The sequence below is a fragment of the Serpentinimonas barnesii genome, assembly GCF_000696225.1.
Lineage (GTDB): Bacteria > Pseudomonadota > Gammaproteobacteria > Burkholderiales > Burkholderiaceae_C > Serpentinimonas > Serpentinimonas barnesii.
In genome coordinates this window covers 1-51,578 of the sequence record NZ_BAWN01000022.1, presented here as the reverse complement: position 1 = coordinate 51,578, position 51,578 = coordinate 1, and the positions used below count along the sequence as shown (strand labels likewise).

The window sequence follows — 51,578 nt, the reverse complement described above, 5'->3', positions numbered from 1 at the left end:
GAGAGCGGCAATATGCTGGCCAAGCAGCTCGAATACCTGGCCGGGGCCACCGGATCGGGCATCGTGCTCGGCGCCCGCGTACCCATTGCGCTCACCAGCCGCGCCGACGGGCCGCAGGCGCGCGTGGCCTCGGCCTTGCTGGCGCTGCTGATCGTGCAGCACAACCGCGAGCTGCACGCAGCCGCCCCCAAGTCGGTTCCCACGGCATCCCCCGCAGGTGCAGCGCCAGCCCAAACCGACACCACTCGGCAACGGGCATGAGCATGCCCGCTTGGGGCGAGCTGATCGGCAGTCTAGCCGCCTTGCTCACCACCGTCAGCTTCATTCCGCAGGCGTGGCACACCTGGCGCACACGCGATGTGAGCGGCATTTCACTGGCCATGTACAGCGCCTTCACGCTCGGCGTGGCGCTGTGGCTGGTCTATGGCTGGCTGCTGGGTGCGTGGCCCATCATCATCGCCAACGCGGTCACGCTCAGCCTGGCGCTGGGCATTTTGGGCATGAAGCTGCGCTTTGGGCGCACGCCCGGCAACGCGCGCGGCTAAACGGTCAGCGCGCTCAGCTCGGCTGGTGCTGCCACGCCCACCAAGGCGCGAACTGCTCCCACGGCATCGGTTTGGCGATGTGGTAGCCCTGCGCCCAGTCGCAGCCCCAAGCGCGCAGGCGCTGCAGCGTGGCGGCGTCTTCCACCCCCTCGGCCACCACCCGCAAGCCCAGTTGGTGCGCCAGGTCGAGCGAGGATTGCACGATGGCGGCGTCGCGGCTGTCGCTGGCCATCTGGCCAATAAAAGTCTGGTCGATCTTGAGCGTTTGCACCGGCAGTTGCTTGAGGTAGGTCAGGGACGAATAGCCGGTGCCGTAGTCGTCGATCGCCAAGTCGAGCCCAAGGGCGGCGAGCTGGTGCAGGGTCGCCAAGGCGCGCTCGGGGTCCTCCATCAGGGCGCTTTCGGTGATCTCGAGGCTGATCTGGCTGGCATCGACCCGGTGCCGCGCCAAGCAGGCCGTCACCCGGTCGGCAAAAGTGGGGTCGAGCAGGTCGCGGGTCGAAACATTGACCGCAATCGGGCACACAAACCCCTGCTGTGCCCATTGTGCGCTGGCCTGGGCGGAGGCGTCGATGACCCAGGTCGTGAGTTCCGAGATAAAGCCGGTCTGCTCGGCAAAGGGGATGAAGCGCGCCGGCGCAATCAGCCCCTCGGTCGGATGCTGCCAGCGCAGCAGTGCCTCGGCGGCCACCGCCCGCGTGGGCAGCAGCGGCAGCTTGGGTTGCAGATAGAGCCGCAGTTCGCCGCGCGCAATGCCGTCGCGCATGGCGCCCAGCAGCGACAAATCGGCCACCTGGCTGCGGTCGTGCTCGGGCACAAAACACAGCACGCCGGCGGTGCGGCGCTTGGCCTGGCGCATGGCCATTTCGGCGCGGTTGACCAGTCCGCCCGCCTCGTTGGCGTCGCGCGGTCCTTCGGCCAAGCCGGCGCTGGCGCGCACGTCCACCCGCTGCCCGCTGATCACCACCCCGGCCGCCAGTTGCGCCAAAATTAGGCGCGCCTGCTCCAGCGCCTGCGGGGCCGACAAACCGCTGAGCAAAACACCAAATTCGTCGCCCCCAAGGCGGGCCAGCAGCTGCCCTGGGCCGACCGCCTCCAGCAGCCGCTGCGACACCGCGCGCAGCAACTCGTCGCCAAAGGCATAGCCCATGACCTCGTTGACGTGCTTGAAGCGGTCGAGGTTGAGCGTGAGCACCGACAGCGGGGGCTGGCCGGCGTTTTGTTGGCCCAGTGCCAGCTCCACCGCCTCCACGAAGCGCTGCCGGTTGGGCAAGCCGGTGAGGCGGTCGCGGTAGGCCAGGCGCCGAATCTCGGTTTGCTGCTCGGCCAGGCTCTGGCGCATGGCCTCAAAGCCGCGGCTGAGCTGCGACACCTCATCGTGGCCGCTGCTGGGCGGCAAGGTGGCGTCAAAGCGGCCTTGCTCCAGTGAGCGGGCGGCGCGCTGCAACAGCGCCAGCGGGCCGGTGATGCGGCGCATGCTGCGCCAACTGGCCCAGCCAAACAAGATCAGCCCGCCAAGGCTGAGCAGCGCCCACCCCACTTGCAACTGCACGAACGGCGCCATGGCCTGGGTGTGCGAGCGCAGCAACACCGTGTGCAACTCGCCCCCCCAGGCCGGTAAGGCCACCGGGTGGCGGGCGTAGCGGTGGTTGTCGATCCAGACGTGGCCATTCACGGCTTCCAGCCCGGGCGGGGGCTGGTCCAAGGTGCTAAAGACCAGGCTGGTGGCTTGCTGGCTGGGCGCGGCCAGCAGCGCCACGTGCACTTCCAGGTCGGTGTGCAATTGGGTCGCCAGCGCAGGCGCCAGGGCAAAACCCATCAGCACCCAGCCCTGCACCCGGTTCAGGTTTTGGTCCACGATAGGGGCCGCGACGAACTGGTACGGCGCGCCGCCCAGCAGGGCCAGCACCGAACGCTGGCGGTCGCGCGTGGTGTGCTCAGCCAGTGCCTGCAGCAAGCGGGCCAGCGAGTCGGCGTCTTGCAGCCAGGCGGGTGGCTGGTCGCTGCCAGCCGGGCTGGGTGAGCGGGCCATCTGTGGGTAGGCGTTGTGCTTGAGCCAGAGCAAGAACAGCGAGTCGAGCGGGTTGGTGACTTGCAGCCGCAGGTCGGGGTCGAGCACAGCCGTGATCTGGGCTCCGATGCGCTCGCCCTCCAGCGCCAGCGCCGACTCCATCTGCGCCATGTCTTTGCGCCCCAGGGCGCGGCGCAGTTCGTGGTTGGAAGCCAGCAAGCTGGCGCCATCGAGCAAGCGCTTCGATTCCTGCTGCAGCAGGCTGCGCCAGACCCGCTCGGCGGCCTGCAGCTCGTGCGTTAGTTGCCGCTCGGCCTGCTGCGTGATGAGCGCTTGCACAAAAGCAAACAGCAGCAGCAGCATCAGCAACACCAAGCCCACCGAAGCCAGCAGCAAGCGGCTGGCCAGGCGCTGGCGTTGCCACCAAGATAAAAGGGCGGGGCTCAAGGGGGGTCAATCGGATAAGAGGCCGTGCACGATCCCTGCTTTCACAAACCGCTCAGGCCAGCAGCCGCTGGAGCGCTGGTGCTCCGGCGTGGGACGCTTGAGCACCGCCGGAGCGTGCCAAGGTTTGCACGGACCCATGATAGCGCTGCACATAGCCGCGCGCCAGTGCGCGGGTTTTGTCGACGCTGAGCACCATGGGGGGTGCTGCGCCCACCAAGCCGTCGTCGCGCAAGTGCTGCAGCAGCAATTGCAGCGCCACTTCGGCCGGCACGCCAGCACGCTGCAGGCGCTCGTGCTGCCACAGCGGCAGCACCACCGGGTGCCCCGGGTGCTCGGCAGCCAGTTGGCGCGCCCACTCGCGCGGCGCATCGCAGTCTTCGGGGTCGATCAACACCAAAATGGCGCTGCCCAAGGGCGCGGCACCTAGGCGCGGGGAGGCGGCATCGGGCTCGGTCTGGGCCACCCAGGCCGCCAAGCCCAGCTCGGGGTTGATCAGGCGCCAGCGAACTTGCACCGTGGCGCCGGCGGCGGCTTGAGCGGGTTCTGCCACCGCGGCGTGCAGCAGGTGGCTGAAGTGGCGTGGCAGGGTGGTGAGGAAGGACAACATGGGGCGGCTCGCAAAAAACAATCGGGTGTTGCAGCGACAACGCGGCTGCGCCCGATTTATTCCGCCCCAGCGGTTGCAGGATCAAAATCCCTGCGTGTTGCCGCGCCCCGTCAGACGCAGCGCGGCGTCACGCGCGGCAGGCCCCAGCCAAAAACCGGGTCGCGCCCGGGGGCGCCAAGGTCTTGCAGCGCCATGCCTTGGCCGCTGAACCACTGCGCGGCACTGAGCTGGCGCTCGTGCAGCGACTGCGACACCAGCGCCACCAAAAACGGCACCGCAAACGAGGTGCCGCTGCGCCGTTGCAGGGCGCCGTCGCGCCCCAAGGTGGGCAGATCGGCGCCGGGCAGCGCAAAGCGGATGTGCTCGCCTTGGCTGGCGCGCCGATACACCGCCTGCGCCGGGGTCAGGGCCGTGACGGCCAAGGTGGACGGGTGGGCGGCGGGAAAGGCCGGCGCGGCGGCGCGCCCGCCGTTACCGGCTGCGGCCACCACCACCACGCCCCGGGCGCGGGCGCGCTCCAGCGCGGCGTCGAGCACGGCGTTGCGCGGGCCTGCCAGGCTCATGCCGATCACCTGCGCGCCCTGCCCCACCAGCCAGTCCAGGCTGAGGGCCAAGCCCAAGGCGTCGGCGCGCGTTTGGCCTGAAGGCAGGCGGTAAAACGGGGCCGCTGCCAGCAGGCGCGCACGCGGCATCAAGCCGGTGTAGCCCCCGGCGGGCTGGCCCACCAACAGCGCCGCAATGGCGGTGCCGTGGTCGTCGGCCACCGCGGTTTGCTCGGGGGTGAGTTGGCGCTGGCTGCGAATCTGCGCGCCGCGCAGCGCCGGATGGCTGAGCTGCACCTCGGTGTCGACGATGCCCAGCACCTGGCGCCGCCCACAGGCCGCGCTTGCGGCGGGCCAACCAATGGCTTGTTTGGAGGGGGAAATGGGTTCCGAACGCGGCCCGTCGGTAGCCGCTGCCGCAGCGGGCGTTTGCGCCAGCGCGTACAGGTGCTGCAAATGAAAGGTGCCTAGGTCAAAGGTGCGCAAGCGCTCCAGCGTGGCCCTAGCGGCCACACCGTGCAGGCGCAGGCGCACCACCTGCAGGCCCAAACCGCGCAGGTTGCGCGTCTCGAGCACCTCGACACCCGTTTGCAACCTGGCATAGGCCAGCGCCGCCGAACTGGGGTTGAGGGCCAGCAGCTCATGGGGCAGGTGTTCGTCGGCGCGCTGGGCTGCGGCGAACCAGCCCCATGCGGGCGCGGGGTCGGCGCCTGAACCGCCGCCATCGGCTGCGCTGCCGCTGCCGCCGGCATCCGAAGCGCTGCCGCCGTCATCGCCACCCCCGTCGTCACCGCCGCTGTCGCCGCCCCCGTCGTCGGCCCACACCGCAGCGGAGCCCGGGCTGGGGGCAGTGCCCAAGGGGGGAAGCCAGAGTAGCGGGCCCAAAAAACCCAGCACGGCCAGCAGCCCAGCCCTGGCAGGCCCAAGGCGTAGGGCGCGGTGGGCGGCGCACACGCGGGGGCGCAGGGTGGTGGAGGGCAGCATCACGGTTTAGACTCTATCGCAAAGCACGGCGCTGCGCCATCGCGGAATAAAGCGCGCCCCCGATCGTTGTCACTTGCAGAAACCCGACATGAACCCCAGCGACCCGCGCGCCGAACTCATCAGCCTGCTGCCCCGCTTGCGCCGCTTTGCCTACGGGCTCACCGGCGACGGGCATCAGGCCGACGATCTGGTGCAGAGTGGTTGCCTGAAGGCGATCGAGCGCTGGCACCAGTATCAGCCCGGCACCAGTCTGGCCAGTTGGATGTTTCGCATATTGCAGACCACTTGGCTGGATGAGTACCGCACCCGCCAGCGCCAGCAGACCGAATCGTGGGACGAGGGTTTCGATGAGTTGATGGGCGACGACGGGCGCACGCAACTGGAGTCGCGCAGCGAGGCGCGCCAGGTGCGGCGGCTGGTGGCCGAACTGCCCGAGGAGCAGCGCGCGGTGCTGCTGCTGGTGGCGGTCGAGGGTTTGTCGTACAAGGAAGCGGCGGCGGCGCTGGAGCTGCCGATCGGCACCGTGATGAGCCGGCTGGCGCGGGCACGGGCCAAGTTGGCCGAAGGGCTGGGCCACCAAGGCAAAGGAATATGAGCATGAAGATGGCGATTGACGAGAGCACCCTGCTGGCTTATTTGGATGGGCAACTCGAAGCCGAGGCAGACTACCTGCGCGTGGAGCAGGCGCTGGAGCAAGATGCCGCGCTGCGCAGCCGCTTGCAGGCGCTGGTGGAGCAAGGCGAGTCGATCCGCTCGGCTTTCCAGGCCAAATTGCAGGAGCCGGTGCCACCGCATTTGGTGGCAGCGATTATGAGCGCGCCTTGGCCGCCGCTGGCGCAGAGCGCCGCGGAGCAGGGAGCGCAGGCCGGGCCCAGCCCGTGGCGGCGGCTGCTGCGCCATTGGGCCGGGGCCGTGCTGGGTCAGCGGGGTGGGCCCTTGGGGGGAGCGGGCAGCGCGGGAGGCGGGTCGGCCGCGGGCGGCTTTGGCGGTGCAGGCGGGTCGGGTGGCGCAGGGGCCGCGCCGTGGCTCTGGCAGGGGCTGGCGCTGGCCTCCTTGGCCGCGCTGGCGCTGCTGCTGCTGTGGCGCGCCGGGCCCGGGGTGCAGGCCCCGGCGCTGCAGCCGCACTGGGCGCAGGAGCAAGCCCCGGTGCGCGATGAGCGGGTGCTGACGGCGCTGCAGGCGTTGCCCAGTGGCCAGGTTCTGCGCAGGGGGGCCGACACGCTGGAGCTGATGGGCAGTTTTGAGCGCGCTCCGGGGCAGCATTGCCGCGAGTTGCAAGAGAGCCGGGTTGGGGCGGCGCAGGTGACGCAGACGCTGGCGGTGCTGTGCCAAACCCCGGACAGCGGCTGGGCAGTGGCCTTTGCCGCCACCGAAACCCTGCCCGAGGGCGGCTTCGTGACCGCCAGCGGGGCCCAGCAGGCGGCGTTGCAGGATTTTTACGAGCGCTTGGGCGCAGTCGAATTTTTGCCGGCCGCCGAGGAGCAGGCGCGCCTGGCGGCAGGCTGGCAGGGGCCAGCGCCACGGCCCTGAGGTCTCGTATTCAGCCCGCCGCTGCCGCGCGCTGCAGCCGGTCGCGCACGCCGTCCCACGCCGGGTCGTCGGGCGGGGTTTCAACCCAGATCAAGCGGGTGCCGGGGCGGTCGAGCGCGCGCAGCACCGCAAACAATTCGTGCGCGCAGGCGCTGGCCTGCTGCGGCATGCGCTCGTGTGCCACGTGGGCGCTGGCGCAGCGCAGCGGGCTGCGGCTGTAGAGCGCCAAATGGCGCGCCTCGGGGCCGAGCAGGTCGAGCGCGGCTTGCATCTCGGCCGCGGGCATCAGGCGCAAGCGGGCCCGCGGTGCGTAGTGCGCGCTCAGGGTGCCGGAGGCGCGCGGGGCGGCGGCGTCGCGTGCGGCCAGCGGCTGGCCGGCGGCGGCTTCCAGGGTGCTTAGGGGCAGCACACCGGGGCGCAGCAGCACCGGCTGGCCGCGGCTGCAGTCGATGATGGTCGATTCGATGCCCACCGGGCAGGGGCCGCCATCCAGGATCAGCAGTTCTTCGTCGCTGAGCAGGCCGGCAAATTCGTCGGCCACGTGCTCGGCGCGGGTGGGGCTTAGGCGGCCAAAGCGGTTGGCGCTCGGGGCCGCTAGGCCGTGTAGGCCCACGCGCTGGGCCGCCAGCAGCACGGCTTGTGCCACCGGGTGCGCCGGGCAGCGCAGCCCGATGCTGCCTTGCCCACCGGCGGCGGCGCTGGCCACGCCGGGGCGGCGCGGCAAGATCAGCGTCAGCGGGCCGGGCCAGCACGCGGCCATTAGGCGCAGGGCAAAGTCGGGGCAGGCGCTGGCGTAGTGCGCCACCGCCGCTTGCCACTGCGCGGGCTGGCGGCCGCCTACGTGCACGATCAGCGGGTGGTCGGCCGGGCGGCCCTTGGCGGCAAAGATGCGCGCCACCGCCTCGGGCGCATCGGCGTCGGCGGCCAGGCCATAGACGGTTTCGGTGGGCAGGGCGAGCAGGCGGCCGGCTTGCAGCTGGGCGCAGGCGCGCTGCAGCAGCGGCTCTAGGCTGGCAGCGGCTGCGCCGCACGCTCTATCCGCGGCCTCATCCGCAGCCGTGCCCAAGGCGCTGCCCAAGGCGCGCAAGTCGAGCGTCAGGGCCACGGCGCGATGCCCAGTATGGCCGCCGCCGTGCGTGCCGTGGCCTGCGCCTGCTCTGGGGTGGCGCCGGTCAGGGTCAGGTGCCCCATCTTGCGCCCGGGGCGGGCTTCGAGCTTGCCGTACAGGTGCAGGTGCGCGCCGGGCAGCGCCAGCACGGCGGCCCAGTCGGGATGGCGCGGCTGGCCTTGGGCGTCGAACCAGAGCTCGCCCAGCAGGTTGAGCATCAGCGCCGGGCTGTGCTGGCGCGGGGCGGGCAGTGGCAGGCCGGCTAGGGTGCGCACCTGCAGCTCGAACTGCGATACATCGCAGGCGTCGAGCGTGTAGTGGCCGCTGTTGTGCGGGCGCGGGGCCATTTCGTTGAGCACCAGCGCGCCTTCGGCGCTGCCGTCGTCGATCACAAAAAACTCGATGCACAGCACGCCCACATAGCCCAGTTGGGCGGCGATCAAGCGGCTGGCGGCCACGGCGCGCTGCGCCAACCCCGGCGCCAACTGGCCCGGGCAGGCTTGGGTGAGCGCCAAAATGCCGTCGCGGTGCAGGTTGCGCTGGGGTGGGTAGTGCACCACCTGGCCGTCGCGGCCGCGCGCCACGATCACCGACAGCTCGTCTTGGAGCGCCAGCAGGCGTTCCAGCACGCAGGGCACTTGGCCCAGGTGCTGCCACGCGGCTTGCAGTTCGGCCGGCGTGCGCACCCGCTGCTGGCCTTTGCCGTCGTAGCCCAGGCGCGCGGTTTTGAGGATGCCGGGCAGCAGCGCAGCCGGCACCGCGTGCAGATCGGCCGCGGTTTCGATCACCGCATAGGGGGCTGGGCCGACGCCGCTGGCGGGCGCGCAGGCGCTGAAGTGGGCTTTTTCGGCGATCCGGTCTTGCGCCAGCGCCACCGCAGCGGCACCGGGCGCAACTGGAAGGCGCTGCGCCAGCCATTGCAGCGCCTGGGCCGGCACGTTTTCAAACTCGGTGGTGATGGCGTCGCAGCGCTGCGCCAATTGCTCCAGGCCCTGCGGGTCGGCGTAGTCGGTTTGGATGTGCTGTGGGCAGGCCAGTGCCGCCGGGCTGTGGCTTTCGGGCTCCAGCACCGCGCAGGCATAGCCCAGCCGCTGCGCCGCCTGCACAAACATGCGCCCGAGCTGGCCGCCGCCGAGCACGCCCAGGGTGGTGGGCTGCCCTGCGTGGCTCAAGGTGCCGGGCAGCAGCAGCGGCAGTGGCTGGGTCGGGTGCGGCTGGCGGCTCATGGCGTGGGCTGCGGGGGCAGCGTCATGGCGCGGGCGGCCTCGGTCTGGGCGCTGCGAAAGGCTTGCAGGCGCTGCAGCAGGGCCGGGTCGTGCAGCGCCAGCAGCGCCACGGCAAACAGCGCCGCGTTGGCCGCTCCGGCGGCGCCAATGGCAAAGGTGGCCACCGGTATGCCCTTGGGCATTTGCACGATGCTGTGCAACGAATCCACCCCGCCCAGCGCCTTGCTGGCCACCGGCACCCCGAGCACCGGCAGCGTGGTCTTGGCCGCCAGCATGCCCGGCAGGTGTGCGGCCCCCCCCGCGCCGGCGATGATGGCTTGCAGGCCGCGCCCGGCCGCGCTTTCGGCGTAGGCAAACATGTCGTCGGGCATGCGGTGCGCCGAGAGCACGCGCGCCTCGTGTGGCACGCCCATTTGCTGCAAAATCTCGACCGCGTGGCGCATCGTGTCCCAGTCGGAGCTGGAACCCATCACCACGCCGATTTGCACTGTTGCACTCATATAGTCGTCCATCGCAGCCCTTGCCCAAGGTGGCCGGTGCCGCCCACTTGGAGGGCCCCAGGTCAAAGGGGCGATTTTAAGGCTTGGCTTTGGGCGACAATGGCAGTTGCAACGGCCCGCCGCAGCGCCGCAGGGGGCCGCACCTCCCATACCCTGTAACCCCACGCCATGATCGACGTCACCTTAGCCAATTTTGAAACCGAAGTCATTGCCGCCTCGGCGCACGTGCCGGTGCTGGTGGATTTTTGGGCCCCCTGGTGCGGGCCTTGCCGCACCCTCGGCCCGCTGCTGGAAAAGCTCGAAATCGCCTACCAGGGCCGCTTCAAGCTGGTCAAGATCGACTCCGACCAGCAGCAGCAACTGGCGGCGGCCTTTGGCATCCGCAGCATCCCCACCTGCGTGCTGCTGATCGACGGCCAGCCCGTGGATGGCTTTGCCGGTGCGCTGCCCGAAGGCCAGTTGCGCGCCTTCCTCGACAAGCACCTGCCCGAGCTGGCGCCGGTGCCGCAGGATGAGGAGCCCGAACCCGCCGATTTGAGCGAGGAAGAACACTTGGAGCGGCTGCTGCAGCGCCTGCACGCCGAGCCCGCCAACGACGATTTGCGCTTCGATTGCGTGCGGCATCTGATTGCGGCAGGGCAGTTTGAGCAGGCCGAGCTGGCGCTGGCCCCGGCGCTGGCGCAAATTCCGCTGCAACTGCGCTTCGAGGCGCTCTCGCACTGGCTCAACGCGCTGCTGTTTGCTGCCACCGACGCGCGCGGCCAGTGGCCGCTGGAGCGTTTCGATGAGCTCATTGCCAAAGACAAACGCGATTTCGAGACCCGCATGGCCAAGAGCCGCCTGCTGATCGCCCTGGGCGAGTGGCCGGCCGCGCTCGATGAGCTGCTGGAAATCATCGGTCGCGACCGCCGCTGGGCCGACGAGCTGGCGCGCAAGACCTACATCGGGCTGCTGGAGCTGATGACGCCACCCGCCCCCAAAGCCGACCCGGCGCTGGCGGGCAAGAGCGCCGGCGGCATCGAGCTGTCGGGCAAGGCCAGCGCCCCCACCGACCCGCAGCGCGAGCTGGTGGCGCGCTACCGGCGCCGGCTCAGCATGGCTTTGAACTAAAGCCCGGGCGCAGCCACTTCAGGGGCGCTGCGGCCCGCCGTGTCCGTGTCCGCCGTGGCCTCCATGCCCAGCGGGTGGCGTGTGCGCGCCCATGCCGCCACCGCCGTGCCCATGCCCAGCAGCGGCCCCCATGCCCAGGGCCCGCACGGGGGCCTCGACCTGCTGCGTGAAGCGCCGCTGCGCCCGGTCTTCAAACACCAGCGTGATGGCCACGCGCTCGCCCGCGTTCAGCGGCTGGCGCAAGTCCATCAACATCACGTGGTAGCCACCGGGTCGCAGCTCCACCGTGCGCCCAGCAGGCAAGTCCAGGCCGGCCACGGCGCGCATGCGCATCACGTCATTGACCATGCTCATTTCGTGGATTTCGGTCACGCCGGCCACGGGGGAACTGGCTGCCACCAGCCGCGCGTCGTGGCTGGCACTCAGGCGCATGAAAGCCCCGGTGGCCATTTGCTGCGCCACGGTGGCGCGCACCCAAGGCTCGCTCACCGTGACCACCGGGCTTTGCGCGGCGGCGGTGCCCACCAAGGTGCAGCAAACCAAGGCGAGGGAAAAAATAAAAGCACGCATGACAATCTCCTTGCAAGGGGATAAAACAAAATTCCAAAGCACGCACGCCCCCGGCACGTCAGAGCTCGTGCCCGGCGGTGGTGCAAACAAATTAAGGCGGCGCTGCAAACCAGCGCACGCCCGTTCATGCCAGCGTGTGCAAGGGGGGTGCGCGGGGCAGCGCAGGCCACCACTGGGTGGTGTGCCCGATGCGCTGGGCGCCGGCAGCCGCAGGGGCGCTGTGGCCAGCCGCGTTGAGCCAGACCAGCGCTGGGGTAGGCCCCAGCGCTGGCGGGGTTGGGTGCTTGAGGCACCAGTCGCAGGCCGGGGCAGCGGCGGCGTTTTCGTGTGTGGGGTTGGGCCGTGGTGCTTCCCAGTCGGCGCGCACCCAGACCATGCCGCTGCCGCTGCACACCTCGACCCAGCCTTCGCGCAGCGGCTGCGCCAGCACGCTTTGGCTCAGCGTGGGCAGCAGCGCCGCCAGCCACAGCAGGGCACAAGCCAGCCAGATCAGCGAGTTGCGGCGCAGGGCTTGCAAGGGCATGCTTGTGGGCCTTTTGGGGCTTGGCCTTAGCCCAGCAGCCGCTGCAAGGCTTCGCGGTACTTGGCGGCGGTTTGCGCGATCACTTCGGGCGGCAGCGCCGGTGGCGGGGCGGCCTTGTTCCAGGGCTGGCCCGCCACGGTTGCCGTCTCCAACCAGTCGCGCAGATACTGCTTGTCAAAGCTCGGTGGGTTGGCCCCGGCGCGGTACTGCTCCAGCGGCCAGTAGCGCGAGCTGTCGGGGGTGAGCACCTCGTCCATCAGCACCAGTTGGCCGGCTGGGTCGAGCCCGAACTCGAACTTGGTGTCGGCAATGATGATGCCCTTGCCCAGCGCATAGGCCGCTGCCGCTTGGTACAGGGCAATCGAGACGCGGCGAATCTGCTCGGCCAGCTCCGGGCCGATCATCTGCACCGTTTGTTCAAAGGTGATGTTTTCGTCGTGCTCGCCCTGCTGCGCCTTGGCCGCCGGGGTGTAGATGGGCACGGGCAACTGCGCCGCATTCACCAAGCCCGGTGGCAAGGGCACGCCGCAGACGCAGCCGCTGGCTTGGTACTCCTTCCAGCCGCTGCCGGCTAGGTAGCCGCGCACCACCGCCTCCACCGGAATCGGGCGCAGGCGCTGCACCAGCATCGAGCGGCCGCGCACCAGCGGCTGTTCGGCCGCGCTCACCACGCTCTCGGGCGCGGCGCCGGTGAGGTGATTGGGGCACAGCCCCAGGCGGCCTAGGTAATCGAACCAGAACAGGCTCAGGCGCGTGAGCAGCTCGCCCTTGCCGGGTATGGCTTGGCTCATCACCACATCGAAGGCACTGATGCGGTCCGAGGCCAGCATCAGGATGCGGTCGTCGCCCACGGCGTAGTTGTCGCGCACCTTGCCGCGCGCCAGCAGCGGCAAAGATTGGAGGGTGGAGGTGTGCAGTGCGTTGCTCATGCCCGAAGTGTAGCGGCTGCTTAGACGGCCACACCAGACGGCCACACCCAAGCGCGCCCGCTTCAGGCGCGCTGCAAGCCGCTGCCGCCTTCGGCGTGGAAAGCCCCCATGGTCTCGTCCAGGTCGTGCGCCTGATCGCGCAAGCGGGCGGCGGTTTCTTGCGAGCGCTGCACCACGGCGGCGCTGCTGCGCGCCGATTCGTTGAGCGAGCCCACGGCGCGGTCCAGCTCTTGGGCGCTGGCGCGCTGCTGCGCCGTGGCCTGGGCAATCGAGCCCATCAGGCGCGAGAGCTCATCGACCGATTCCACCACCCGCTGCATGGTTTGGCCCGCGTTTTGTGCGGCTACAGAACCCGTCTGCACGCGCTGGGTCGAGGTTTCGATGAGCTGCTTGACCTCGCGCGCCGCCTGCGTGCTGCGCTGCGCCAGCGAGCGCACCTCACCGGCCACCACCGCAAAGCCGCGCCCGGCCTCACCGGCACGCGCCGCTTCCACGGCGGCGTTGAGCGCCAGGATGTTGGTCTGGAAGGCGATGCCGTCGATCACGCTCACGATCTCGGAAATGCGGCGCGAGGCCTCGTCGATGCGCTGCATTTCTTGCACCACCTCGGTCACGGCCTGGCCGCCCTGCGAGGCGATTTCGGACGCCTTGCCGGCCAAGCGGCTGACGTTGTCGGCGTTGCTGGCGCTGGACTCGATGGCGCCGGTCATGCTGCGCGCGTGCTCGGCGCTGGACTCGATGGCCCCGGTTTGCTGGTCGGTGACGGTGCGCAGGTCGGCGCTGGATTGGTCCAGCTCGGCCGCTGCGCTGAGCACCTGGCCGGAGGCCTGGCGCACCTTGGAGACGACAGCGTTGAGGCGCTGCTCCATGTCGGCAATGGTGGCAAACAGCGAGGAGAATTCGTCGCCCCGGTTGGGCGGGTCGGTTTCGGTGGAGCGGGCGTTGGCAATGCGGTGCGCCACCCGCTGCACCCGGGCAAAGGACGAGCGCATGGTGAGCATGAAGGTGTGCGCGTTGTAGGCGGCAATCAGGAACACCAGCGAGGTGACGACGGCCAAGGCCAGCTTGGTGTTGAAGGTGATGCGCTCGGTGCTTTGCAGGGCGCTGTCAACCTTTTCCTGCTGCCACTGGCGCTGCTCGGCCATGCCTTGCAGCACGCGGTCGCGCGCCGGCACCAGATCGGATTGCAGCAGGGCAAAGGCACCGGCGCTGTCGCCGGCCTGGATTTTGCCCGCCACCTGCTGCGCCAGGCGCCAGAAATCGGCGTCGGCGGCGCGAATTTGGGCAAAAATCTCGCGCCCGCGCTCGGTGTCGATGGCGGCTTCAAACTGCTGCAGGAGTTCGAGCTTTTGCTGCCGGAAAGCGCCTATGCGCTCCAAAGACTGTTGCTTGGCTGCGGTATCGCTGACCAGCATGGCTTGGCGCGCTTCGAGCGAGATGCGAAACATCAGCACCTGAGCGTCGGCAATGCGCTGCACTTGGGGCATGTGTTGCTGCGCCAAGCGCTCGGAGTGGTTGCCGAGGTAGTTCAAAATTACCCAGCTGGCAAAAGAGGTGATCGCCAAAGTGGAAAACAACACCACGATGGTGAAAACCAATTTGCGGCCGAGGGAGCCTGAATGGGTACCCGAATGGGAGTTTTGCATGGCAGAGCATTTTGGGTTGAGCAGGGCGGCTGCAAACCGCTTGCGCCCATGATACAGCCAGCAAGCCAACCCTCCCCGGCCCCCTTCAGGCCGCCCGGAAAGCCCCCATGGTCTCATCCAAGTCGTTGGCCTGCTGGCGCAAGCGCGCGGCGGTTTCTTGCGAGCGCTGCACCACGTCGGCACTCTGCTGCGACGAGTCGTGCAGCGAACCCACGGCACGGTCCAGCTCTTGGGCGCTGGCGCGCTGCTGCGCCGTGGCTTGGGCAATCGAGCCCATCAGGCGCGAGAGCTCATCGACCGACTCCACCACCCGCTGCATGGTCTGGCCCGCATTCTCGGCAGCGGCCGATCCGGTCTGCACGCGCTGGGTCGAGGTTTCGATGAGCTGCTTGACCTCGCGCGCCGCCTGCGTGCTGCGCTGCGCCAGCGAGCGCACCTCGCCGGCCACCACCGCAAAACCGCGCCCTTGCTCGCCGGCGCGGGCCGCTTCTACGGCGGCGTTGAGCGCCAGAATGTTGGTCTGGAAGGCGATGCCGTCGATCACGCTCACGATCTCGGAAATGCGGCGCGAGGCCTCGTCGATGCGCTGCATTTCTTGCACCACCTCGGTCACGGCCTGCCCACCTTGCGAGGCGATTTCGGACGCCTTGCCGGCCAAGCGGCTGACGTTGTCGGCGTTGCTGGCGCTCGATTCGATGGCCCCGGTCATGCTGCGCGCGTGCTCGGCGGTGGCTTCGATGGCCTCGCTTTGCTGCCCGGTGACGTGGCTCAGGTCGTGGTTGGTGTGGTCCAGCTCCGAGGCCGCCCTGACCACGTCCGTGGAGGTCTGGCGCACGCGCGAAACCACCTCGTTGAGGCGCTGCTGCATGCTGGAGATGGAATCGAACAGCTTGCCAAATTCGTCCCCGGGCCGGACCCAGACCTGGGTGTCCAGCTCGCCACCCGCGATCTGGCGCGTGACCGACTGGGCCCGGGCAAAGGCCCCCTCCATCATGCGCAGCACCGACCACACCATCCAGGCAGCGATCAGCAGCACCAAGGTGGACAGGGCCGCCAGCGTGATTTTGGCAAGGAAGGCCACGCGGTCGGCCTCGGCGATGGCCTCGGCCATGAGTTGCTGCTGCCACTGGCGCAGCTCGACGATATGGCCCACCATGCGGTCGCGTGCCGGCACCAGGTCGGTGCTGAGCAGCCTGAAAGCCCCGGGCACATCGCCGGCCTGCACCATGCCCACGGCCTGCTGCCCCAGGCGCCAGAACTCCACATCGGCGGCGCGAATCTGGGCCGCGATCTCGCGCCCGCGATCGGTGGTGATGTGGGCCTCGAACTCCTCGAACAGCTTCATTTTCTGCTCGCGAAAGGCCACGATGCGCGCCACCGTGGCGGCCCCATCGGCCGGGTCGGTCACCAGCATGGCGTGGCGCGCCTCGAGCGAGATGCGAAACATCAGCACCTGGATGTCGGAAATGCGCTCGATTTGCGGTGCATAGCGCTGCGCCATGCGGTCGGCTTGCTGGTCGATGCGGTCAAAGGTCCACCACGTGCCAGCCATCGTGCCCAAGAGCGCGACAAATAACAACAAAAAAGCGGCGATCAGTTTTTGACGCAGCGAAAGGTGGGCGCGTGTGGAGCGGTTTTGCATACCCACATCTTACCAAGCGGAAATCGGAGACACGGAAATCGGGGTCCGGAGCCACCTCATCAACCAGGCTGCGCCACCACTTCGGGAACTGCTCTGGGGGGGGGTGGCGCCGCTGCTCGGCAAAGGTGGACTGAGGTACGGGGGTTTCCTGAGGCTTATGTAGGGGGCTTGGATGGCCGCTCGTCGTGGATCGGGCGGCGCAAAAATTCGAGGATGAAGCGGTATTTTTCTTGGCGCACGAGGTCTTGGATCAGGGTCAGGTCCACGTTCATGTAGTCGTGGACGATGCGCTTGCGCAGCCCGACGGCGGCATTCCACTGCGCCAGTGCCGCGGCATCAATGACCCCTGCCAAGCTCAAGGCGGCAAAGGAATCGTAAGCCGATACGGGCACCTCTTGCCCAAGCGCCTTGAGCCAGTGCTTGGCTTTGCCGATCGCGTTTTCTATGCTCACTTGCAGCGCATGCAGCATCCCGGCCTGCTCCAGCGGCGACAGGCGCGGCTCGTCCGGGCGCAGCAGGCCGGTGCGCGCCTGCTCCAGCAAGGCGGCCTGCAGGCGCGCCACGTGCTCGCACTCGGCTTGGTACAGCTCAAGCCGCATGGTGCTTTCTCCAGTAAAAATCTTCTAGCTCGGCCCATGTCCGGTGCAGGAAGCGCGCCCAGGCCAAGGTGTCGGCACCGTGCAGCACCAAGCCGGTTTCGGCGACTTGGGCGCGCAAGGCCAGCCGGGCTTGCGCCAGGTCGATCAAATCGATTTGCTCGGCGCTGCACGACAGCGCAGCGGCCAGGCGCTGGCGTACCTGCTCGTGCCATTCGAAGCGCTGCAACGGGGGCAGCGCGCTGGACCAGCACAGCGCCACATCCCAATCGCTGGCCGGATGGGCCGTGCCTTGGGCGCGGCTGCCCACCAGCACGGCAAACTCCAAGCCATCGAAACCGCGCAGCGCCGTCTGCAGGCGGGCGCAGTCATCGGTGGGCGGGTCAATCATGGGTGGTCGCTCTGGGGGGCAGTGCATTGCATCTGAAGGGAGTTGAAAAAACCGTGGTCTGACCCGATTGCCCAAGCCTCACTGGGAAACACGCACCTCGATATGCCGACCCAGCGCACGGGCTGCAGCTTCGAGTTGATCGAAGCGTGAAGCGTGAGAAAGATCAAACAGGCGATCCACCTGAGGCAGATGCCAGCCCAGACGACGTGCCAGATCCGTCTTGCGCAAGCCTTGCTCGGTCATCGCTTGATACACCCCGAGTTTTGCACACTCCAAGGCTGAAGGCCGCACCGTTGCACGGCCCTGCGCAGAGGAAGGCGTCGGCAGTGGCTTGCGCGCATCGACATAGAACGAGAGTCCGGTCTCCAGTGCATCCACCGCCAGCAACAGTGCCTCATCCTCATCTGCGCCAAAAGTGATGGCTTCGGGTACATCGGGAAAAGTCACCAGCACCGTACCATTCTCATCAGTCGTCAGATCTACGGGGTAATCGAACATGGCCACACCTCTCATTTCAAGCCCAACTGGCGTTTGATCGCCGCTTCCAGCCCCTTGCCCAATTCAGATGTACCGTGCATAGGCCTTGCTGCTCAAGCCATTTCTTCATCTGCTTCGAGTTCATGTGGTGATACTGAACACTTTTGTTGTTTTTGTCAAGGGACTCCGGCCAGTAGTGGAAAACCCGCATTTGCCCTGCAAGCCCGCAAAACTGTACCAAAGTCCAATTGCCAAAGGCCGCCACCAGCCCTTAAGCTGCGCCCATCGTCATATACCACTGGAGCGCCACCATGAGCCAAGCCACCGTCACCGCCGTTACCGGCAACGCCGTCATCGTCAAGGCCGACGGCACCACCCGTGCCCTGCAAGTGGGCGAGGTCGTGCAGCGCGGCGACGTCATCCGCACCCAAGCCGGCGCCCGCGTCGAGCTGCTGCTGGCCGACGGCCAAACCCTAGCCATGGGCCCCAACCAGGCGCTGCGCGTCGATGAAACCGTCGCCCTTACCGACGCCACCCCGCAAGCCGCCGACGCCGCTGTGCAACCCACCACCGTGGCCGAAATCGTCCAGATTCTGGAGCAAGGCCTAGACCTGCTGGAGCAAGTGGACCCCGCCGCCGCCGGTGCTGTGGCCGCCGGTGCCGGCGAGGGCAGCGACTTTGTGCGCCTGCTGCGCGTGACCGAACCGGTTGATCCGCTGGCGTTCCAGTTCAATGCCGCCGCCGCTGACGTGGACGACGTGATCGAAGGCGCTCCGGCCCCCGTCACCGTCGATCTGGCCTTCACGCTCGAAGAAGAATCCAACCCCCTGCTCGAAGGCAACGACGAAACCGAAGACGGCCTGCCCTTCACCCTGAGCGGCAACTTCCTCACCGGCATCGGCGGCTTTCTTAGCAGCTTCAGCGTGCCGGGCTTGGGCTTCATCGCCATTGCGCCCGGCGGCAGCACCCTGGCTTTCGACGCCAACGGCCAAGTCATCCCACCCGGTGCCACCACGGCGCCCGCGGTGCTGCTCTTCGTGCAGCCCGACGGCACCTACACCCTCACCGTGGTCGGCGCGCTCAACCACCCCACCTCCGGCACCCTCGAAGAGCTGCTGGCCCTGAGCCCGATCGCCCTCGTCGGCACGGCAGGCACCGGCGGTTACCTCACCATCAACCTGCAACTCAATGTGCAAGACGATGTGCCGGTGGCCGTGCAGGATGAAGGTGAAGGCGGGCTGGTGCCGCGTGCCGACGTGATCGAGCTCGACGAAGACGGCCTCCCCAACGGCAATGCAGACGATAGCCGCATCGGCGAAAGCGCCGGCAGCGGCTCCACCATCGCCAGCGGCAACATCGTGGACAACGTCAACTGGGGCGCCGACGGCTTTGGCCGCGTCACCGGCGTGAGTTGGAGCGGCGGCAGCGCGGCGGTGCAGCCCAACTCCAGCGCCACCTTGTACATCAACGCCAACGGCTCGCTGGGCACGACCGACAGCGCCGCCATCCGGCTCACGCTGGGCGCTGACGGCACATACGAATTTGAGCTGCTGCGCGCCCAAACGCACGGCATCCAAGGCGAAGACCTGCAAGCGTTGCTGCAAGGCGGCTTCACCATCAGCGCCGTCGATGGCGACGGCGACCCGATCGTGGGTGGCGTGCGCGTCAACGTTGATGTGCTCGATGACATCCCGGTGATCGAGTTGGTCGGGCGGATCCCCGATGAGGAATACTATTTCGACGACACCTCTCCGTCCAATGGCTATGGGCCGCTTCCATCGCCCCAGTTGACGGTTGACGAGACCAACTTCGCACTCGATGACACCTCCGACCCCGGCACGGTGCACTTCACCGTCAGCTTTGGTGCCGATGGGCCGGCCTTGGGCGGCGGCAAGCTGTACACACTGGAGGCCGAGGCTGGGGACGAAACCGGCCTGATCGACACCACCAGCGGCCAAGCCGTGCTGATCACCGTGGATGCCAACGGCAACGTGCGTGGCGTCGTGACTGAAAACGGTACCGAGCAGACCGTCTTCGTCATGAGCGTCAACCCCACCACCGGCGTGGTCAGCTTCGACCAGCAGCGCGCCGTGGTGCATGGCAACGCCAACGACCCCAACGACAGCGTCAGCCTTGCAGCAGGCGTCATCAGCCTGCGCCTGACCGCCACCGACGCCGACGGCGACACCGCCACCGCCACGGTCGATGTGGGGCGCTTGGTGAGCATTGCCGACGACGGCCCGAGCCTCAAAGAGGGCGTCACCGACACCCACACCTTGGACGAAGACGACCTGCGTGCCTTGCGCGGCACGGGCGAGAGCGAAGGCAACGACGGCATGCCCGAGTTGCTCAGCGCCAGCGGCACGATTGTGGACAACGTCAACTGGGGTGCCGACGGCTTTGGCCGCGTCACCGGGGTGAGCTGGAACGGCGGCGCGGCTACGGTGCCGACCGGTGGTTCAGCCACGGTCTTCCTTGGTGCCAACGGCCAAGTGCAAACAGGCGACAGCGGTGCCGCCGTCAGCCTGCAGGTCAACGCCGACGGCAGCTACACCGTCACCCTGCTCGACAACCTGCTCATCAGCGGCCCGCACGACAACGTGGTGAGCCTGCTGGAAAGCGGCTTCATCTTCAACGCCGTCGACGGCGACGGCGACGCCGTGCCCGGCGGCGTGACGGTGCGCATCGACATCATCGACGATGTGCCAGTGGCCGTGGCCGAGCGCTCGGTGAGCGCCACTGTGGCCGAAAACGACATCAACACGCGCTTGTCCAGCGGCACCTCGCCCAACGATGGCAACGCCGACGGCTCCTTGACGGGCGGCCCGGGCCAAGATCGAGGCCCCGCCCAAGTCAGCGGCTCGCTGGCCACCTTGGTCAGCTTTGGTGCCGATGGTGCGGGTGCCAACGGCTTTGGCTTGGCCACCGATTTCACGGCCCTTGCAAGCCAGAACCTCAGCTCCAAGGGCGCGGGCCTGAGCTACACCGTCAGCGGCAACACGCTGACCGCGACGGCAGGCACCGGGGATGCGGCGCGCACCGTCTTCACGCTCGAACTCCAGCCCAACGGCAACTACACCTTCCGCCTGTTCGACCAGCTCGACCACGCAACCGGTCAGGGCGCGAACAGCTTGGCGCTCGACCTCTCCTCCGTCATCCGCGCCACCGACGCCGATGGCGACGCCCTCACGCTCAGCCAAGGCTTCACCCTCAACGTGACCGACGACGTGCCCAAGCTCGACGGTTGGAAACCCGCTGGCGGCACGGTTGAAGAAGAAGCGCTGCCCGGCGGCAATCGGGAGTGGCCAAACCTTGGCTTGGTGGAAAGCGGCAGCGTTTCTGGCCAAGTCGAGGCAGGTGCCGACGAAGGCCTCACCTTCAGCCTGAACCCGGTCACCACCGGCCTGCCAACCCTGACTTCCGGTGGTGTGGCCGTCACCTACGCCGTCAGCGGCAACACGCTCACCGCCAGCGCAGGCAACACAACCGTCTTCACGCTGGTGCTGCAAACCAACGGCGGCTACACCTTCACCTTGCGCGCCCCGATCGACCATGCCTCGGGCAACGGCGAGAACTCGCGCACCTTGGACCTGTCCTCGGCCATCGTGGCCACCGACTTCGACGGCGACGCGCTCACGCTGAGCAACGCCTTGAGCATTGTCGTTATCGACGACATTCCGCGTGACCCGGATATCGAAGGACCGACATGGGTGCGTGAGGACGCTGCCAGCCCGATCACAGGTACGTGGCGTGATGCCGTGGGTGCCGACCAAGCGGGTTCGTCGATCGTGGTGCGCGTAGGCGGCCAAGACCATGTCCTCGGCAGCCCCATCGCCGTGACGGTGGGCAACCAAAACATCGGCACCCTGACCGTCATCAGCGGCGGCACTTGGAGCTTCGACCCGAACCCGAACCTGAACAACCCCAGCGGCGTTAGCTTCGACTTCTCCGTCCGCGTCACCGATGCCGATGGCGATACGCAGTCCGACAGCCACCGCATTACGGTAAAAGACGGCACTGACCCGAGAGCAGGCGGCCCGGTCACGCTGGCGCTGGACGAAGAAGCGCTGGGCAATGCCAACGCCAGCGGCAGCAACCCGGCCAGCACCCTCGAATCAGTCCAAGCAAGCGTGAGCTTCGCCGCCGGCTCGGACGACCTGTCGGGCTTTGCTTTCTCCACCAGCTTGGCGCAACTGGTGCGCAACACCAATGCTGTCACCGGCGACGAACTTGTTTGGACGCGCAGCACAGATGGCCAAACCGTCACCGCCACCTTTGCCAACACCACCCAAGTCGCCCTCACCCTCACCCTGAGCGCCCCGACGAGCATCGCGCACGGCCAAACCGGCAACGTCACCGTCACCGCCACCCTGTCGGACAACCTGCGCCACGCCGTCGGCAATGGCGAGCAGGTGCTCAACCTCGGCTCCATCGGGGTCGTGGCCACCGACCGCGACGGTGACGCGGCCACTGCCACCTTCAACCTGTCGGTCAAAGACGATGTGCCGAGCATCACCACCTCCCCGACCCAAGCCCTGCGCGAATCCTTCGAGGGCTTTGTCACCAACGAGCCCAACCAAGGCGGCTGGTTCGTCGTTGGCGAAGGCGGTCGCACCCTCACCGGCAACGACGGCATCGTCTGGACGCTCAACGCAGCCGGCATTGAAATCCAGCGCGGCGACGTCGGTGGCGCGCTGCCCTCTGACGGCAACAACAAGGCCGAGCTCGAAGCGCACAACCTAGCTGGCGGCAGCGCCAGCCCCAACACCCTGAGCGTGCTCACGACCCGGATCGACGTGCCCGGCAGCACCTTTGGCATGTCTTTCGATTACCAGCCGCGCCCGGCCGACCCCGCCGACAGCGGCATGACCGTGAGCCTCAACGGCGTGCAAGTCACCATCAGCGCCGATGCCAACGGCGTTGTCAGCATCACTACGCCCTCTGGCGTAACCGCCACCCAGACCCCGGGCAACAACGGCTGGACCGGCATTGCCTTGGTCTTTAGCAACGTCACCCCCGGCCTGCAGACCCTGAGCTTTGCGGGCTTGTCCGACGACGTCAACGGCGACACCTTGGGCGCCTACCTCGACAACATCCGCCTGTCGGCCAACAACCCCTTGCTGGTCGATGAAACCCTCATGGGCACCGATGCCAGCGGCGGCGGCGCGGCGCAGCGCTTTACCGTCAGCTTTGGTGCCGACGGTGCGGCAGCCAGCAACGGCGGCAAAACCTACGACTTGCTTGCCACGAATGGCACCCCAACCGGCCTGACCGATACCCTCAGCGAAGCGTTCGTGGTGATCCGGCTCGGCACCGGCGCCGACGCAGGAAAAGTGTTCGGCGTGGCTGGAATCGGTGGCCCGACCGTCTTCGTCATGAGCGTCAACCCCGCCACCGGCGTAGTCACTTTCGACCAGCAGCGCGCCGTGGTGCATGGCAACCCCAACAACCCCAACGACAGCGTCAGCCTCAATCCGAACGTCATTAGCCTGCGCCTGACCGCCACCGACGGCGACGGCGACACCGCCACCGCCACAGTCGATGTGGGCCGCTTGGTGAGCATCCTTGACGACGGCCCGAGTATCGACGTTGCCTTGGCGACCAACGGCTCAGCGTTGCCCGTGCTCACCACGCAAGACGCACAGACGATCGACACCGTCAGCAGCAACATCACCACAGCGGTTTCCGATACCGCTAGCGGCAATTTCGCCAACCGGTTCACGGTTACACCTACCCCCAGCGCCGATGGCACCAGCGGCGCCGGCACCCATATCACCACCTACGCCCTCGGCGTCGGCCAAGCAGTTACCGGCCTCACTGCCGGCGGGCTACCCGTTGCGCTGTACCTCAGCAATGGCAAGCTGCTCGGCTCCACCGCCACCGCGTCCGGCGGCGTTACGGCTGCCAACACCGTGTTCGAAATCAGCGTCACAGCCACAGGCCAAGTCACCCTGACCCAGCACAGCGAGATCGATCACGCCATCAGTGGCAGCTTGGTGGGCTTGAGTGCCGGCAGCGTGTTGCTGACCGCCAACGCCAGCATCACCGACGGCGACGGCGACACGGCCCGCGACAGCGAAACACTCGACATCAGCGCCCAGTTCAAGTTCGAAGACGGCACCCCACCCGTGGTCTCGATCAGAGCCAACCCCGCCACAGTGGACGAGGACGGCAACCTTGACGTCACCTTCACCGTGAGCCTAGACCGGGCCTCTGCGACCGCCACCGTGGTGACCATCGGCCTGAGCGGCAGCGCCGCCGAGGGCACCGACTATGTGGTGACTGGCCTGCCGGGCACCAGCACCCGCACCGTCACCATCCCGGCTGGCCAGACCAGCGTCACCTTCATCGCCAACCCGACGCCCGACCTCATCGACGAAGCCAACGAAACCGTGATCGCCACCATCAGTGCGGCCAGCGGTGCAACGGTCAACCCGGCTGCGAACAGCGCCACCGCCACCATCGTCGACAACGACGACACGCCCACCATCGGTGATGCGACTACCAGCGTATCCGAAGAAGGCTTGACCATCGTCGGCATACCAGACGACGCCGGCACGCCAGACAGCACCAACAACGCCAGCGCCAGCGGCAACATCACGCTCACCGGCAACGGTTTGGCTTCCTTGACCGTGGCCTTGACGGTTCCCAGCTCGCCCACCACAATCGGCGGCACAACGCTCACCTGGAGCCATGGCGCCAACCCAGCGGTGCTCATCGGCAGCTCGGGCACCACGCCGGTCATCCAGATCACCCTCAACGGCGGCAACACCGCCGTGGGTGCGGGTGCCACTTCGGTAAGCTACACAGTCACACTGCTGCAACCCATCCAGCATCCCACCATCAACGTGGAAGACGTGCTCTCGTTGAGCGTGGGCCTGAGCATCTCCGATGGGGTCAATCCGCCTGATACAGGCAGCATCAGCGTCACCATCGAAGACGATATGCCCGTCATCACCAGCGCGGACAATCTGACGCTGGCCAACCAGGTGACGAGCCTGACCGGCAACATCAACGGCTTGCTCTTCGGAGCCGATGGCCCGGCAACCTTGCAGGCCCTGCGCTTGTCGGACTGGCCCGATCAGCCCGGCATCACCGAATCCCTCTCGACCGACGGCAGGACCCTCACCGCCACCATCGAAGGCAGCAGCACGGTGTTCTACACCCTGGTGTTGAACGACAGCGGCAGCTACACCTTCAACCTCGTTACGCCGCAGCCGACGCAGACCATCGCCATCGGTAGCCAATTCGGCGCCGGCGGGCCCGTGGAAACCATCGCAGTCAACGCAGGGACCAATGTCGTGACCTTCGACGGCCTGCTGTTTAACAACGCAGGCGGTGTGGGCACGCCGCAGAACCCCGGCACGACCAGCGGGGACGACAACCTGAATCCGAACAACATCGGCTTCGGCATGAAGAACGGCAACCTCAACCACAACGAGGGCTTCCGGGCCAGCATGACCAGCCCTGCAGACGGCTTGTCCTTCACCGTTGAGGGTGCTGGGGGCAACATCAACCAAGTGACCGTCGAATGGCGCGCTTACGAGGCCGACGGCACGACCCTGGTCGATGCCGGCAGCTTGACCCTGTCGGGCTTGAAGTCGGCAGGTCAGTTGGCATCGATCCAATCCGACGCCGAGTTCTCGCTTGTGGACGTGCGTTTTGTCATGGACAGCAACGAATCGGTGCGCATTCAGAATTTCAGCGTCATCGACCGCATCAACCCGCCGAATTTGGAGCTCGGCTTCCAAGTCACCGCCACCGACCGCGACGGAGACGCTGCAACCGCCAACTTCACGGTCAACGTCAACCCCGGCAGCGTGCCTACGGTGCAAGTGGGCGCACCCGGCACCGCAACGGGCGACATCACCGTGCCCGAAGGCCAGCCAGCCGTGTTCGAGGTGCTGGTCAACCACGCCGCCGCCGGCTCAAAGCTGGCGCTCACGCTGGCCGACGGCACGGCCCTCAACCCAGCCATCAGCCCGGCCGACTACAGCCGCCAGGTGTTCGAGTTCAGCCTGAACGGCGGCACGACTTGGAGCAACTACAGCAGCGCCATCAGCCTGCCAGCGGGCAGCAGCAGCGTGCTGGTGCGCACCAGCACCGTCAACGACCTGCTCGACGAAAACGACGAGACCTTCACCCTGGGTGCCACGCTCACCAGCTCGAGCACGGTCGTGAGCGACACCGCCACGGCCACCATCGTCGACAACGACACCGTGCCCACCATCGGTGGAGCGTCGGCCAGCGTATCCGAAGAAGGCTTGTCCAACGGCATTGCAGACACCACCGGCACGCCAGACACCACCAACGACGCCAGCGCCAGCGGCAGCCTGAACATTGTTCGCAACGGCAGCGCGCCGCTGACCGTGGGTTTGCTAATCGACGGCTTGCCCACCTCCTTGGGTGAAACCGCTATCACGTGGACCTACGGCACCAGTGGCGCTGTGCTCATCGCCAGCGCCGGTGCGGACGCCGTGCTGCGCATCAGCCTCAACGGCGGCAGCCCATCCGTGACCTCCGGCACCGGCACCAGCGTAGGCTACCAAGTCGAGCTGCTGCGCCCAATCCAGCACCCCAACAAGGGCGTGGAAGACGTGGTCAATTTCAACGTGCGGGTGCAGCTCACCGACGGGACCAACCCGGCTGCGTCCGCAAACTTGAACGTGGCAATCGAAGACGACATGCCCGCCGTGCCGCAGGCCATCAACGTCAGCGTCAACGAAATTGGGCAAGCCAATCACAACGTGATGTTCATCCTCGACCTGTCGGGCAGCATGGACGACGACGCCCTGCCGGCCGCCGGCACCCAGACCCGCCTGTCGGTGGCCAAGGATGCGATGGAGCGGCTCATCAACACCTACGACGGCATGGGCGACGTGATGGTGCGCATCGTCACTTTCAGCGACGTGGCTGCTGCTGTGGGCGATGCGTGGATGACTGCCACAGCAGCCAGAAACTGGATCAGCGCACTGGCCAATGACGCCGGCAGTGGCTTCACCAACTTCGATGCTGCCCTCAACGCCGCCATGACTGCCTTCGAGTCACCGGGCAAAATCCCCACAGGCGTTAACGTGTCGTACTTCCTCTCGGATGGCGAACCGAACCGGGGCAGCGATCAACTCAACGAACACGGCCCCACTGCCGCCACCACCGACGACAGCGGCATCGGCACCCAAGAGCAGGCCCGGTGGGAAGCCTTCCTGCGCACCAACGACATCAAATCCTTTGCCTTGGGCATGGGCGCTGGGCTGGTGGTCAACTCGGGTGAGATCGACGACGAACTCGACCCGATTGCCTTCGACGGCATTGCCGAACAAAACCTCAGCCCGATCGCGGTCACCGACCTGTCGCAACTGAGTCAGGTGCTCAGCGGCACCGTGAGCAGCGGCAGCACCGTGAGCGGCAACCTGCTCACCGACGGCACCCCCGATGCACGCTTTGGCGCCGATGGGGCTGGCACGCGCCCGATTCATTCGGTCACCTTCAACAACGTGGAGCACACCAGCGCATCCACCCTGTTCAATGCAGGCACGCAGACCCTCACGCTGGTCGCATCGGGCGGCACGCTCAGTGTCAACTTCGCCACCGGGGCCTACAGCTTCACCACCAGCGCCAACCCCAACGACTCGACGAACGCGTTCACCTACAAACTCGTGGACCGCGACGGCGACACCGCCAGTGGTGCGCTCAACATCAACGTGATTGATCACCAGCCGGTGGCCAACCACGACAGCGCCACTGCCAGCGAGGGGAACTGGATCATCGGTTCGGCCAGCAACCGCAACGTGCAGGTGCTGCAACCAGAGAGCTGGAGCACCACCAGCACCACGACATCGGTGGCTGGAAAATGGGAAATCAATCCGGACCATCTCGGTTCCGCATTGACTCTGGAAACCAGTGACTTCACCTTCGCGGCCAACGCCGCCAATCCGGCCACGGTGCGCTTCGATATCGATGTCGATGGGCATCGCAGTGGCGACGTGGTGCGGGTGGAGCTGGTGAACAACGCCACCGGCCTTGTGGTCGGCAACCCCCTCACGTTCAGCAACGACGCCGACAACCAAACCTTCACCGTTACCACCGGTGGCACCTACCGCCTGCGCCTTGTGGGGGATGACAACACGAGCGGCGACAACCTGAAGGCCTATCTGGATGACTTGCAGGTCATCAGCCGCACCTTTACCCCGGCCCGGTGGGTGACGCAATCCGTTGCCACGCCCAATATGCTGTGGGTGGCGGGCATGATGGCGGTGGGCAATGTGCTGGCCAACGACGACGTCGGCCTCGAAGGGGGCGTGGTGTCGCAGGTCACAGTGGGCGGCAGGGTGACCAACGTGGCGGTCAGCGGAGAAACGGTGATTGTGGGCCAGTTTGGTAGCCTGAGCATCAACGCCCAGGGCGCCTACACCTACACCCCGAACCAACGCGACAACCCGAACGGCGCGCAAGATGTGTTCAGCTACACCCTGCTCCAGCCCGACGGCGACACCGCCACCGCCAACCTGACGGTCAACTTGACCAACTTCCCCTACTCCACGACGAACAGCAGCTCGGCCGAACTGGTGGGCGGTGGCGACGGCAACGACACCTTGGGTGGCTTGGGCGGCAACGACGTGGTCTACGGCGGTGCCGGCAACGACACCCTCAGCGGGGGCGATGGCAACGACCTGGTGATGGGCGGCACCGGCAACGACACCCTGACCGGCGGTTTGGGCGCCGACGTGTTCGCATGGCGCTTGGGCGACCAAGGCAGCACCGGCAACCCGGCGCGCGATGTGATCACCGACTTCAACCCCGGCCAAGGCGACGCTCTCGACCTGCGCGACTTGTTGCAGGGCGAGACTGGCAACCCCCTCAGCAACTACCTGCGCTTTGACACCGAAGGCGGCAAGTTGGTGCTGCAGGTCGATCACGACGGCGGCGGCACCTTCGAGCCCACGCAGAACATCGTCTTCGACAACTTTGCCAGCCAAGCCGCACTGGCGCAGGCGCTGGGCATGTCGGGCAGCCCGTCGGAGGCCGACATCCTCGCCAGACTGCGCGATGGTGGCCACTTGCGCACCGACTGATCGGCCCGAGGGGCCATAGCAAGGGGGGGCGCAATGCGCCCCCTTTTTTTGCTGGGTGCGTTCGTGTGGGCTTCAGGCCGGCGGTGCCGCCGCCCCCGCAGCCTGCTGGTCCAGCACCACCGTCGCGGCATGTGGGTGCCAACCGTGTAAATGCTCCACAAGTATGGTAAATTGCACGGATGAACCCGCGTTTCGTACAGCAACAACTCACTGAACGGCTGGCCCAGTTCCCGGCAGTGGTGCTCTTGGGGCCGCGTCAGGTTGGCAAAACCACCTTGGCGCTGGCCGAAATGGCCCGGCGCGGTGATGCGCTCTACTTGGACTTGGAGCTTCCCTCGGCCCAGCGCAAGTTGGATGACCCGGAGGCATTTCTGCTGGCGCAGCGGCATCGGCTGGTGATTTTGGATGAAGTTCAGCGCCTGCCCGAACTGTTTGCCGTGTTGCGCGGTGTCATCGACATCCGCCGGCGCGGTGGCGAGGACGCGGGGCAGTTCCTGCTGCTCGGCTCGGCGTCCGGTGTGCTGTTGCGCCAAACCAGCGAAAGCCTGGCGGGGCGGGTTGCTCAACTGGAACTCACGCCCTTCCAGGCCCGCGAGGTGCTGCCCAGCGCTGCAAGCGGCACCGACCTCAACCCACTCTGGGTGCGCGGCGGTTTTCCCTTGTCATGGCTGGCGCCGGACGATGCGGCCAGCCTGCGCTGGCGCGAAGCCTTTGTCAGCACCTATCTGGAGCGCGACATCCCGGCGCTGGGTCCGCGCATTCCCGCCACCACCCTGCGCCGCCTGTGGACTATGTTGGCCCACGTGCAAGGGGGCTTGCTCAATCAGTCGCAGTTGGCGGCGTCGCTTGCGGTGAGCGGGCAGACGGTGGCGCGCTACATCGACATTCTGAGCGATTTGATGCTGGTGCGCCGCCTGCCGGCCTGGCATGGCAATACCGGCAAGCGGCTGGTGCGTGCGCCCAAGGTGTATGTGCGCGATAGCGGCGTCGTCCACGCCCTGCTCGGCCTAGAGACTTTGGAATCGGTGCTGAGCCACCCGGTGGCCGGCGCGAGCTGGGAGGGGTTTGTGATCGAGCAACTGCTGGCGGCGGCCCCACAGGCCGAGGCCAGCTTCTACCGCACCGCCCATGGGGCCGAGGCCGACCTGGTGCTGAGCTGGCGCAATGGCCAAACCTGGGTGCTTGAAATCAAGCGTTCGTCGGCACCCACGGTCTCCAAGGGGATGCACCTGGCCGCCACCGACGTGGGCGCCAGCCGCAAATTGCTGGTGGCACCGGTGGGCGAGCCCTACCCGATGCGCGATGGCATTGAAGTGATGAACCCGCTAGCCGCCGCCGCGCAGGTGTGCGCCGCATAGCAACGCCCAAGTGGATCGGGGGAGCAGGCGGGGTCAGGGCTTCAGGCTCTGGGGTGTTTCTGCAGCCTGCTGGTCCAGCACCTCGCGCGCGTGCTGCTCGCCTTGTTGCACGATGGTGTCAAACTGGTTCCACTGCAGCAGCCCGATCTTGAGCAGGGGCGGGTTGAGGTAGAGGTCGCACTGGCGGCGCGATTCGGCTTGGCGCGACACGCTGTAGAGGATCGAGACGTTGAGCAAATACGACACCAGCGAGGGCAGGCGGTAGCGCTGGCTGGCGCGCGGGCGCAGGCGGTCGAGCAGCAGCGTCCACGGGCCGGGGATTTCGTCGAAAGTGAGGCGGCGCGTGCTGCGCGCGCTCAGATCGACGCCGATGACGCGCCGCACGCCGCGCTGCACGCGCATCACGTTGACGGGAAAGTTGTTGAAGGTGCCGCCGTCGCACAGCAGCTCGCCGTCGTGCACCACCGGCGGCAGCGCGCCGGGGATGGCCAGGCTGGCGCGCAGGGCCTGGCTCAAGTCGCCTTGCTGCAGGCGCAGCTCTTGCCCACGCGAGTAGTTGCTGGCGATGCAAAAAAAGCCTTTCCACAGATCGACCACGTCGGCCTGACCGCCGGTGAGCTCGTGGAAGGTGCTGTCGATCAATTTCCGCACCCGGCCCCCCCGGATGAGCGAGACCAGCGGCAGCCAGTTGTAGTCGCCGGTGGGGTTGATGCGAAAGGCGCGCCGGGCGCGCTCGATGGTGGGCTCGACCCCGGCGTCGGCGGCGATGAGGGCGGCCATGACCGCGCCGATGCTGGTGCCGCCCACGCAGTCGATTTCGATGCCGCGGCGTTGCAGCTCTTTCCAGATGCCCAGATGCGCCAGCCCGCGCGCGCCGCCGCCGGCCAGCACCAGCCCGGTGGCGTTGTGGCTGAGGATGCGCGCCAGCCGCTGCACGTCGCGCTCTAGCGCGGGGCGCAGGTTCAGGTGCGCGCCCACCGGGCGCCGGTCGATCCAGCGCCGCATGCCGAGCGGCGATTTGAGCTCGACCGGGTGCAGCAGCAGCAGGGTTTGGTTGGGTTCGCTGGACTGCTGCAGGGCGCCCAGGCAGGCGTGCTCGATGGGGTGGATTTGGGCCGGCTCGCTGGCCTGGGCCAGCAGCAAGATTTCGTCGGCGTGGCGCGCACACAGGCGGCTCCAGCCCTCGTCGGCGTTGTCGCCGAGCATGAGCACGAAGTCGTGCTGGGTTTCGAGTGCGTCGAGCACCTGGGCGCAGGCCGAATCGGTGGCCTGGCCGTGCTGTTGCTGCGCCTGGGCGCGCACCTGGGCAGCCCCAACGCAGCAGGCGCGGCCATAGGGTTCTAGGGCCAGGCGCAGCTTTTCGGCCAGTTCGGTGGCCTGCACGTGGGCGGTGATGGGCAACAGGCAGAGCATGACCGGGGCCGTTTCGGGCCGGCTGTTGTGCTGCGTTTGCAAGCGCTCGATGATCTGGCGCGTGAGCGCAAACGAGGCTTGCGGATAGCGTTGCACCAGCTCGTGGAAGTGCGCTTTTTCGAGCCGGGCCAGCACGCTGTGGCGCAGCGCCACCACGGTGGCCGAGCGCGGGGCTTCACTGTAGAGGCCGATTTCGCCCAAAATCTCGCCGCGCCCAAGCTCGCGCACCGCGCGCCGCGCACCCTCGGGGCCTTCGACGTACACGCGCAGGCGCCCGCTCAGACTCAGGTAGGCGGCATCGGCCACCTGCCCTTGCTGCATCAGCACCTCGCCGGCTTCGAGCTCGACCCATGTGAAGTGCGCGCACACAGCGTCCAGCACCTCGGGGTCCATCTGGCCAAACTGGGTTTGCAGGTAATGGCCCAGGCGCTCGCGCCGCTGTGGGTGTTCGTCAGGTGGCATGGGGGGTCTCCGCTGGGCCGAAAGCTGCAAGTTTAATCAAATTTGCGGATCCCGGTGAACTCCCGGTGAACTTTCTAGGCGGCAGCGCCGGAGCCGTAAATCACCCCGCCGCCCAGGCACACTTCGCCGTCGTAGAGCACCGCGCTCTGGCCGGGGGTGACGGCCCATTGCGGCTGCTCGAAGTGCAGGGCGAAGCGCTCGTCGGGGGCGCCCTTGGTTGCGGGGGCGGGCTCGAAGCGGCACGCGGCATCGGCCTGGCGGTAGCGGGTTTTGGCGCCGTAGGCTCCGGCGGGCGGGGGCTGGCCGGCCACCCAACTGGGGTCGCTGGCTTGCAGGTCTGGTGCGAGCAGCCATGGATGATCGTGCCCCTGCACCGCCCACAGGGTGTTGTGGGCCATGTCTTTGCGCGCCACGAACCAAGGCGCGTGTTCATGGCCGCCTTGGGTGGCAGCTTTGGCCGCCCCACTGGGCTTGATGCCGCCTATGCCCAGCCCCTGGCGCTGGCCCAGGGTGTAAAAGCTCAGGCCCACGTGCTGTCCGATGGTGCGCCCGTCGGGGGCGCGGATGGGGCCGGGGGCGTGTTGCAGGTAGCGGCCCAAAAACTCGCGAAAGGGGCGCTCGCCGATGAAGCAAATGCCGGTCGAATCTTTCTTTTTGGCGTTGGGCAGGCCGATTTCGGCGGCAATGCGGCGCACCTCGGTCTTATGCAGCTCGCCCACCGGAAAGCGCGTGCGCGCCAGTTGCGCTTGCGTGAGGCGGTGCAGGAAGTAGCTCTGGTCTTTGAGCGGGTCTTGGCCCTTGAGCAACTGGTAGCGGGCGCTGGCGGCATCGAAGCGCACGCGCGCGTAGTGCCCGGTGGCAATCTGCTCGGCCCCCAGGCGCAGGGCGTGGTCGAGGAAGGCCTTGAACTTGATCTCGGCGTTGCACAAGATGTCGGGGTTGGGGGTGCGGCCGGCCTGGTATTCGCGCAAAAAGTGGGCAAAGACGCGGTCTTTGTACTCGGCGGCAAAGTTGACGTATTCGATCTCGATGCCCAGTACGTCGGCCACGCTGGCGGCGTCGAGCCAGTCTTGGCGGCTGGTGCAGTGCGCGCCGCTGCCGCCGGGGCCGGCCTCGAGGTCGTCATCTTCCCAGTTTTTCATGAACAGGCCCAGCACCTCGAAGCCCTGCTGCTTGAGCAGCCAGGCGCTGACGGCGGAATCGACTCCGCCCGAAAGTCCGACGACGACGCGGGGTGGGGCTGGCATGGCTGGGTGTGGCGGTGTGGCGGTTTTAGTCCCAGGCCATAAAGTCGGCCAGGCGCTGTTGCTCGCGCTCGGCGGCGCGCATCAGGCGGCGCTGCTCGTTGAGCCAGGGTTTGAGGCTGGGCAGGGCCTCGACCTGTTGCAGGTCGTGCTGCATGGTGTCGATGGTTGCTTGCACATCTTCCAGTTGGTCCTGGAGCATGTCGTGCAAGCTGGTGGGGCTGAAAGCGATGTAGGGCGGCAGGCCAAATTCGGCGCACCAGCGCTGCTGGCTGGCCTGGCGATCGCGCTCAAGCGCGGCGGCCTGCTGCTTGAGCAGCAGCGTGAGGCTCTTTAGGCGCTGCTCGCCCACGCGCTCGAGGTGTTCCGGGTCCACCAGCTCGGCGCGCCATTGCAGCTCCAGCAGGGCCACCAGGTCGCGCTGGGCGTAGGCGGCATTGACGGCGCTCATGAGCGCGTGCTTTTGTGCCACCTCGGCGGCGTCGCTGGCGCGGTCGGGGTGCAGCGCGCTGGCCAACTGGCGGTAGAGCAGGCGCAGCGTGGCGTCGGCGTCGGCCAGGTGGGCGGCGGCGGTTTCTTGGGCGGCGCTGGGTTTGCGGCGCGCCTGGCGCTGGGCGCGCTTGGCCTTTTTGAGCTCGTCTTGCTCGCTCAGGCGCTGGCGCAGGTGGTCGATGGTGGCGTGCAGCGAGGCGTCGGGGTTGTCGGGGTCGAAGGCGGGCAGCTCGGTGTCGAGCGCGTCGGCAAAGTCTTGCTGCAGCTCCTGGTGCATGGCTTGGGCCCGCTCGCGCCGCTGCTCAGCCAGGGTTTGCGGGCTGCGCCGGTCGTGCAGGGCGGCCATGTCGGCATCGCCTGCGAGCGCAAGGCTGTGGCTTTGGGCAATCACGATCTGGCGCAGCAGCGCCAACTGAGTCGGGCTTAGGCCCTTGCGCGCGCCATCAAACCAGGCATCGAGCGCGTGCACCATGCGGCGGCGCAGCTCGGTTTCTTGCTGCTGCAGCGGGGCCAGGCGCTGGGCGCACTGGGCGCGGTGCGCCAGGCCCACGGCGTCCAGCGTTTGCAACTGCTGGCGCAGGCGCTCGATGCGCTCGCGCTCGCGCTCAAAGGCCTTGCCCGCCGGGGAGCGCAGGCGCTGCCCCGGCGCTTGCACGCGCAGGCCGGTGGCGGCACTGGGGGCGCCAGCGGGGTGGGCGGCCGCAGCGGCTTGGGCCGGTGGGGCGGCGGCGGCTTCGTCGAACAGGCTGGGCTGCTCGGCAAAGCGCGGGTCGGGTGCGCTGGTGGCTGCGCTGGCTTGGGCGCGGGAGGGCTTGCGGGGTGGCATGGTCAGACGCGCACCTGGCCTTCGCCCAGCACCACGTACTTGAGCGAGGTCAGGCCCTCGACCCCGACCGGGCCGCGAGCGTGGAATTTGTCGGTAGAAATGCCGATTTCGGCCCCCAGCCCGTACTCGAAGCCGTCGGCAAAGCGGGTGCTGGTGTTGACCATCACGCTGCTGGAATCGACCTCGCGCAAAAAGCGCTGCGCATGGCCGTGGTCGGTGGTGAGGATGGCGTCGGTGTGGTGGCTGGAGTAGCGGTTGATGTGCGCAATGGCTTCGTCCAGCCCCGCCACCAGCTTGATGCTGATGATGGGGGCGAGGTATTCGGTGCTCCAGTCGGCCTCGGTGGCGGGGCTGAGCAGGGGGGCGGGGCTGAGTTGGGTGGAGGACTGGAGAATCTGCAAAGACTCGGGGCAGCAGCGCATTTCCACGCCCTTGGCGGCAAACACGGCGCCGATCTGCGGCAAAAACTCGGCTGCAACGGCGCGCGCCACCAGCAGGCTTTCGGTGGCGTTGCAGGGGCTGTATTTTTGCGTTTTGGCGTTGTCGGTCACTTTTAAGGCCAGCGCCAGGTCGCAGGGGTGATCGACGTAGGTGTGGCAGTTGCCGTCGAGGTGCTTGATCACCGGCACCTTGGCTTCGGCGCTGATGCGCTCGATCAGGCCCTTGCCGCCGCGCGGGATGATCACATCCACATACTGCGGCATGGCGATGAGCTGGCCCACGGCGGCGCGGTCGGTGCAGGGAACGAGCTGCACCGCGTCGGGCGGCAGACCGGCTGCGCCCAGCGCCTGCTGCACCAGCGCGGCCAGGGCGCGGTTGCTGGCTATGGCCTCGGAGCCGCCGCGCAATATGGCCGCGTTGCCGCTCTTGATGGCCAGCGACGCGGCTTCGATGGTGACGTTGGGGCGGCTCTCGTAGATCATGCCAAAGACGCCGATGGGCACGCGCATCTGCCCCACGCGGATGCCGCTGGGCTGCTGCTGCAAACCGCTCACGGTGCCGATGAGCTCGGGCATGGCGGCCAGTTGCTCGCAGCCCAGGGCGCAGGTTTCGAGCGCGGCCGGGCTTAGGCGCAAGCGGTCGAGCAGCGGCTCGGCCAGTCCGGCGCTGCGCGCGCGCTCCAGGTCGAGCGCGTTGGCGGCTTGCAGCGGCTCGGTGTGGCTGCGCAGCAAAGCGGCTAGGCCGCGCAGCGCGGCGGCCTTGCGTGCGGCGCTGGCGCAGGCCATTTGGGCGGCGGCGGCGCGCGCCTGCTGGCCCATGCGGTGCAGGAGTTCGGGGGTGTAGGCGGGTGCATCCATGGGGGGATTTTCGCATCAAGGCGGGGGCGGGGGTGCGTGACCTTGGGAATGGGGGAAATGTCGTTTTTTTCATGCAAAATGCCAGCGGTGGCATCCAGCCGATGCTTGGCCTTGGCGCCGACCGTTTTTCACCTCATTGCCCCACAACCACGAGACTGCGCATGAACCTGCTGCAAGACCTAAAAATTGGCCCGCGCTTGGGCTTGCTTAGCGCCGTTTTGCTGGCGCTCATGTTGGCGCTGGCGGTGGTGGGCTTTGTAGCCACCGATCGGATGTACGTGCAGGCCGAGTCGCTTTACCAAGAGAGCGTGCTTTCGCAGGCCAAGCTCAAAGACATGACCTACATGGTGCAGCGCAACCGGGTGCTGGTGATGGATGCGCTGCTCGACCCTGCGCCCGAGAACGTGCAGGCGCGCAACACCGAGCTGCGCGCCAACCTTCAAAAAATCAACCAGATCTGGGAGGAGCATCTGGTGGGCGAAAAATCTGCCGCTGAACAGCAGGCCGATGCCGCCTTTGCCACGGCGCGCCAAGCCTATGTGGCGCAGGGGCTGCTGCCGATCATGGATGCCATATTGGCCGGGCAGCCCGAGCAAGCCAAGGCGCTGTACCAGGCCCGCATGAGCGATCTGCAGCGCGCGTTCACCCCCACCCTAGACGGGCTCAAAGATGTGGAAAACAGCTTGGTGCAAGAAAAGTACCAAGCCATCAACGCCACCAACCAAGCCGTCAACGTGATCATGATCGCGGGCACCCTGCTCGGGCTGCTGCTGGGTGGTCTGTTGGCTTGGGCCATTGCGCGCTCGATCACACGGCCGCTGGAGCAGGCGCTGCTCGTGGCGCAAACCGTGGCGGCGGGCGATTTGAGCGCGCACTTCGAGCCCAGCGGGCACGATCAGGTGGCTGAATTGCTGCGCGCCCTGGCCGCCATGAACGCCAGCTTGGCGCGGGTGGTGGGCGAGGTGCGCACCAGCGCCGACTCGATCAGCACCGGGGCGAGCGAAATTGCCAGCGGCAACGCCGATTTGTCGCAGCGCACCGAGCAGCAAGCGTCTAGCCTAGAGCAAACCGCGGCCAGCATGGAGCAGCTCACCGCCACCGTCAAGCAAAACGCCGAAACCGCGCGCGCCGCCAGCCAGATCGCCGCCGGGGCCAGCGCCGCTGCCGAGCAAGGTGGGGCGGTGGTGGGCCGGGTGGTGGGAACCATGCAAGAGATCAGCGCCAGCAGCCAAAAAATCGCCGACATCATCGGCGTGATCGACGGCATCGCTTTCCAGACCAACATCCTGGCCCTGAACGCCGCCGTGGAAGCGGCGCGCGCGGGCGAGCAAGGGCGCGGCTTTGCCGTGGTGGCCTCCGAGGTGCGCAGCCTGGCCGGGCGCAGCGCCGCCGCAGCCAAAGAGATCAAGGAGCTGATCGGGGCCAGCGTGCAGCGCGTCGAGCAAGGCTCGCAACTGGTGGCGCAGGCCGGCCAGAGCGTGGGCGAGATCGTCTCCCAGGTCAAGCGCGTGACCGATTTGATCGCCGAAATCAGCGCCGCCAGCAACGAGCAGTCCGAAGGCATCGGGCAGATCGGGCAAGCGGTGCAGCAGCTCGATCACGCCACGCAGCAAAACGCCGCGCTGGTCGAGCAAAGCGCGGCCGCATCCGAGAGCCTCAAGGGCCAGGCGGCGCATTTGATCGCGCTGGTGGGCCAGTTCAAGCTGGACCAGGGCGATGTGGGGCGTGGGGCAGGTGGTGCAGCGGCCCCGGCGCGCACGGCGCCAGCACCCAGGGCCGCTGTGCCCGCTGCATACAGAGCCGCACCGCCCGCTGCATCGGCTGCCCGTGGCGCGGGTGCCGCATCAGCGTCTCGCGCTGCACCCGCGGGCCAATCAGGTTCCGCATCGGCGCGCATGTCCGCCCCGCGCCCCGCTGCGGCCCAAAGCCGCCTCGCGCCCCCTGCGCGTGCGCTGCCTCCCACCGCCAAACCCAAGGCCGAAGCCGAAGGGGACTGGACTTCGTTTTGAGGGGTGGTTTTGTTGGGCGGGGAAGCGCCCCGGCTCCCACTCGAGCGCATTGGTTGGGCTGTGGTTGTTGGGCACGCAGACCAGCAAGGCGCGGCGCTTGGTGGTGGTGTCGCGCTAGGCCTAACTTGCGCGACAAGCCGGGGCAGCTTCAACGCAAAGGGCTGGACTCGGCGAAAGGAAAGAGTTACATTAGTACTTGGTGTTACTACGTGATAAGAGGCCCGCTATGGCAACGTCTCTCAAGATTGACGACACACTGAAAAGTCGTGTCCACCATCTGGCCGGCCAGCGCCGCCGTTCGCCGCACTGGATCATGCTCGAAGCCATCCAACAATACGTCGAGCGCGAGGAAGCAAGCGAGCGTTTCAAGCAGGAAGCCTTGACCTCTTGGGCGGCCTACAAAGAAACCGGCCGGCATCTCACCGGCCAAGAAATGCGCACCTGGTTGAACACCTGGGGCACCGAAGCCGAAAGGGCGGTGCCTGAGTGCCACAAGTAATTGTTACCGAGGGCGCAGCCGAAGGCTTGGAGCGATGCCGGAAGTTCCTCGCCGCCAAGGCCCCGGATGCCGCCAGGCGGGCCGGACAAGCCATAGAGCGGCAATTCCTGCTGTTGGAAACCTTCCCCGACATCGGTCGGCCGTTCCCTGACATGCCCGAGCTGCGCGAGTTGGTGATTGCCTTCGGGGACTCCGGCTATGTGGCGCTGTATCGCCATGAGTCCGCCGACGATACGGTGTATGTCTTGGCATTCCGGCACCAGAAAGAGGCGGGCTACTTAAACCAACCCAAACCATGAGTAACTACCTTTTCGCCCCCCCGCCCGTCACCGCGCTGCCGATTTTGGGCAGCCCGCAGCACTTTCCCGTGAACCGGCTGTTTTTTGTCGGTCGCAACTACGCCGCGCACGCCGCTGAAATGGGTTTTACGGTGGACAAGGCGCGCGAGACGCCGTTTTATTTCACCAAGTCGGCCAGCGCGCTGACCCCGAGCGGCAGCACCCTGCCCTACCCGCCCGGCACGGCCAACTTCCACTACGAAGTCGAGCTGGTGGTGGCGCTGCACCGGCCCGGTTTTCGGGTGGCACCCGAGCAGGTGCACGAGCTGATTTACGGCTACGCGGTTGGGCTCGACATGACGCGGCGCGACCTGCAACAGGCAGCGCGCGAGCTGGGCCGCCCGTGGGACTTGGGCAAGGACGTGGAGCACGGCGCGGTTTGCTCCGAGCTGCTGCCGCTGCCGGGGCAGGTGCTGGCACCTGCGGCGATCGGGCTGCAAGTGAATGGCCAGACGCGGCAATCGGCCCGCACCAATCAACTGATCTGGAGCATCCCCGAGCTGATCGCCGACTTGTCGCGCTTTTACCACTTGCAACCCGGCGACCTGATCTACACCGGCACCCCCGAGGGCGTGGGGCCGGTGCAGCCGGGCGACCAGTTGCGCGGCTGGGTCGAGGGGGTGGGCGAGCTGAGCGTGGCGATTGGGCCGGTGGCTTGAATCAGCGCTGCCGCGGGGCCGTTGCGCTGGCGGCCCACTGCACCAGCGCATCGAGCGCCGGGCGGGTGGCGTGGGCGTTGGTGTGGTTGACCAGCGCCACCAGCACCAGCCGCGAGCCGTCGGGGCGGTGTACGTAGCCGGCCAGGGCTTGCACGTCGCGCAGGCTGCCGGTTTTGAGGTGCGCCAGCCCCGCACCCATGCGGCTGCGCCGCAGCGTGCCGTCGAGCCCGCTGGCCGGCAACGAGGCCATCAGGTCGGGCATGGCGTGTGAGGCGTAGGCGTGTTGCAGCAGCCGCCCCAGCGCCAGCGCGGTGGCGCGGCCGTCGCGGCTCAGGCCCGAGCCGTTGCCCACTTGGGGCAGGGGCAGATCGGGGCCGAAGCGCGCCAGCCACCAGGGCTGCAGGCGCTGGCGCGAGCGCTCGAAAGTGGCGGCACCGTCGCCCTGGCTGAGCGCGAGCAGCAGGTGCTGGGCCATGACGTTGTTGCTGAACTTGTTGGCATCGCGCACCACTTCGGCCAGCGGGGGCGACTCGAACACCAGGCGTTCGGTGGCGCCGGCGGGCACGCTGCCTTCGCGCACGCGGCCATCGAGCCGGCCGCCACTGGCCAGCCACAGCGCCTGCACGGCGCGCTCGGCCATGCGGCGCGGCTCGGGGTGCGCCAGCGGCCAGTGGCGTACGCCGCAAGCGGCCGGGAAACCACCGCCAAAACGCGGCTGCAAGGGGTGGGTGAAATCGGCACGCAGGGCTGCGCGCCAGTCGCCGCAGGCGGCTGCGGCCTCTGTTGCATGGGCTGCGCTTGCACGATGGGCCGCTGGTGTAGCCTGTGCCGGTGTGGCGGGTAGGAGCGGCACCGTGGCCGGCATCTGCACCCCGGCCAGCGGTGGCTCGGCGCTGATGCGCGCCACGCCCGCCGCCACATCGGGGCTGAAGCGCAACACCTGAGCGCGAAAGTTGACCAGCAGCGCGTCTGGCCCGGCGTTGTAGGCGCGCAGCGGCTCGTCGTTGAAGGCGGCGGGATCGACTTCGGGCTCGGCAAAGGCGCTGCGGTCGAGCACGATGTCGCCCGCAATGCGCTCGATGCCCAGCGCCTGCACCCGGTGCAGCAGCAGCCAGAGTTTTTCGGTTACCAAGGTTGGGTCGCCGCCGCCGCGCAGGTAGAGGTTGCCGTGCAGCACGCCGTCGCGCAGGGTGCCGCTGCTATAGACCTCGGTGCGCCAGACGTGGCCGGGGCCGAGCAGCTCCAGCGCCGCCAGGCTGGTGACCAATTTAAGGGCGGAAGCGGGGTTGAAGGGCTCGGTGTGCTGCTGCGCCAGCCAGGGCGCGGCACCGGGCTGCGCCGGGGCCACAAACAGCGCCAGCGCCTCGGGCGGCACGGCGGCGGCGCGCAGCGCGTTGGCCACGGTGGGGGGCAGGGTGGTGGTGGCGCTGCTGAGGGTGGTGCTGGCGTTGGGTGGGCTGGTGGAGGCTGCTGGGTGGGCTGATGTGGGCGCCGCCCACGCTAGGCTGCTGCACAGCAGCAGGCCCAGACCCAGGGCCAGCGGGTGCTGCTGGGGCCAAACGGTGCGGGGGGTGGTCAAGGGTGGCATGGTGCATTCTTCCCGGATCGTGCATTGAGAACGCCCGCATTTCGCGTCCTAGGGTGCCGATGCGAGACGGAAGTCGGTGCGCGAGTCTGGGGGCAAATTAGGGTGGCTTTGGCAATCCCATGCACATGGCTGAATCAGACTTGATCCAGCACGACCCGACGGCGCGACCGACCTCGGTTCGGCAACACCATATCCGCGCGGGCGTGATCGGAAAGCAGCAGCTGCTTGAGAGTGGGGCGGGCCGTGGCCTGCAAGCGCTGCCACTGCCCAATGGGTACCAAAACGGCCGCTTGCGCACCCCTTTGGGTCACGATTTGCGGCCCCTCGTCCAAGCAGGCCTGGAGTAAATCGTTGAATCGCGCTTGGGCATCCTGAACCGGCCACGTATGCATAGGGCACCTCTTGGTAACAGCACACTGCCAGTTTAGCAGCTACCCCGTTGAATCGGCACCATGGCACCATGGCACCCGCACAAGGCCAGCGCCGCCCAAGCGGCAGGGCCGATCAGGCAGGATAATCGAAAGCCATGAACCCGCCTAGCTACACTTCGCCCGCCTGCCCGCCCAGACCGGCGGCGCGGCGCGTGCTGGCGATCGAGACCAGCACCGAGCGCCTGAGCGTGGCGCTGGGCCCGGCCGGTGGCGCGGCGCTGGCGGCCTACGAGGGCGAAGGCGGTGCACAGGCTTCGGCCACGCTGCTGCCGCGCCTGCTGGAGCTGCTGCAGGGCTTGGGTTGGCGTTTGGCGGAGCTCGATGCGATCGCTTTTGGCCAGGGGCCGGGGGCTTTTACCGGCTTGCGCAGCGCCTGCGCGGTGGTGCAGGGGCTGGCGCTGGCGGCGCGCCCGGGCGGGGTGCCGGTGCTGCCCATCAGCACCTTGCTGGCGCTGGGCGACGAGGGCTGGCACACTGGATGCGCCCGGGGGCTGTGGAGCGGGGCTGTGCCAAGGGCTTTGCTAGGGCAAGGGCAGGCCCGGCCTACCCGCTTGGTGGCGGCGCTGGATGCGCGCATGGGCGAGCTCTACGTGGCCGAGCTGCGTTGGCGCGGTGGGTCGGCGGGCGACGCAGGCTGGCGCCTAGAGGGGGCACCGCGCCTGTGCGCGCCCGAAGCGCTGCCGCTGGAGTGGCTGCAAGACGAAGCCGGCGCAGCCACCTGGCTGGTGAGCAACGCGCTTGAAACCTATGCCGAGCGCTTGCCGCTGCCGTGGCGCACGGCGCCGCAGGTGCCGGCCTGGCCGAGCGCGGCGGCGCTGCTGCGGCTGGCGGGCTGGCATTGGGCGGCGGGGCTGGCGGTGGCGGCCGAGCAGGCGCAGCCGCTGTATGTGCGCGACCAAGTCGCGCTCACCACCGCCGAGCGCGCGGCCTTGCAGGCGCAGCGCCTGGCTGCGCAGCCGGGGCCGCCATGAGCCACGCTGCGCCGCCGGGCTGGCACTGGGCCCCCATGCAAGCCGAGCACCTAGAGGCCGTGTGCGCACTCGAGCGCCGCGCCCATGCGCACCCGTGGAGCGAGCGCCAGTTTGCCGAGGCCCTGCAAGCCGGGCACAGTGCGCAACTGCTGCTTCGGACTGCGGCGAGCCCACCAGATAATCTGCCCGACCCGGAGGATTTCACCCTGCCCGACGGCCGCCTGCTGCTGGGCTACTGGGTGGCGCAAGCGGTGCTCGACGAGGTGCATCTGCACAACCTGGCCACGGCGCGCCCGCGCCAGGGTTGGGGCCGTTTGCTGCTGCAGCGGCTGATTGAAAGCGCCGAGGCCCAAGGGGCGCAAACGCTGTGGCTGGAAGTGCGTGCCAGCAACCAGCCCGCGCGGGCGCTCTACCAGCAGGCCGGTTTTGCAACCGTGGCGACGCGAAGCGGCTACTACCCGGCCGAGGGCGGCGGCCGCGAAGACGCGCTGCTGCTGCGCCGCTGCCTGCATGCGCTGCCCGTGGCCACACCGCCCGCACAGTCGGAGCCCGCATGAGCGCCCCCGCACCCGACCCTGCCCCCGCACTGGCCGCCACCCTGGTTGCCCCGGCGCGGCCCCGGCTGAGCCCGCGCCAGAGCGCCATGCTGGCCGAGATGGGCGTGCGGCCGTGGTGGCAAACCGCAGCCAAAGCCGCACCCGGACCCACTGCAGCGGCGCCAGCGCCCGCACGCCGCGCCGAGCCTGCAGCGCGTGCTGCTGCGGCGCCAGCCCTCCCGGTGGCCGCCACCTCCAGCGCCCCGGCAACCGCCGCCCTTGCCCCCCACACGAGGCCCGCGTTCCCTGCAACCGCCCCCGCCCCCGACTGGGACGCACTGGAGCAGCAAATCCGCGACTGCCAGCGCTGCCCCTTGGGCGCGCAGCGCCAGTGCGCCGTGCCCGGCATGGGCGACCGGCGGCCGGACTGGCTGCTGGTGGGCGAAGCGCCGGGCGAGGAAGAAGACCGCCAGGGCTTGCCTTTTGTGGGCCGCGCCGGGCAGTTGCTCGACCGCATGCTGGCGGCGCTGCAGCTGCAGCGCGAGCAGCGCGTCTATATCGCCAACGTGATCAAATGCCGACCGCCACAGAACCGCAACCCGGCCGCGGACGAAATCGCCCACTGCACGCCCTATCTGCTGCGCCAGGTGGATCTGCTGCAGCCCAAAATCGTGCTGGCGCTGGGGCGTTTTGCGGCCCAGACCCTGCTGGCCGAGGGCGGCTGCCTGAGCGCCGAGGCGCTGCGCGAGCTGCCGCTGGGCAAGCTGCGCGGGCGCGTCTATCAGGCCAGGCTGGCGGGGCGGGTGCTGCCGCTGGTCGTCACCTACCACCCGGCCTATCTGCTGCGCAGCCCGGCCGACAAGGCGCGCGCCTGGGCCGACTTGTGCCTAGCGGCCGAGGCGCTGGAGCAAAGCCCCAGCCCCTGAGCCGCTGCCCGCCGCCAAGCCGGATTCAAAGCCGCCCTTCCTCCACCGCATGGCAGGCCACGCGGATGCCGTCTAGGCTTTGCAGCACCGGGCGTTCGCTGCTGCAGCGGCTGTTGGCCGCCGGGCAGCGCGGGTGAAAGGCGCAGCCGCTGGGCGGGTTGAGCGGGTTGGGCACCTCGCCCTGCACCGGGGTGCGCGCGCGCCCGGTGTGGTGCAGCTTGGGGATGGCCTCCAGCAGCATGCGCGTGTAGGGGTGGCGCGGCTGGGCAAACAAAGCCTGCTTGGGGGCCAGCTCCACCAGCCGCCCGAGGTACATCACGCCCACGTGGTCGCTCACATGGCGCACCACCGCCAGGTTGTGGCTGATGAAGAGGTAGGTCAGGCCCTGCTGGCGTTGCAGGTCTTTCATGATGTTGAGCACCTGCGCCTGCACGCTCACATCGAGCGCCGAGGTGGGCTCGTCGCAGACCAGAAACTCGGGCTGCGTGGCCAGCGCGCGCGCAATTGAGATGCGCTGGCGCTGCCCGCCCGAGAACTGGTGCGGAAACTTGACCCGGTCCAGCGGGCTCAGGCCCACCGACTGCAGCAACTCGGCCACGCGCGCCTGCAGCGCCTGCGCATCGCTGAGCAGGCCGTGTTCGCGCAAGGGCTCGGCCACGATGTCGGCCACGCGCCAGCGCGGGTTCAGGCTGGCGTAGGGGTCTTGGAAGATCATCTGGATGTGGCGCCGGATGCCCCGGCCGCTGCGGCTGCGGTAGGCGGCGTGCGCGTCTTGGCCGGCGAACTCGAAGCGCCCGCGCGAGGGCGGGTACAGCCCCACCAGCAGGCGCGCCACGGTGCTTTTGCCGCAACCCGATTCGCCCACCAGCGCCAGCGTCTGGCCGCGCTCGATCTCGAAGCTCACGCCATCGACGGCGTGCAGCAACTGCCTCGGTTTGCGCTCCAGCACGCGGTTCAGCCAAGGGGCGGACACGTCGAAGGTGCGCGCCAGATCGACGGCGCGCACCAGCGGCGGCGTGGCAGCGGGTGTGGGGCCCAAGGCAGCAGAAGCCGGGGCACTGGCAGCGAGGGCGCTCATGACTGTGCCTCCGGCAGGGCGGCGGCGAGAGGGGCGCTGGTGGAACTGGGCAGGAGCCAGCAGGCGGCTTGGGTAGTGGCAGCGGGCATGAGTTCGGGGCGCTCTTGGTGGCAGCGCGCAAAAACCTGGCGGCAGCGCGGGTTGAAGGCGCAACCGGGTGGGATGGCGTTTAGGCGCGGCATGGCACCGTCGATCTGGTGCAGGCGCGCGCGCTCGATCTCGATGTCGGGGATGCAGCTCATCAGGCCCTGGGTGTAGGGGTGCGCGGCGGCGTGGATGACCTCGCGCACCGGCCCGATTTCGGCGATGCGCCCGGCGTACATCACGGCCACGCGGTCGCAGGTTTCGGCGATCACGCCCATGTCGTGCGTGATCAGCATCACGGCGGCCCCGTGCTTTTTGCAGACCGACTTGAGCAGGTTGATGATCTGCGCCTGGATCGAGACGTCGAGCGCGGTGGTGGGCTCGTCGGCCACGATCAGCTTGGGCTCGGCCGCCAGCGCCAGCGCGATCACCACGCGCTGGCGCATACCGCCCGAGAACTGGTGCGGGTAGTGGTCGATGCGCTCTTGCGCCGCCGGAATGCCGGTTTCTTGCAGCAGCTCGATGGCGCGCCGGCGCGCCTGCGCGTGCGACAGCGGCAGGTGCGTGGTGATGGTTTCGATCAACTGGCGCCCGATCGAGTAGAGCGGGTTGAGCGAGGTCAGCGGGTCTTGAAAAATGGCGCCGATGCGGCGCCCGCGTATGCGCCGCATTTGCGCCGGTGGCAGGTTGTCGATGCGCTCGCCTTCGAGCAGAATCTGGCCGCTGGCGATGCGCCCGGGCGGCTCCAGCAAGCCGATGATGGCGGCCCCAGTGAGCGATTTGCCGGCCCCCGATTCGCCCACCACACCCAGGATTTCGCCGGGTGCGATCTCGAACGAGAGCTGGTCGAGGGCGCGCAGGGTGCCGTGGCGGCCGGGAAACTCGACCACCAGATTTTGGACTTGTAACAGGCTCATGGCAGACCTCGATTCAGCGCAGGCGCGGGTTGAGCGCGTCGCGCAACCAGTCGCCCAGCAGGTTCACGCTCAGGGCGATCAGCACCAGCAGCAGGCCGGGGAAGATGGTGATCCACCACTCGCCCGAAAACAGGTAGTCGTTGCCGATGCGGATCAGGGTGCCCAGCGAGGGCGAAGTGGGCGGCGCACCCACGCCCAGGAACGACAAGGTGGCCTCGGTGATGATGGCGGTAGCCACCTGGATGGTGGCCAGCACCAGCACCGGCCCGAGCACGTTGGGCAGCACATGGCGGCGCATGATGGCCAGCGACGAGACGCCGATCACGCGCGCGGCCTGCACGTATTCCTTCTGCCGCTCGACCATGGTGGAGCCGCGCACGGTGCGCGCGTACTGCACCCAGCCGGTGAGGGTGATGGCGGCGATCAGCACCCCAAAGGCCAGCGCCTCGGGCGCGTTGGGGAAGAGCGCGTGGCCGATGCCGGCGATCAAGAGCGCGATCAAAATGGCGGGAAACGAGAGCATCACGTCGCACAGCCGCATCAGCAGGGCATCGACCCAGCCGCCCAGGTAGCCCGCCAGCAGGCCGAGCGTGACGCCCAGCAGCACCGACAGCAGCACCGAAACCAGCCCCACAAAGAGCGAGATGCGGGCGCCGTAGATCAGCGCCGAGAGGATGTCGCGCCCCTGGTCGTCGGTGCCGAGCAGGAAAGTCCACTGCCCGTCGGGGTACCAGGCCGGCGGCAGGCGCGCGTTGCTCAAGTCCAGCGTGGCCAGATCGAAGGGGTTGTGCGGCGCAACCCAGGGCGCAAACAGCGCCGCCAGGCCGCACACCAGCGCAATGGCGGCGGCCACCAGCGCCGCCGGTGAGGTGCGAAAGCTGTGCCCGACGTCGCTGTCGAGCCACTTGAAAAGGGTGGATTTCATGGGGGGGCTGCAATCGGGTTCAGTGGCCGCTGGATTGATCCAGCCGCAGGCGCGGATCGACGACGAAATACAGCAGATCGACGACCAGGTTGATGACGACGAAGATGAGCGCAATCAGGCACAGGTAGGCGGCCATGACCGGGATGTCGGCAAAGGTGACGGCCTGGATGAACAGCAGGCCCATGCCGGGCCACTGGAACACGGTTTCGGTGATGATGGCGAAGGCGATCAGGCCGCCGAGCTGCAAGCCGGTGATGGTCATGACCGGCACCAGCGTGTTTTTGAGCGCGTGGCCAAAGTGCACCGCGCGGTCGCTCAAGCCCCTGGCCCGGGCAAACTTGATGTAGTCGGTGCGCAGCACCTCGAGCATTTCGGCGCGCACCAGGCGCATGATCAGCGTGAGCTGAAAAATCGCCAGCGTGATGGCCGGCAGCACCAGGTGGTGCCAGCCCTGGGCCGTCAGCAGTCCGGTGCTCCAGCCGCCGATCTGCACCACTTCGCCCCGGCCAAAGCTGGGAAACCAGCCCAGTTGCACCGAAAAGATCAGGATCAGCACGATGCCGATCAAAAAGGTGGGCAGCGAGACGCCCAGCAGCGACAGCGTCATGAACATTTGCGCCAGCGCCGAACCCCGGCGCAAGGCGGTGTAGACGCCCAGCGGAATGCCGATCAGCAAGGCCAGCAGGGCGGCCACCAGGGCCAGCTCCAGTGTGGCCGGAAAGCGCTCGGCGATCAGCGTGGCCACCGGGGTGCCCTGGCGCAGGCTCATGCCAAATTCGCCTTGCACCGCGTTGTAGAGGAAGTGCCCGAACTGCACCCACACGGGTTGGTCCAGCCCAAGCGCGGCGCGCACTTCGGCAACTTGTTCGGTGGTGGCGTCCTGGCCCAGAATCTGGCTCACTGGGTCACCGACAAACTGGAACAGCATGAAGGCGATCAGGGCCACGGTCACCATGACCAACGCCGCCTGAAGCAAGCGGCGCAAGATGAAGGCTAGCATGTGCGGGTTCTCCGAGGGCCAAGCGCGCGCGGCGCCAAGTGGCCGAAAAGCAGGATGGGGCCGCGGCTGGGTGCAGGCGCGGCCCGGTTCGAGCGCTCCAGCCGGGCTGGGGCAGCCCGGCCGCGCTTTAGTTGCCGACGGTCAGGATGCGCCAGTCGATGCGGTTGTCGGGCCGGTGCACGATTTGCACGTTGGCGCGCATGGCCCACGGGATGACCTGGTTGTGCAGCGGAATGTGGGCCACGTACTCGTTGTGCAGTTGCAGCGCTTGGGTGAGCAGGCGCGGCCGGATGTGCGGGTCGGTCTCGGTTTTGATGCGGTCGATCAGGGCGTCGAGCCGTGGGCTGCTAAAGCGCCCGGCGTTGAAATTGCCGTCGCCGCCAGGGCCGACGGTGCGCGCCAGCGACTGCAAGCTGTAGAGCGCATCGAAGGTGGGCACGCCCCAGCCGAGCATGTAGATGCTGGCTTCAAAGCGCTGGATCATGGGGAAGTAGGTGGTCAGGGGCAGGGTGCGCAGGCGCGCCTGCACGCCGATGCGCGCCCACATGGCGGTGATGGCTTGGCAGATCTGCTCGTCGTTGATGTAGCGGTTGTTGGGGCAGGCGAAATCGACTTCGAAGCCGTTCGGGTAGCCCGCTTCAGCCAGCAGGCGCCGCGCGGCGGCTTGGTCGAAGGGCAGGCGCTGATGCACCGCTTCGCTCCAGCCGCTCACCATCGGGGCCACCAAGGCGCCGGTGTTCTGGCTCAGGCCGCGCATGGTGACGCGGTGAATGGCGTTGATGTCGATCGCTTGGTAAAGGGCGCGGCGCACGCGCACGTCTTTGAGCGGGTTGGCGCCGCGCACGTTGGAGCCCACGAGTTCGTCGCGGTGCTGGTCCATGCCGAGGAAGATGGTGCGGTTTTCCACGCCGTCGAGCACGCGCAGGGCGGTGTTGGCGCGCACCCGGGGCAGGTCTTGCGGGGTCGGGTCGAGCACAAAATCGACTTCACCCGAGAGCAAGGCGGCCATGCGGGTGGCGTCGGAGCTGATCGGGGTGTAGATGATTTCGGTCACGTTCGACGTCACGCCGCCCCAGTGGTTGGGGTTGCGCTCGAGCACCATGCGCTGATCGGGCTGCCACGAGCGCAGCCGGAACGGCCCGGTGCCCATGGCGTTGCGGTGCGCGAAGTTTTCTTCGCGGGTGCGGATGTTCATCGGCTCCAGCGAGCGGTTGCGCTCGGCCCAGGCGCGGCTCATGATGCGCAGCTCGGTGAGCTGGTTGAGCAGCACCGGGTTGGGGCCACGGGTGAAGATGTCGATGGTGCGGGCATCGACGCGCACCACGCGCTCGATGCCTTGGGTGAAGATAGAGAAGTTGGAAGTGGGCGCCATGGCGCGCTGCAGCGAAAACACGGCGTCTTCGGCGGTGAAGGGCGTGCCGTCGTGGAACTGCACCCCTTGGCGCAGGGTGAGGCGCAACTGGTTCGGGCTGACCTGTGTCCAAGCGGTGGCCAGCTTGGGCTCGATGCGGAAGGTGCGGCTGTTGTAGTAAACCAGCGACTCGTAGACCGATGCGTGCACGCCGTTGCCGAGGGCGTTGTTTTGGGCGTGGATGTCCCAAGTGGGGATGTCGCTGGCGCTGGACCAGCGGAAGGTGGTGCTGTGGGCGGCACTGGCCAAGCCCAAGGCCAAGGCGACGGACAGGGTGAGCAGCTTGAGTTTGAACATGAGAACCTCCTCAAAATTTGGATGAGCAATTATGGGCTGGGGTAGCCAAAATTTTCATCGTTTTGAAATAATTTGTAAGCTGAGCGACAACTCATCATGCGTAAAAAAGGGTTTGCCCTGGTTCTGCCTGCCCCAAACAGACCCCGATCTGTTGCGCCGCCTGCAGCAGCGGGTGCCCGGGCGGCACGGTGCGCTGCTGCTGCGCCACCTCGGCCAGCGCGATGTGCCCCAGTTGCCCGCCGCTGAGCGTGACCATGCGGCCAAAGTGGCCTTGCAACAGCAGTTGCGCGGCCTGGTTGCCGTACAAGGTGGCGAGCACGCGGTCGAAGGGGGTGGGGCTGCCGCCGCGCTGCACGTGGCCGAGCACGGTGGCGCGCACCTCGGCCTGCATCAGCGGCTGCAATTGCTGGCACAGCAAGTGCGCCACGCCGCCCAGGCGCAGCGGTGCGCTGGGTGCGGCCGCGGGTTCGGCCACGGGCCAAGTGGCGGCTTGCAGTGTGGCGCTGCCGCCGCGCGCTTTCGCCCCTTCGCCAATGCAGATCACGCTGTAGCGCTCGCGCAGCAGGCGCGCTTGGCAGTGGCGCGCCAGGGTGGGTAGGTCGTAATCGAGTTCGGGCAGCAAAATCGCGTCGGCGGCGCCAGCCAGCCCGGCTTCGAGCGCGATCCAGCCGGCCCAACGGCCCATGGTTTCCACGATCATGACGCGCCGGTGGCTGTGCGCCGTGGTCTGGATGCGCTCCAGCGCCTCGGTCACGGTGGCCACGGCGGTGTCAAAGCCAAAGCTGCGCTCGCAGCCGTAAAGGTCGTTGTCGATGGTTTTGGGCACCCCGACGATGGCCAGCCCCTGCTGCGCCAGCGCGTGCGCGATGGTCATGCTGCCGTCGCCGCCGATCACCACCAGCGCATCGAGCCCGAGGCGGCGCACATTGGCCAGCGCCAGCGCCGTAGCGGCTTGCGAGGCCAGCGGATTGGCGCGGTTGCTGGAGCCCAGGATGGTGCCGCCCAGCAGCAGGATGCCGCTCACGCTGTCCCAGTCGAGGCGGCGCGCGCGCGGCGGCTCGCACAGCAGGCCGGCAAAGCCGTCTTCGATGCCGATCACTTCGGCGCCGCACTGGCGCAGCAGCGACTGGGTAACGGCGCGGATGACGGCGTTCAGGCCTGGGCAGTCGCCGCCGCCAGTGAGGATGCCCACGCGCCGGGGGCAGCGGGGGGTGTTCATGGGGCGGGCCGGGGCCACAGCGCCCACAGGTGCACGGTCTGCTTGATGCCCGCCGCCTGGAAAAACGCCTGCTCGCCCCAACCGGTGAAGAAATCGGCGCGCGCCGCCCCGACGATGGCCGCTCCCGTGTCTTGCGCCAGCACCAGCCGGCGCAGCTCGATGAAGGGGCCGCTGGAGTGCAGCCAGACCGGGGTGCCGTAGGGGATGCTGCGCGGATCGACGGCGATCGAGCGCGCCGGCGTGAGCGCCACGCCCTGGGCACCGCGCGGGCCAAACTGGGCATCGAGTTCGTTCAGGGCTTCTTCGCGGAAAAACACCGTGCGCGGGTTGCTCCAGAGCATCTCGTTGAGCTGCTGCGGGTGGGCGGCGGCCCAGGCGCGGATGGCCTCCCAGGTGCCGGCGCGGATGGCGCCGCGGTCCAGCAGCCAGCGCCCGACGCTGCGGTAGGGGTGGCCGTTGTGGCCGGCAAAGGCCAGCCGCACCAGTTGCTGGCGGCCGTCGGGTTCTTGCACCAGCATCCGGCCCGAGCCCTGGATTTGCAGCAGCAGCGCGTCGAGCGGGTCGGCCAGCCAGACGATCTCGCGCCCTTGCAGCAGCGCCTGCGCTTGCGGGTCGGTGTCGATCTGCTGGCGCGTAAACCAGGGCCGCTCCCGGCTCAGGCCAGGGGGCAGCGCGTGCAGCGGCGTCTGGTGCGCGCCCTGGCGCACCCGGCTGGCGGCCAGCAGCGGTTCGTAGTAGCCGGTGAGCAGGCCGCGCGGGTTGCCGTCGAGCGCCTGCACGCGGTAGGGTTGCAGGTGCCGCATCATCCACTCGTGCTGCGCGCTGGCGCTGGCGATGCTCAGGCGGCGCACCTCCTGGCACAGCGCCCCAATGGCCGGAGCCGGGCGCTCGCAACTGCGCAGCCAGGCGTTCCAGGCCTGGGGCAAGGCGTCGCGGCCCCAGCCGGGCAGCTCGCTCCAGCGCACCGGCTGCCACAGGCTGTTGGGGCGGGCGATCGGGGGCGGCAGCGGCTGCGCCTCGGCCCATTGCCAGACCGCCGACTCGGGGCCGAGCACGGGTTCGGGCCAGAGCTCGTCGAAGCCGGCGGCCGGGCGCGCGGCTGCGCCGGTGGGGGCGGGCGGGGCGGGCGGGGCGGGCGGGG

The 51,578-nt window shown here is 68.0% G+C and carries 40 protein-coding genes and 1 pseudogene; 14 read left to right on the top strand and 27 right to left on the bottom strand.

The annotated features are described in order from the left end of the window. Both SRAH_RS13025 and SRAH_RS07700 read left to right on the top strand, forming a co-directional pair. Window positions 1-261, top strand: a pseudogene (locus SRAH_RS13025) (hypothetical protein); the annotation flags it as partial. A 2-nt stretch (window positions 262-263) separates the two neighbouring features. Further along, a complete protein-coding gene (locus tag SRAH_RS07700) occupies window positions 264-545 on the top strand; it encodes a SemiSWEET transporter (RefSeq protein WP_439645544.1) in 282 nt (93 codons plus the stop codon). 13 nt (window positions 546-558) lie between these two features. Here the strand turns inward: SRAH_RS07700 and SRAH_RS07695 are convergent, their stop codons facing one another. The 3 genes from SRAH_RS07695 to SRAH_RS12065 form a co-directional block, all read right to left on the bottom strand. Continuing rightward, complete coding sequence (locus SRAH_RS07695) at window positions 559-3,003, bottom strand: bifunctional diguanylate cyclase/phosphodiesterase (protein ID WP_052369132.1); 2,445 nt, start codon at window positions 3,001-3,003, stop codon at window positions 559-561. A gap of 52 nt (window positions 3,004-3,055) precedes the next feature. Beyond that, window positions 3,056-3,610: a hypothetical protein gene (locus SRAH_RS07690; protein WP_149028950.1), complete on the bottom strand. Its 555-nt coding sequence runs from the start codon at window positions 3,608-3,610 to the stop codon at window positions 3,056-3,058. 110 nt (window positions 3,611-3,720) lie between these two features. Next, window positions 3,721-5,010: a S8 family serine peptidase gene (locus tag SRAH_RS12065; protein WP_171816042.1), complete on the bottom strand. Its 1,290-nt coding sequence runs from the start codon at window positions 5,008-5,010 to the stop codon at window positions 3,721-3,723. A gap of 214 nt (window positions 5,011-5,224) precedes the next feature. Here SRAH_RS12065 and SRAH_RS07680 point away from each other — a divergent pair, with 214 nt between their 5' ends. Continuing rightward, a complete protein-coding gene (locus tag SRAH_RS07680; protein WP_029462767.1) occupies window positions 5,225-5,731 on the top strand; it encodes an RNA polymerase sigma factor in 507 nt (168 codons plus the stop codon). Window positions 5,732-5,733: 2 nt separating this feature from the next. After that, window positions 5,734-6,666, top strand: a complete 933-nt coding sequence (locus SRAH_RS07675; RefSeq protein ID WP_045476681.1) for an anti-sigma factor family protein — start codon at window positions 5,734-5,736, stop codon at window positions 6,664-6,666. A 10-nt stretch (window positions 6,667-6,676) separates the two neighbouring features. Here SRAH_RS07675 and SRAH_RS07670 read toward each other — a convergent pair whose 3' ends face one another. The 3 genes from SRAH_RS07670 to purE form a co-directional block, all read right to left on the bottom strand. After that, entirely contained in the window at window positions 6,677-7,666 is a 990-nt protein-coding gene (locus SRAH_RS07670; protein WP_029462765.1) for an L-threonylcarbamoyladenylate synthase, read from the bottom strand. A 95-nt stretch (window positions 7,667-7,761) separates the two neighbouring features. Then, window positions 7,762-9,000, bottom strand: coding sequence for a 5-(carboxyamino)imidazole ribonucleotide synthase (locus tag SRAH_RS07665; RefSeq protein WP_082210125.1), 1,239 nt, complete (start codon window positions 8,998-9,000; stop codon window positions 7,762-7,764). Then, a complete protein-coding gene (gene purE, locus SRAH_RS07660; RefSeq protein ID WP_029462763.1) occupies window positions 8,997-9,500 on the bottom strand; it encodes a 5-(carboxyamino)imidazole ribonucleotide mutase in 504 nt (167 codons plus the stop codon). Before purE ends, SRAH_RS07665 begins: the two co-directional genes overlap by 4 nt. A 168-nt stretch (window positions 9,501-9,668) precedes the next feature. On the opposite strand from purE, the gene trxA reads away from it, so the two are divergent. Next, window positions 9,669-10,610, top strand: coding sequence for a thioredoxin (trxA, locus tag SRAH_RS07655; RefSeq protein ID WP_029462762.1), 942 nt, complete (start codon window positions 9,669-9,671; stop codon window positions 10,608-10,610). Between the two features lie 18 nt (window positions 10,611-10,628). Here the strand turns inward: trxA and SRAH_RS07650 are convergent, their stop codons facing one another. From SRAH_RS07650 to SRAH_RS07615, 8 genes are all read right to left on the bottom strand, one after another. Continuing rightward, on the bottom strand, window positions 10,629-11,180 hold the full coding sequence (locus tag SRAH_RS07650) for a copper chaperone PCu(A)C (protein WP_076607006.1): 552 nt from the start codon (window positions 11,178-11,180) through the stop codon (window positions 10,629-10,631). A gap of 124 nt (window positions 11,181-11,304) precedes the next feature. Further along, entirely contained in the window at window positions 11,305-11,703 is a 399-nt protein-coding gene (locus SRAH_RS07645) for a DUF2946 family protein (RefSeq protein ID WP_029462760.1), read from the bottom strand. 26 nt (window positions 11,704-11,729) lie between these two features. Further along, a complete protein-coding gene (locus SRAH_RS07640) occupies window positions 11,730-12,632 on the bottom strand; it encodes a phosphoribosylaminoimidazolesuccinocarboxamide synthase (RefSeq protein ID WP_029462759.1) in 903 nt (300 codons plus the stop codon). A 62-nt stretch (window positions 12,633-12,694) separates the two neighbouring features. Beyond that, window positions 12,695-14,278, bottom strand: coding sequence for a methyl-accepting chemotaxis protein (locus tag SRAH_RS07635; protein WP_171816041.1), 1,584 nt, complete (start codon window positions 14,276-14,278; stop codon window positions 12,695-12,697). A gap of 85 nt (window positions 14,279-14,363) precedes the next feature. Continuing rightward, the gene (locus tag SRAH_RS13145) at window positions 14,364-15,920 is read right to left on the bottom strand and encodes a methyl-accepting chemotaxis protein (RefSeq protein WP_029462757.1); all 1,557 of its coding nucleotides are present in this window, start codon (window positions 15,918-15,920) and stop codon (window positions 14,364-14,366) included. Between the two features lie 155 nt (window positions 15,921-16,075). Further along, entirely contained in the window at window positions 16,076-16,519 is a 444-nt protein-coding gene (hepT, locus tag SRAH_RS07625; RefSeq protein ID WP_029462756.1) for a type VII toxin-antitoxin system HepT family RNase toxin, read from the bottom strand. Next, window positions 16,509-16,907 carry a type VII toxin-antitoxin system MntA family adenylyltransferase antitoxin gene (gene mntA / locus SRAH_RS07620; protein ID WP_029462755.1) on the bottom strand — a complete coding sequence of 133 codons (399 nt, stop codon included), beginning with the start codon at window positions 16,905-16,907 and terminating at the stop codon, window positions 16,509-16,511. Before mntA ends, hepT begins: the two co-directional genes overlap by 11 nt. A 78-nt stretch (window positions 16,908-16,985) precedes the next feature. Next, window positions 16,986-17,405 carry a type II toxin-antitoxin system HicB family antitoxin gene (locus SRAH_RS07615; protein ID WP_029462754.1) on the bottom strand — a complete coding sequence of 140 codons (420 nt, stop codon included), beginning with the start codon at window positions 17,403-17,405 and terminating at the stop codon, window positions 16,986-16,988. Window positions 17,406-17,695: 290 nt separating this feature from the next. Here SRAH_RS07615 and SRAH_RS12060 point away from each other — a divergent pair, with 290 nt between their 5' ends. Further along, the gene (locus SRAH_RS12060; RefSeq protein ID WP_045476678.1) at window positions 17,696-28,456 is read left to right on the top strand and encodes a retention module-containing protein; all 10,761 of its coding nucleotides are present in this window, start codon (window positions 17,696-17,698) and stop codon (window positions 28,454-28,456) included. A 179-nt stretch (window positions 28,457-28,635) separates the two neighbouring features. Then, window positions 28,636-29,814 (top strand): ATP-binding protein, encoded by a 1,179-nt coding sequence (locus SRAH_RS07605; RefSeq protein ID WP_029462753.1) that lies wholly within the window; start codon window positions 28,636-28,638, stop codon window positions 29,812-29,814. 33 nt (window positions 29,815-29,847) lie between these two features. Here SRAH_RS07605 and SRAH_RS07600 read toward each other — a convergent pair whose 3' ends face one another. From SRAH_RS07600 to SRAH_RS07585, 4 genes are all read right to left on the bottom strand, one after another. Beyond that, window positions 29,848-31,689, bottom strand: coding sequence for a patatin-like phospholipase family protein (locus SRAH_RS07600; protein ID WP_045476675.1), 1,842 nt, complete (start codon window positions 31,687-31,689; stop codon window positions 29,848-29,850). A gap of 74 nt (window positions 31,690-31,763) precedes the next feature. Beyond that, window positions 31,764-32,936, bottom strand: a complete 1,173-nt coding sequence (mnmA, locus tag SRAH_RS07595) for a tRNA 2-thiouridine(34) synthase MnmA (RefSeq protein ID WP_029462751.1) — start codon at window positions 32,934-32,936, stop codon at window positions 31,764-31,766. Between the two features lie 25 nt (window positions 32,937-32,961). Beyond that, the gene (locus SRAH_RS07590) at window positions 32,962-34,251 is read right to left on the bottom strand and encodes a J domain-containing protein (RefSeq protein ID WP_029462750.1); all 1,290 of its coding nucleotides are present in this window, start codon (window positions 34,249-34,251) and stop codon (window positions 32,962-32,964) included. 2 nt (window positions 34,252-34,253) lie between these two features. Next, window positions 34,254-35,549: a glutamate-5-semialdehyde dehydrogenase gene (locus tag SRAH_RS07585; protein WP_029462749.1), complete on the bottom strand. Its 1,296-nt coding sequence runs from the start codon at window positions 35,547-35,549 to the stop codon at window positions 34,254-34,256. Window positions 35,550-35,710: 161 nt separating this feature from the next. Here SRAH_RS07585 and SRAH_RS13140 point away from each other — a divergent pair, with 161 nt between their 5' ends. From SRAH_RS13140 to SRAH_RS07565, 4 genes are all read left to right on the top strand, one after another. After that, on the top strand, window positions 35,711-37,558 hold the full coding sequence (locus SRAH_RS13140) for a methyl-accepting chemotaxis protein (protein ID WP_029462748.1): 1,848 nt from the start codon (window positions 35,711-35,713) through the stop codon (window positions 37,556-37,558). A 226-nt stretch (window positions 37,559-37,784) separates the two neighbouring features. Then, complete coding sequence (locus SRAH_RS07575; RefSeq protein WP_029462747.1) at window positions 37,785-38,057, top strand: CopG family ribbon-helix-helix protein; 273 nt, start codon at window positions 37,785-37,787, stop codon at window positions 38,055-38,057. Beyond that, window positions 38,045-38,356: a type II toxin-antitoxin system RelE/ParE family toxin gene (locus tag SRAH_RS07570; protein WP_029462746.1), complete on the top strand. Its 312-nt coding sequence runs from the start codon at window positions 38,045-38,047 to the stop codon at window positions 38,354-38,356. The genes SRAH_RS07575 and SRAH_RS07570 overlap by 13 nt, the downstream gene beginning before the upstream one ends. Next, on the top strand, window positions 38,353-39,054 hold the full coding sequence (locus SRAH_RS07565; protein WP_029462745.1) for a fumarylacetoacetate hydrolase family protein: 702 nt from the start codon (window positions 38,353-38,355) through the stop codon (window positions 39,052-39,054). Before SRAH_RS07570 ends, SRAH_RS07565 begins: the two co-directional genes overlap by 4 nt. 1 nt (window position 39,055) lies before the next feature. Here SRAH_RS07565 and dacB read toward each other — a convergent pair whose 3' ends face one another. After that, on the bottom strand, window positions 39,056-40,642 hold the full coding sequence (dacB, locus tag SRAH_RS07560; protein WP_144318758.1) for a D-alanyl-D-alanine carboxypeptidase/D-alanyl-D-alanine endopeptidase: 1,587 nt from the start codon (window positions 40,640-40,642) through the stop codon (window positions 39,056-39,058). Between the two features lie 134 nt (window positions 40,643-40,776). Next, complete coding sequence (locus tag SRAH_RS07555) at window positions 40,777-41,034, bottom strand: type II toxin-antitoxin system Phd/YefM family antitoxin (protein WP_029462743.1); 258 nt, start codon at window positions 41,032-41,034, stop codon at window positions 40,777-40,779. A gap of 134 nt (window positions 41,035-41,168) precedes the next feature. On the opposite strand from SRAH_RS07555, the gene tsaB reads away from it, so the two are divergent. Genes tsaB through SRAH_RS07540 form a run of 3 tightly spaced genes read left to right on the top strand, consistent with a single transcriptional unit; the run spans window position 41,169 to window position 43,506 of the window. Then, window positions 41,169-42,044 carry a tRNA (adenosine(37)-N6)-threonylcarbamoyltransferase complex dimerization subunit type 1 TsaB gene (gene tsaB, locus SRAH_RS07550; protein ID WP_045476666.1) on the top strand — a complete coding sequence of 292 codons (876 nt, stop codon included), beginning with the start codon at window positions 41,169-41,171 and terminating at the stop codon, window positions 42,042-42,044. Next, a complete protein-coding gene (locus tag SRAH_RS07545) occupies window positions 42,041-42,601 on the top strand; it encodes a GNAT family N-acetyltransferase (RefSeq protein ID WP_029462741.1) in 561 nt (186 codons plus the stop codon). The genes tsaB and SRAH_RS07545 overlap by 4 nt, the downstream gene beginning before the upstream one ends. Then, entirely contained in the window at window positions 42,598-43,506 is a 909-nt protein-coding gene (locus tag SRAH_RS07540) for a uracil-DNA glycosylase (protein WP_082040047.1), read from the top strand. Before SRAH_RS07545 ends, SRAH_RS07540 begins: the two co-directional genes overlap by 4 nt. 25 nt (window positions 43,507-43,531) lie before the next feature. Here SRAH_RS07540 and SRAH_RS07535 read toward each other — a convergent pair whose 3' ends face one another. The 7 genes from SRAH_RS07535 to mltA form a co-directional block, all read right to left on the bottom strand. Then, window positions 43,532-44,584 carry an ABC transporter ATP-binding protein gene (locus tag SRAH_RS07535; protein WP_082040048.1) on the bottom strand — a complete coding sequence of 351 codons (1,053 nt, stop codon included), beginning with the start codon at window positions 44,582-44,584 and terminating at the stop codon, window positions 43,532-43,534. Then, entirely contained in the window at window positions 44,581-45,585 is a 1,005-nt protein-coding gene (locus tag SRAH_RS07530) for an ABC transporter ATP-binding protein (protein WP_029462738.1), read from the bottom strand. Before SRAH_RS07530 ends, SRAH_RS07535 begins: the two co-directional genes overlap by 4 nt. A gap of 13 nt (window positions 45,586-45,598) precedes the next feature. Next, the gene (locus tag SRAH_RS07525; RefSeq protein WP_029462737.1) at window positions 45,599-46,510 is read right to left on the bottom strand and encodes an ABC transporter permease; all 912 of its coding nucleotides are present in this window, start codon (window positions 46,508-46,510) and stop codon (window positions 45,599-45,601) included. Between the two features lie 19 nt (window positions 46,511-46,529). After that, window positions 46,530-47,510 (bottom strand): ABC transporter permease, encoded by a 981-nt coding sequence (locus SRAH_RS07520; RefSeq protein ID WP_029462736.1) that lies wholly within the window; start codon window positions 47,508-47,510, stop codon window positions 46,530-46,532. A 127-nt stretch (window positions 47,511-47,637) separates the two neighbouring features. Continuing rightward, a complete protein-coding gene (locus SRAH_RS07515; RefSeq protein WP_029462735.1) occupies window positions 47,638-49,218 on the bottom strand; it encodes an ABC transporter substrate-binding protein in 1,581 nt (526 codons plus the stop codon). Window positions 49,219-49,312: 94 nt separating this feature from the next. Continuing rightward, complete coding sequence (locus SRAH_RS07510; protein ID WP_029462734.1) at window positions 49,313-50,437, bottom strand: 6-phosphofructokinase; 1,125 nt, start codon at window positions 50,435-50,437, stop codon at window positions 49,313-49,315. Continuing rightward, window positions 50,434-51,578 (bottom strand): murein transglycosylase A (gene mltA, locus SRAH_RS07505; RefSeq protein ID WP_029462733.1); only part of this gene is annotated, 1,145 nt, incomplete at its 5' end. The genes mltA and SRAH_RS07510, both read right to left, overlap by 4 nt.

Excerpts from the sequence above, each read along its gene's own strand:
- SRAH_RS07545 (WP_029462741.1), top strand. The coding sequence starts at position 42,041 with ATGAGCCACGCTGCGCCGCCGGGCTGGCACTGGGCCCCCATGCAAGCC.
- SRAH_RS07555 (WP_029462743.1), bottom strand. The coding sequence starts at position 41,034 with ATGCATACGTGGCCGGTTCAGGATGCCCAAGCGCGATTCAACGATTTA.
- SRAH_RS07520 (WP_029462736.1), bottom strand. The coding sequence starts at position 47,510 with ATGCTAGCCTTCATCTTGCGCCGCTTGCTTCAGGCGGCGTTGGTCATG.
- tsaB (WP_045476666.1), top strand. The coding sequence starts at position 41,169 with ATGAACCCGCCTAGCTACACTTCGCCCGCCTGCCCGCCCAGACCGGCG.
- SRAH_RS07635 (WP_171816041.1), bottom strand. The coding sequence starts at position 14,278 with ATGCAAAACTCCCATTCGGGTACCCATTCAGGCTCCCTCGGCCGCAAA.
- SRAH_RS13140 (WP_029462748.1), top strand. The coding sequence starts at position 35,711 with ATGAACCTGCTGCAAGACCTAAAAATTGGCCCGCGCTTGGGCTTGCTT.
- SRAH_RS07680 (WP_029462767.1), top strand. The coding sequence starts at position 5,225 with ATGAACCCCAGCGACCCGCGCGCCGAACTCATCAGCCTGCTGCCCCGC.
- SRAH_RS07665 (WP_082210125.1), bottom strand. The coding sequence starts at position 9,000 with ATGAGCCGCCAGCCGCACCCGACCCAGCCACTGCCGCTGCTGCTGCCC.
- purE (WP_029462763.1), bottom strand. The coding sequence starts at position 9,500 with ATGAGTGCAACAGTGCAAATCGGCGTGGTGATGGGTTCCAGCTCCGAC.
- SRAH_RS07615 (WP_029462754.1), bottom strand. The coding sequence starts at position 17,405 with ATGTTCGATTACCCCGTAGATCTGACGACTGATGAGAATGGTACGGTG.
- SRAH_RS07535 (WP_082040048.1), bottom strand. The coding sequence starts at position 44,584 with ATGAGCGCCCTCGCTGCCAGTGCCCCGGCTTCTGCTGCCTTGGGCCCC.
- SRAH_RS07525 (WP_029462737.1), bottom strand. The coding sequence starts at position 46,510 with ATGAAATCCACCCTTTTCAAGTGGCTCGACAGCGACGTCGGGCACAGC.
- SRAH_RS07515 (WP_029462735.1), bottom strand. The coding sequence starts at position 49,218 with ATGTTCAAACTCAAGCTGCTCACCCTGTCCGTCGCCTTGGCCTTGGGC.
- SRAH_RS07650 (WP_076607006.1), bottom strand. The coding sequence starts at position 11,180 with ATGCGTGCTTTTATTTTTTCCCTCGCCTTGGTTTGCTGCACCTTGGTG.
- SRAH_RS07565 (WP_029462745.1), top strand. The coding sequence starts at position 38,353 with ATGAGTAACTACCTTTTCGCCCCCCCGCCCGTCACCGCGCTGCCGATT.
- trxA (WP_029462762.1), top strand. The coding sequence starts at position 9,669 with ATGATCGACGTCACCTTAGCCAATTTTGAAACCGAAGTCATTGCCGCC.
- SRAH_RS07585 (WP_029462749.1), bottom strand. The coding sequence starts at position 35,549 with ATGGATGCACCCGCCTACACCCCCGAACTCCTGCACCGCATGGGCCAG.
- SRAH_RS07575 (WP_029462747.1), top strand. The coding sequence starts at position 37,785 with ATGGCAACGTCTCTCAAGATTGACGACACACTGAAAAGTCGTGTCCAC.
- SRAH_RS07540 (WP_082040047.1), top strand. The coding sequence starts at position 42,598 with ATGAGCGCCCCCGCACCCGACCCTGCCCCCGCACTGGCCGCCACCCTG.
- SRAH_RS07590 (WP_029462750.1), bottom strand. The coding sequence starts at position 34,251 with ATGCCACCCCGCAAGCCCTCCCGCGCCCAAGCCAGCGCAGCCACCAGC.
- SRAH_RS07690 (WP_149028950.1), bottom strand. The coding sequence starts at position 3,610 with ATGTTGTCCTTCCTCACCACCCTGCCACGCCACTTCAGCCACCTGCTG.
- hepT (WP_029462756.1), bottom strand. The coding sequence starts at position 16,519 with ATGCGGCTTGAGCTGTACCAAGCCGAGTGCGAGCACGTGGCGCGCCTG.
- SRAH_RS07530 (WP_029462738.1), bottom strand. The coding sequence starts at position 45,585 with ATGAGCCTGTTACAAGTCCAAAATCTGGTGGTCGAGTTTCCCGGCCGC.
- SRAH_RS07675 (WP_045476681.1), top strand. The coding sequence starts at position 5,734 with ATGAAGATGGCGATTGACGAGAGCACCCTGCTGGCTTATTTGGATGGG.
- mnmA (WP_029462751.1), bottom strand. The coding sequence starts at position 32,936 with ATGCCAGCCCCACCCCGCGTCGTCGTCGGACTTTCGGGCGGAGTCGAT.
- SRAH_RS07645 (WP_029462760.1), bottom strand. The coding sequence starts at position 11,703 with ATGCCCTTGCAAGCCCTGCGCCGCAACTCGCTGATCTGGCTGGCTTGT.
- dacB (WP_144318758.1), bottom strand. The coding sequence starts at position 40,642 with ATGCCACCCTTGACCACCCCCCGCACCGTTTGGCCCCAGCAGCACCCG.
- SRAH_RS12060 (WP_045476678.1), top strand. The coding sequence starts at position 17,696 with ATGAGCCAAGCCACCGTCACCGCCGTTACCGGCAACGCCGTCATCGTC.
- SRAH_RS07700 (WP_439645544.1), top strand. The coding sequence starts at position 264 with ATGCCCGCTTGGGGCGAGCTGATCGGCAGTCTAGCCGCCTTGCTCACC.
- SRAH_RS13145 (WP_029462757.1), bottom strand. The coding sequence starts at position 15,920 with ATGCAAAACCGCTCCACACGCGCCCACCTTTCGCTGCGTCAAAAACTG.
- mntA (WP_029462755.1), bottom strand. The coding sequence starts at position 16,907 with ATGATTGACCCGCCCACCGATGACTGCGCCCGCCTGCAGACGGCGCTG.
- SRAH_RS07605 (WP_029462753.1), top strand. The coding sequence starts at position 28,636 with ATGAACCCGCGTTTCGTACAGCAACAACTCACTGAACGGCTGGCCCAG.
- SRAH_RS07640 (WP_029462759.1), bottom strand. The coding sequence starts at position 12,632 with ATGAGCAACGCACTGCACACCTCCACCCTCCAATCTTTGCCGCTGCTG.
- SRAH_RS07600 (WP_045476675.1), bottom strand. The coding sequence starts at position 31,689 with ATGCCACCTGACGAACACCCACAGCGGCGCGAGCGCCTGGGCCATTAC.
- SRAH_RS07510 (WP_029462734.1), bottom strand. The coding sequence starts at position 50,437 with ATGAACACCCCCCGCTGCCCCCGGCGCGTGGGCATCCTCACTGGCGGC.